Origin of the sequence: Herbaspirillum sp. LeCh32-8 (assembly GCF_017814915.1) — a bacterium.
Classification (GTDB): Bacteria; Pseudomonadota; Gammaproteobacteria; order Burkholderiales; family Burkholderiaceae_D; genus Herbaspirillum.
Map to the genome: position 1 here is coordinate 947,944 of NZ_JAGIPZ010000001.1, position 56,408 is coordinate 1,004,351.

Genomic DNA, 56,408 nt, shown 5'->3' on the forward strand with positions numbered 1-56,408 from the left:
GGCGGCAAAGTGGCGGTGACGCAAAGATAGAGGTCGGCGCCGGCCGGCTCCACGGAGGTCCGGGTGACAATCTCGCCCAGCTGCAACTCCAGCGCGGGACGCGTTGCGGTTTCCTGGCCGCAATGGCGCATCAGATCCAGCAGCAATTGCTTGACCTCCTGGCCGGAAATGTCGTCGTGGTGTTGATCCAAGGTGGCGGTCCTGGTGGCAATGGCATTGGCCAATGCAGGCCATTTTATCAATGAAAACGGCCTTTTCAGGCCGTTTTCCCCATGAGCGCCATAAAGCAGGCTGCAGGTCATGTTCTCACTCCGGCTGCGGCGCCGCTTCCGGCGCCATGTTCAGGTTAGCCCACACCGGCAGGCGCTGTACGCAGATGGCCTGGGCCAGCGACAACAATTCGGCATGGATTTCTTCTCGCGTGGACAGCGGCGCTCCGCCCCGCTGGAGGTGCGTGCCCTGACGATGGATAGCTTGCGCCATCGGCCCCACCCATTGCTCCGGCTGCGATGACGCCCGCGCCAGCTGGTCGAACGCTACGCGCTGCAGCAGCCCCGAGGGCACGCCGTTGCCCAGCAGCGGCGAAGCCAGCACCTGGAAGCGGTCTGACTCGGATGACCAGGCGGCGATGAGACGGTTGAGCCGCTGCGCCGCTTGCTGCGACTGACCGGCGGCGCAAAGGAAGAACGGTGCGGCCTGGCGCGACGCCGACAGCAATATCGCCATCGACGCGATTTCGCGTAATCCGCGCCCCTGCTTTCGCAGCGCCGGCAATGCCGCCAGCTCGGCCAGCGAATGCGGCCTCTGACGCAGCGCATCCATGACCGGCTGGTAGGTGTGCGGATCGGCGTGCACATTGCCGATGGCCAGCGGCAGTTCCAGCGTGATGCGCGACGAAGCCTCGGTCAGCGCCAGGCCGCAGCGCTCCAGCCACGCGTCGCGCCGCTGCGCGCTCATGCGCCGCGCTCCGCGTACGTAGACGTCTTCCCGGAAGCTGCTGTTGCAGATCTGGTCCCACACCAGCTCACGCATCCCGGCATTAGGCTGCTGCGCCAGCAGCGATTGCTGCGCGTGGCTCAGGTACAACTCGGGAAAACCATACGCCAGCTCGGCCGAGCCGACATAGTCCAGCTTGGCCCGGGCCATGCTCTGGATCACATCGATCGAGAACAGCGCGTCCCAGCCCTGATTGAGGTACTCGTGCGCCAGATAGCCGGGGTCATCCGTCTCCAACGCGCGCATGCGGCGTTGCAGGCCGCCGGCCTCGGATTTTCCGAATACGGCGGCGCCGGCTTGCGACAACGCGCGCACCAGCGTGCTGCCCTGATGCAGCTGCGCCTGGCGGTCGCAATGGTCGTTGCGACCGAATTCGCGCAGCGTGCGCTGCAGCGACAGCGCCGAGCTCCATCCGGGCAAGGCGTTGTAGTTCAGGTAGACGATGCCGCCCGGTTTGAGATAGCGGCGCAGGAACTCGACGATGTAGTCGCGGTTCTTGCCGTCGACCCAGCTATAGACGCCATACATGGTCACGAAATCGAAGGCCGGCAGGTCGATCTCGCCATGCGCCATCTGTTCGAAGCTGCATTCCAGTACGGTCAGGTTATCGATGCCGGCGGCGCTGGCCATCTCCTGCGCGCCGCGCACTTGGGTAGGCAGGAAGTCGACTGCATAGAAGCGCCCCTGAGGATTGGCCGCGGCCAGTACATTGGAGGTCAGACCTTGTCCGCAGCCCAGCTCCATGTAAGTGAACTCGCCGTCCAGGGCCACCGGCTCGATGCCCTGCGCGAGGCAGGCGAAGCTCAGGTGAACCGGACTCTGCTCCGGAAAGAATCCTACCGGGTAATCGATCCCGTGCACGTAACCGCTACTCCATTCCATGGTCTTCTCCGCTTGTTTGATGTGCCCGTCCCGGCAGGCACGGACTATCGCCGTTGTTCATTTACGCGGCAATCGCCTGATGCGATGCCAGGGAAAGTCGTCGGCCAGCAGCGGCGCGGTTGCGCCACAATGGCCGAAGCCGGCCAGGGAAGAAAGCGCATCTGTGGGAACAACATTGTCTTTCATGGCTGCGTCCTTTCATCAAAAGTACGGTCGCACGGCGCTACCCGTCGCGCCGGCATGGTCCTCAGGCTGCGTAGGCGCCGCTGAATGCACGATAGAACTCGCCCCCAGGCCTGACCAGCAGGTTCATGATGGCGCGATTGCGTTCCGACCTGGCCCGCGCGGCGTTGTCGCCACCGCCGAGAGCATGCGAGACCTGCGCCGCCGGAGCCGGCTCCGACTCCCGGCCCCCCCCCGTGGCCGTCGGCGTGCGGGCGCGTTGGGTCCTGTCCGTAGCCAGCGGGCTGTCCTTGCGGCTATCGTCGTGGATGGCGTCGATACGAGCGTCGCCGTGCGTCATGCCCGGCATCGGCGGCGGCTCGGCGGCCGCCTGGGCGGGTGCGCGCAAGGCGGCGCCATGCAGCTTGGCTGCGCCGGCTGCTGCGCCCTTGCGCGGCGCGCGCAGGTAGCTGAACACCCCGGCCGACTTCAGGTTGGGCAAGGCGCGCGTGAGCGGCGCGAGCGGCAAGCCCGTCGTGACGGCGGGCTCGGCGTTTGTTCCCGTGCCGGGGGCGGCGTAGTAAGCGTCGGCGAATTGCGTGTACCGACGAACGAGGTAGGCGTTGGCCGGGCCGGCGGACATATGAGTGAACGCCGACTGGATGGGTTGAATTGCTCTGATCATGATGCGGTTCTTTCATGCTGCGCGACCGGCGCAGGCCGGTCGCGCAGCGTTAGGCGGGCTGCCCTCAGGCAGACACCGTGCCGTCCTCGCGCGCCTTCTCGGGATCGCCCTGGCCGAGCAGTCCGTCGTGCTTGCCGTCGGTGGCGGCTTCGATTTTCTTGAACAGTTCGCCGCCATTGGCCATATAAGCCTGGGCGGCGGCCTGCACTTCGGGCGGCACCTGCTTGGTGTTGCCGTCCTTGTCGGTGAAGTAACCGGTCTGCGCCATCTGCTGCATCTGGTCTACCGAGAGCAAGCCGATGCCGTTGTCTTTCTGGAACTTCTCGATGGTGTTCACCGCGCTGGAGTCAGAAGGCAGGTTACGGCCACCGAACTGCGATGGATCGAAGCCGAAGCCATTGCCATTGCCGACACCGTAGTTGCCATTGCCGTTACCGTTGCCATTACCGTAGCCCGGCGCGATGGTGCCGTCCTTGATCGCCTCGGTGAAGTCGACTTGGCTCAATTTGCCGTCATGCTTGCCGTTGAGCGCCGACTCCAGCTGCTTGAACAGCTCGCCGCCGTTGGCCATCAATGCCTGAGCGGCGGCCTGCACTTCTGGCGGCACCTGCTTGGTGTTGCCATCCTTGTCGGTGAAGTAACCGGTCTGCGCCATCTGCTGCACCTGATCCGAGGACAGCAGGTCAATGTTGTTGTCCTTCTGGAACTGGTTGATGGTCTTGGCCGCGTCATAGCCGCCAGGCAGATTGTTGCCGCCGAACTGGGATGGATCGAAGCCGAAGCCATTGCCATTGCCGACACCGTAGTTGCCGTTACCGTTGCCATTACCGTAGCCCGGCGCAATAGTGCCGTCCTTGACCGCTTCGGTGAAGTCGACCTGGCTCAGTTTGCCGTCATGCTTGCCGTTGAGCGCCGATTCGAGCTTCTTGAACAACTCGCCGCCGTTATCCATGAATGCTTGCGCGGCGGCCTGCACTTCTGGCGGCACCTGCTTGGTGTTGCCGTCCTTGTCGGTGAAGTAACCGGTCTGCGCCATCTGCTGCATCTGATCCGAGGACAGCAGGTCAATGTTGTTGTCCTTCTGGAACTGGTTGATGGTCTTGGCTGCGTCGTAGTCGTCCGGCTGGTCCTTGGAGACGTGGCCGTTCATCAGCGCCTGCAGGATGAAGTCCATCGGCAAGCCCGGCTGGTATGGCGTATTGCGCGAGCCTGGCATGTTGGAGAGGCTGCCGTCCTGGAGGGCGTCGCTGTAGTCGACCTGGCTGAGCAGGCCGTCGTGCTTGCCGTTATGAGCCGATTCCAGTTTCTTGAACAGCTCGGCGCCGTTGTCCATCATCTTCATGGCGGCCAGCTGCACTTCTGGCGGCACCTGCTTGGTGTTGCCGTCCTTATCGGTAAAGTAGCCGGTCTGCGCCATCTGCTGCACCTGATCTGAGGACAGCAGGTCGATGTTGTTGTCCTTCTGGAACTGGTTGATGGTCTTGGCTGCGCTCGACTCCGACGGCAATCCGTTACCGCCGCCGCCGTTGGCGCTGGCCTGTCCCATTATTTCGCGCAGGATGTTCTTGAGCACATCCGGAATGTCCAGGCTATCCAGGAAGCTGGTGTTCTGCTGCCCCGATGAATTGCCAAACAGATGGATATCGCAGTACTCCTGCGACTGCTGGCCGCCGAAATTGAACCGTCCCGGAGGTCCGCCAGGGCCGTCGGTAACATAGGTCTGCGTGGTGGTAATGGTGAAGGTTGTCGACATGCGGATCTCCATAAGTTGGGGGTCGAACTACAACGGCGCCGCGCTACCGCGCGTTACCTGCGGAACTCGACGTTGCCTGCCGACGACGTGCGAAAAGACAGGGATAGCGGACTCGATGGTGAGTGACAGCGCAGCTGCATTAGTTCCGGCGACAGTCGTTGGCGACACCCGTCACCCCGCAAGTCCGCGCACGAGATGCAGGCGCCCGGCCGTTCCTTGCGAAACGCCGGGCGCCGATTGGCTCATGGCCGCTGGGAGTGCTTCAGATGGAGGCCTGGGCGGTGTCTTCTGCCTTCTTCATGAACTTGGCGAAAATGGCGACGTTGTCGACATCGGCTGCCGCGGCATTGGTCGCCGCCACCGCATGGGCCGCCTGGCTGGCCGCGCGCCTGCCGGGCAAGCGCAGGCTTGGCGATGAATCGAATGTGTTTTGCAGATTTTGCATGATGCCCTCGCAACGGGAGGTTCCCGAATGTCCTGGCCAGCGCCGCGTGGCGTGCGCAGCAGCGGCCGATTTATTGCTGGTCGTTGATGTTCTTGGCCATGGTGCTGAATACTTTCAGCTTGGCCAGCGAAGTGGCCTGCTGCGCCACCCATAACTGGAATTCCATGGCTTGCTCGGAACCGGCCTGGGCGCTTTGCACGGATGCATTGGCCGCGCCCTGGCGCGTGGAGGGATTGCCCGCGGCTTGCGAAGCGCCCATCTGAGTTTGAAAAGTCGGCATGTGGGACCATCTCCCGTGAGTAAAGGAATGCGGCGAAGGCTGCTGGCGCGTCAGATCAGGCAGGCGGAGACGAATGAACTGCAATCCGCCCCCGCCACCCTCCAGCACCAACGACTTCTTAGATGAGCTGCAACGCGTAGTCGCGCCCCTTCTTATCGAACTTTGCATACGCGTTGGCCGCATCGACCATGGCGCTCATTTCATTGGTTGCCAAAACGTCGCCAGTCGCCTTGATTGCACCGGCGCCGCTAGCTGCGGTCTGCATACTCATAGAAACCTCCAATCAGATAAGAAAATTAAGAAATACCGCACCGCACCTTCAGCAGTCCGGTCCCCCTTATGTGGAGACCACTGCGGCGACAGTTCCACGGTCGCGATGCAATCGCACACATCCGCACATGGAACTCCGGCGCCGCATGCCGTCACCCACGTTGGCAGTACCTCCGCGCTTCACCACGCTTCTCCCACTTATTTTTTCTGTAAGGATCGAGCATGAACATGACTGTCAATTTCACCGGCGGATCGACTGGTCCGCTGGGCGGCGCCGACACCCCCTCGCAAAGCCAGATCGACGGATTCAAACAAGGCTTGCAGGGCAAGTCGAACGAAGACCTGATGAAGGGTCTGCTGGACCCGAATACGGCGCAATGGCAAAAGGACGCCATCATGCAGGAGCTGCAAAACCGTGCCGACAAGGCCGGCGGCTCCCAGGGCGCCGGCAGCGGCGGCGGTGAAGACGATATCCAGAAACTGCTCAAGAAGCTGATGGATGGCACCATTTCGGACGAAGAGCTCAAAAAGCTGGCCGGCCTGATGGGCATGAAACCCGAAGATCTGCAGGCGATCAAGGGTGCCGTGCAGGGCCAGGGCGTCGGTGAACAGGACGGCGACATCAGCGGCGGCTGACCTCTCGCCCATTCGTTGCTGGTGTGTCCCATGCCCCGCCCAGTGCGGGGCATGTGCATTTCGGGTCACCCAAACGCGACGATGCGGCAGCCCGGATGCATGCGGCGAGGCGACAGGCGCTATCAGGAAAGATAAAAGGAAAGAAAGAGGAAAGAAAGAGGAAAGAAAGAGGAAAGAAAGTGAAGCGAGGACGAGAGCAGATATTTTCCGGTCGGGCGGCGCCGGCAGGCTCAGGGTGTGTCCGCATCCAGGAAGTGATCTTCGCGCCAGCGCCTGGCCATGCCAGCGAAGAAATGCAGCAGCTCAAGGGTGGCCTCGGCCAGCGCCTCGTGCTGCAAGGGGTAGCGGCACATGAGGGTAATGTCTTGCCGGCCGGCATTGCAGGAAAACACCGGTGTACACACACCGAACAGGTGGGATTGGGTCTCCAGCAGACGCAGCAGGATGCGTTCGCGCAACACCGTCGGCAGCTCGCCGAAAACGCAGTGCATGACGATGCTGCCAGGCGCCGGCAACCCATCATAGAACAGAATGAAATCGACCTCGTCCACGCGCAGCCGGGTCGCCTGGTGCATGCCGGGAACGGCATCGATATCGAGCGCCCGGTACAGCTCGGTCACCAGCGCCCAGTAACGTTGTATCGACATCCCCTGCCTTCTTCTTATTGATTTACCCTGCCACGGCGCGCCACGCCCTCCTGCGAGGCGATTCTCCACCCCGGCGCGCACCGGGGCGGAGAGCCCTACGGCATCAGCTGATGTCCGTGTTTTCCTTCTTTTTGTCGCCGCCTAACAGACCTTCGACACCTTTGGACAGAATGTCCAGACCGAGCGGCTTCAGCAAAGCTCCAGCAATAGGCAACATGATGTTTTCTCCAAAAGAGTGGTTGGGACCTATCTGTCGCAACCAAGCCAGGCTTAGTTCCGTTCTTGCGTCAACACTCAGGACCGGGGCGGCGACAGCAGCGCGCACATCAGGTTGTCGCTCTCATCGGCGTACGTGCTGGCAACGGCGGGATCCCAGCCCGGTTGTCCGAGGTTGGACACGCCTGCCACCACCAGATACTGTGCCATCAGCCTGCGCTCGTCCTGGCTGCTGCCGGAGCCGGACAAGTTGCGTCGCGAGGCGGCCATCAAATCACGCACCTCCATAGCCGCGCCCATGGTCATGTTGCCGGCAATGGCGCTGCTCGCGCCCACCGGCACCCATTGATAGGCCTCATTGAGCAAAGCGGCGAAGGCGTGCTCGGCCTGGGCCCGCAGATCCTGGACATCTGCAGCATAGCGCGGGTCCTGCGCCAACTTGTCGAGCAAGTCAGGTTTGAGCGCGTTTCGCTCTGCCTGCGGCGGCGCGTCGAACGGCGCGACAGGAACCTCGGCCGGGTCCGCGCGGGCTGCGGCCGCCTCCAGCGAGGCTTGCTTCATCGAGGCGAACAGGCTCTCCATCATTGACCCGATATCGTCCGGCGGCGCCCCGGACAAGGCTTTGTCTTGCATATTGCCCCCTGTCTTTCATGTAGACGATGCAGTCCGACCTCCGGTCGGGCCGGCTGATCGGACTGCATCGGGAATGGAAACGGAACCTGTGCGGAACTGAACCGTTGCGGCTTCAGGCTTGCGCCGTCCTGCGCACCAGCGCCTGGCTGTCGCCGGCGCCCGGTTTGGCCGCCGGCGCGTCATCCTCGTCGACCTCGCCCTGGATGAATCCCGACTGTCGCTGCGCGGCGTGGGCGCCCAGTTGCGTCTGCGGGCTGAGCTCGCCGCCGCGTTTCCCGGCCATGGCGGCCGGGTCACGCAGACTGGCTCGTCCATCGGTATCGATGTGCATCAGCATGTGCGAAATCGGACCGCCGTCGGCCGGGCAATGGAATACCGTGCGTGTATGTCCGCCGTCCCGCGCCGGCCGGAGTTCGCCCATGGCGATCATGTCGCCGGCCTTGTTTTTGATCCACTGCCAGTTGCGTTGCGTGGCCGAATCCCAGGTCTTGCAACTCTTGATGCCATTTGGCCCGGGTTGCCAGTCGGTCCTGGTGACGGCAATGTTCTTCTCCGCGATCATCATCACATGCCAGCGCTCCTGTCCCACCGTGGCGCTCACGATGCTGACGTTGCCGTGCAGCGACTCCGGCGACAGCGAGTGCGCCCCGGGCGGCAGCAATTGCTTGCGGGTATGGAGATCGTGATCCTTGCCTTGCTTGTCGGCGCCCGCCGTGGCGGCGTTGTGCAGCTTGTCTTGCAGGCTGTCTCCCGCGTATTCGCGCACGGCCTGCATCAGGCGCTGGAAAGTGTCGCTGTTCTTCAGCGACGTCAGCGCCTGTTGGATATGCGGCCGCAGCTTTTCCATGGCGCCGGCCAGCCTGGGATTGGCCGAAAATGCCTGCGCCATCTTTTCCGGGGTGCAATTGCGTAGCACCGAGGTGAATTTTGAAAACGACGCGGCAACGCTTTTGGTCAACGGCGCGAACGCCTTGGTGACGGCCGCTGCGGTCGCCGGATTGAAGGCAATGGCTGGGAAGGGCACGCTCGTTTCTCCTGGAAGAACGCAACGCAGGGCCGCGCCGCAATGTCTTTCTGTCGCCGCGGGTTGCTCCGCGGTTCCATCAGGACCGGCCCCGTTCTCGCGGAACCGTCCCCTACACCTGCCCCACCCATCGTTATCCGCGCGATGGTTCACCGGTCGCGCCTGTCTAACGATTTTCCATAAAACCCATGAACCATATCATCGGCCACGCCCTGGCCCGCCCCGAGGCCTCCCCTTCCCCACCATCGGCTTGTCTGCGTGCGCTGTCGCATGCGATCGGCCGCACCATCGCAGAGGATGCAGGCATGTACGTATGGGATCGTCGGGCCGGCCGCCTGCTCGACGCGGTCTCCGGGCTCTACGGCAATACCCTCGGTCATGCTCATGCGGCGCTGGCGGCGGCTGCGCATGTGCAGCCGGGCGCGACTGCCGACCACATGCAGGCCATGCTTGGCGCCGCCTTATCTTCCCACTTGCCGCTACCCGACGCCCAGGTGCGCATCACCAGCTCATACGGCACCGCACGGCATGCCATGCGCCGCGTCGTGCAGCGTTACTGGAAGGCGGCGGGCCAGCCCTCCCGACGCATCATCATCGGCGGCCATGAAGTCGCCAATGACCCTCGGCGTCAGCTCAAGGACAGCCGTTGCTGCATCCCCGCGCCCGATTGGTTCGGCCATGACGGTTATCTGAATGAATACGAATTCGGGCTGGCGGCCGCCCGGCAGCTGGAGCATCGCATCGCTGAGCTGGGCGCCGGCAATATCGCTGCCTTCATCGCGACGCCGCTGGCGGGCGCCGCCGGCCTGCTGTTTCCGCCTTACAGCTATTGGCCGGAAATCGAACGCATCTGCATCCGCCATGGCGTGCTGTTATGTGTCGACGAGAGCATCGGCAGCTGCGGGCGCGCGGGCAAATGGTTTTCCCATGCTCATTTCCGCTTCACGCCGGATATCGTCCTGCTTGCGCAAAGCCTGACCTCCGGCACCGTGCCGCTGGGCGCACTGGCGCTGTCGCCGCATATTGCCGGGACGTTGCGCTGCGCCGGCGAAGATCCCCGAGGCAGCGCGAACGTCGAGCCGACGGCCGCCGCGATCGCTCTGGCCAATCTGGACGCGCTGGACCAAGGCGGCCTGGCGCGTCATGTCGAACACGATATCGGCCTGTATTTCCAGCATTGTCTGCGGGAACGCTTCGACAATCATCCGCTGGTCGCCGATATCCAGGGCTGCGGCATGGTCGCGGCCCTGCAGTTGTCGCCCGATGGCGGCCGCTGGGCACGCTTCGACAACGAGGCGGCGGTGGGCGCCGATTGCGCAAGACGGGCGCTGGCGCATGGCGTACTGGTGCAATCGGCGGCGGCCCGCATCCTCCTGGCGCCCCCGCTGATTGCAACGCATGAAGAAATTGACGAACTGGTCGAGCGCCTGGGCTGCGCAGTCAACGGCACTGCCATCGCGCTGGCGATGAGGTAGCGGAACCGTCTCCCTGCAGCATGCAACTCATGCATATCCGGCGGCTGCAAGGCTGCCCAACTTCGGGAGACCGTCATGAGAACGCCAAGCATCGTCGCTCACGTCGAACCTCTGCGCCTGTGGGGCTTGGTAAAGCCCACCGGGCGCGACCTGGCCGGCGACGACAGCCACACTACCTTCTACCTGCGCACCAATGAGGACAGCGGCATGCTGACCTTTGCGTCCGCCCTGGACGCCGAAATCTATCGACAGCGCCTGCTGGGTTGCGGCCAGTCCGGTTGGCTGCGCGCACCGCTGGAACAGATTGATCTGGAACGCCTCATGTCCGGCCGTCCGGAGCGCCAACGGCGCCTGATGCTGGCGCTCGGCTTTTCCGCGTCCGACACTCAGGTGCTGCTGCAGGACGACCAGCAATTGCTGATTACGCCGCTGCTGCCGGTGTCCGTCAACATGCTTCACACGCTGCACGGCGTATCCCGCCTCTGCATAGAGCAGGAGATCTTCGATTTTGTCGAGCAATGGTGGGACCGGGTCGGAGGCCATCAATACAGCGACCTGATGCGCATCACCGCAGGCTGGAGCGACAGCCGCCTGGCCCAGAGCGCCCACCACGCGCTGGATCGTGCCGCCTTTGCCAATCTGCGCTCATTTCGGGAGCAATGGGGAAGCACAGGCCACGGGGACGAATGCGCCGTGTTCTCGCCCGACGCCAATGCCTGGCAATTTTCAAGCCTGTCCGGGCCGCGGGTACGCGCATTGCACTGACCTCCGTTACTGCGGACGCGGCGCCCGGAAAATCTGACGCGTTGGAACCGCAAGGCCGCCGGCGACATTAATGTATATGGCATGCGCGACAATCTTCGATTTGTTGTCGAACGGCGTGCCGGTGGAGAAATTCCCCCGTTTCGACACCGGTATATGACCGCGCTTCCCGCCGAACAGCCCTCGTTCAACAGGCGCTCCGTTCGGCGGCAAGAAGAAGATCTGAGCTCGGCCTGGTCAGGCGCCTGACCAAAATAGCGCAACCGGCCGCGGCGGAGCAACGCCGCGGCCTGTTCCCCGGCTAACCGCCGACATACGAGAGACCGGCCCCTTGCTTGCAAGGCTCGCGGGGACGCAACGGCCGGACCAATACCTTCGTCTGCCTCACCCTCCTGCAATCAACACCTTCAACCAAAAAACGCTGCGACGGATGTCTTCGTCGCAGCGTTTTTTCTTATCTGCCCGGACCGCCTCGAATGCCCGCTCACATGGAACTTCCGGGCTGCGACGCTGCACCTATACATCATTGGTGTATGCGGAATTTCTCGCGAACTTGAAGGCGAAAGGCGTTTTGGACGGGGGTTCGATTCCCCCCACCTCCACCAAATGGGGGAAAGGCAAGCGATCACCTTTTCCCCATCTGATGGGGGTGACCTGGTTTCGACAAGGCGGCAAGTAACCGGAGACACACCACGTCAGGCGACCGACGTAAATAGCGCAAAACCATAATTGCAAACGATTCGCAATTTCTTGCTTACGGCACCTAAAAGCCGCTAAGCCGAGTAACCGGCTCCTTCGCAAGAAGGCTTGGGAACAGAAAAGCCGGACGAACTCTGTCGTTAGCAGCGAGAGAAACGTCGAGCGAAAGCGAGCACTTCGGAAGTGTTCATAGTTGGCAACCGTAGAGGGTGCAACCTGTAGACTGGGGGCATTTCTTCTTCCTGCTTGTTGCATGTTGATTTCCGCGCGCAATCGTCCCGCTCCACTTGAGCAAGCTTGCGTCGCCTTCCGCAGCCAACGCGGTCATATGCCCGTTCAACTTCTGGTTCCGGTTGGTCCGGCAACATCTGTTTCAAGGTTCGTTTTTGCTTGCGATTTTTATGCGAGTCGGCGCTGAGTCAAGCGGAAAGTCGGGCACGAACAACATCAATGGCTCGCGTGCAACTTAGCGTGGATCCAGCCTGGTCCACTTCCTGTCGCTCTCCGCCGACGCCAACGTCCTTTCGATAAACCGCACCCCCCGCACGCCGTCCTCCACGGTCGGATAGTCAGCATCCAACGGATCCGCAACGCGACCCTCGGCACGTGCGCGGATGTCGGCCGCCACGCCCAGGTAGACATTGGCAAAGGCTTCGATGAAGGCTTCCGGGTGGCCGGACGGGATTCGGCCGGCGCGTCGGGCTGATTCGCTGAGCCAGGGTGACCCGCGCGTGAGGATGCGGCGCGGTCCGTCCACCGGGGCGTGGATCAGCTGGTTGGGGTCTTCCTGGCGCCATATCAGGGTGCCCAGCGTGCCGGAGACTTGCAGCCTGAGATCGTTTTCCAGTCCGGCCGCGACCTGTGAGGCGACGATGATGCCGCGCGCGCCTTCGGCGTAGCGCAGCAGCAGCTGGGCGTCGTCGTCCAGCCGGCGGCCGGCGCCGAAGGTGGTGAGGTCGGCGCACAGCGCTTGCGGATGCAGGCCGGTGACGGTGGCGGCCAGGTTTTCGGCGTGGGAGCCGATGTCGGCCATGGTGCCGGCCTTGCCGCTGCGCAGCGGATCGAGCCGCCAGTCGGCCTGTTTGTTGGCGCCGCCCTGCTCCACTGCCGCGGCCAGCCAGCCCTGGTTGTATTCCACGGCAATCTTGCGCAGCGTGCCAAGCGCGCCGCTGCGCACCAGGTGGCGCGCCTCGCGCACCATGGGATAGCCGGTGTAGTTGTAGGTCACGCCGAACACGGTGCCCGCGCGACGCACCGCGGCCGCCAGCTCGTCGGCCTGCTCGCCGGTGTGCACCAGCGGCTTGTCGCAGACCACGTGAAAGCCCGCCTGCACGAAGGCCAGCGCCACCGGGTGATGCACGTGGTTGGGCGTGACGATGCTGACCAGGTCGATGCGTTCCTCAGGGCTTCTGCGCAGCTCGTCGTCCAGCAGGTCCTGCCAGCTGCCGTGATTGCGGTCGTCGGCCAGGCCCAGCGCGGCGCCGGATTCGCGGGCGCGTTCGGGCGAAGATGAAAGCGCGCCGGCCACCAGCTCGAACTGGCCATCCAGCGCCATGGCCTTGCGGTGCACCGCGCCGATGAAGGCGCCGTGGCCGCCGCCGACCATGGCGTAGCGGAGTTTTCTTTCACGGGACATACGTGGGTCCTTGCGTCGTCTGGGTTGTATTGGTGTCTTGATGGGGCGAGCGCGGCGCATTCAGGCATATTCGGCCGCACTTGCAGGCTCAGGCCTGCCGGTCCTTGGCAAATACGGCGTCGAAGGCGCCGGCGGCCGGCTTGAAGTCGAGCCGCTTGCAGAAGGCCGCGCTTTCGGTGGCGCCGTGCACGCGGTCCATGCGGCTGTCTTCCCACTCCACCGACAACGGACCCTCATAGCCAATGTCGTTGAGGGCGACGATGATGGATTCGAAGTCGATCATGCCGCGCCCGACGCTGCGGAAATCCCAATTCCTGCGCGCGTCGCCGAAGCTGGTGTGGCCGCCGAACACGCCCACCGTGCCGTCGCCCTTGCCCCACCAGACATCCTTCATGTGGGCGTTGTAAATGCGATCGGCAAAGCCGCGGATGAACTTCACGTAGTCCACGCCCTGGTAGGCCAGGTGGCTGGGGTCGAAGTTGAAGCCGAAGCGCCGGTGCCCTTTGAGCGCTGCGATGGCGCGCTCGGCGGAGGCGATATCGAAGGCGATCTCGGTCGGGTGCACCTCCAACGCGAAGTTGATGTCGTGCTGCTCAAAGGCATCGAGAATGGGGCCGAAACGCCGCGCGAAGTCGGCGAATCCCTTGTCCCAGTAGGCTTGCGAGGTCGGCGGGAAGGCATAGATGGCATGCCAGACCGAGGAGCCGGTGAAGCCGGTGACGGTCTTCACGCCGAACCTGGCGGCGGCCTGCGCGGTGTCGGCCAGCTCACGGGCGGCGCGTTGGCGCACGCCTTCCGGGTCGCCGCCGCCCCACACATGGGGCGGCAGGATCGATTGATGACGCTCGTCGATCAGGTCGCACACCGCCTGCCCCACCAGATGGTTGCCGATGGCCAAGCATTGCAGGCCGTGCTCGGCCAGCAGCGCGCGCTTGTCCTTGACGTACTGATCGGAGGCCAGCGCCTGCTGCACGTTGAAATGGTCGCCCCAGCAGGCCAGCTCCAGGCCGTCGTAGCCCATTTGGCGGGCCAGCGGTGCCAGTTCGGCCAGCGGCAGGTCGGCCCATTGGCCGGTGAAAAGCGTGACGGGTCTTGGCATGGGCCGGGCTCCTCTTGCTTGTGTGGTGCGATGTGTTGACGGCGCGCCGATGATCGTTGCGCAGCGCCGGAAAATGGCCCTGCCCGCACAGGCGCAGGGCCGGCCATCAGATCAGAACGGCGAGTCCGGGAAGTAGAAGCTCTTGGCGTTCTCTTTCGTGATCAGCACCGACGGGATGATGGTGGTGGGCGGCAGCTTCTCGCCTTTGATACGGGCTTCGGTGGTGAGCTTGATCGAGTCGTAGATGAACTTGGGGCTGTACGAAACGTTGGCCTGGATCAGCGGATTGCTGCCGTCGATCAGCGTCTTGATCATGCCCTTGGCGCCGGCGCCGCCGAACACCAGCTTGATGTCCTTGCGCTTGGCCTGCTCGATGGCCTTGAGCACGCCCACCGCCATGTCATCGTCGGCCGCCCACACGGCGTCGATCTGCGGGAAGCGCGTGAGGTAGTCCTGCATCACCTTGAAGGCGTCGTCGCGGTTCCAGTTGGCGTACTTGGCGTCGAGCAGCTTGATGTCGGGATGCTGCTTTAGCACGGCGTTGAAGGCGTCCATGCGCTCGTTGTCCAGCGTGGTGGCGATGCCGCGCAGGGCGACCACGTTGCCTTTGCCGTTGAGCGCCTTGGCGATGTACTCGGCCGGGATCTTGCCGAAGGCGGTGTTGTCGCCGGCGACATAGGCGTCCTGGGCGCTGGTGTCGGTCAGCCCGCGATCGACCACCGTCACGTAGATGCCCTTGGCCTTGACCTGCGCCACCGGCTTGGTCAGCGCCGCCGACTCGAAGGGGAAGATCACCAGCGTGGTGATCTTGTTCACGGTCACCAGGTCCTGCAGCTGGTTGGCCTGCTCGGGCGCGCCGCCGGCGGTCTTGACGATGACCTGCAGGCCTGGATGGGCCTTTTCCAGGTCCTTCTTGGCCTGGTTGGCCCAGTAAACGATGCCGGCCGTGAAGCTGTGGGTGGCGGAGGGAATGGCCACCCCGACCACCACCTTGTTGGCCTGCGCCAGGGCCGGCCCGGCCAGCGTCAGCGCGACTGCGGCGCCCATGGCTGAGAGTGCGAGGCGGCGGGTGAAAGAAAGCTTGCTGTTCATGCGTTGTCTCCTGTTGTTGTTGAAAAGGCCGTAACCGCGGGCCGTTGGGAACACACTGACAAACCGAAACCGTCCAGGAAGCGCGCCGCACCACCCTTGGCCCGCCGCGCCCTGACCGGCCTCACCTCCTGCCGCGCTGCATGAAGGCCACCGCGATGATCACGAAGCCCTGCACTGCCGCGTTCAGGTACACGCTGATGATGCTGGTGAGGTTGAGGATGTTGCTGATGACCGAGAGCAGGATGGCGCCCACAACCGTGCCGGCAATGCTGCCCGCCCCGCCCTTCAATACCGTGCCGCCCACGATCACCGCGGCGATCGCTTCCAGCTCCCACAGCAAGCCGGTGGTCGGCGACGCCGAACCCAGGCGCGGCACATAGAGCAGCGTGGCGATGCCCACGCAAACGCCCAGCAGCATATAGGTAAGGATCTTGATCCGGTGCACGTCCACCGCTGCGTACTGGGCTACCTGCTCGTTGGAGCCGATCGCCTGGACATAGCGGCCGTAGCGCGTGCGGTTGAGGATCACGGCGCCCAACACCGCCACCAGCAGGAATACCCACACCGGAATCGGCACGCCCAGCAGGTTGGCGTAGTACACCGGGCTGTAGATGTCGGACAGATCGTTGTCCAGCGTGAGCGCGCCGCCGTTGGAGAAATAGGTCAGGTAGGCGCGGAAGATGCCCAGCGTGCCCAAGGTCACGATGAAGGGCTCGATCCGTCCCTTGGTGATCAGCAGGCCGTGCACCAGGCCGAAGACCGCGCCCAGCGCGACCGCAAGCAGCATGCCCGCAGCCACTGCGGCGATGCCAGAACCCAGCACCGGCGCCATGGCGTTCATGAACATGATCACCGCGCCGGCGATCAGCGCCGCCATCGACCCCACCGACAAATCGATGCCGCCCGAGATGATGACGAAGCACATCCCCACCGCGATGATGCCGATGAAGGCAGTGCGCGTGAGCACGTTCATCACGTTGTCGTAGGTGGCGAAATTGCTGTTGAGCAGCGTGCCGGCGATGCACAGCAACACCAGGCCGATGACGGGGCCGAACCCGTGCAGCCGTCCCCACCAGGCGGTCACGGCCGCGGTGCGTGGGCGGGGATGGCGGTCGGAATCGGAACCGGCGGCGTGTTCAGCGGGTACCTGTGGCATGGGCAATCAACTCCTCTTCGGTCAGGTGGGGCTCTTGCAGCGTGGTTTGCAGGCGACCGGCGCGCATCACCGCAACGCGGTGGCACAGGCCGATCAGCTCCATCAGTTCGGATGAAATCACGATCACCGCCAGGCCCTGCGCCGCCAAGCGCTGCACCAGGTGGTAGATCTCGCGTTTGGCGCCGACGTCCACGCCGCGCGTGGGCTCGTCCAGCACCACCACCGACGGCCCCGGATGCAGCACCTTAGCCAGGGCCAGTTTTTGCTGGTTGCCGCCGGACAGCGAGGAAGCCTTCACCGCCAGCGAACCGGTGCGTATGCCGTACTCCTGCACCGCCTCGCGCAGCGCGGCCTGTTCGGCGGCGGGCTGCAGCCAGGGGGCGGCATAGCGCTCCAACGCCATCAGCGTAAGGTTGGGGCGCAGCTCGAAATGCACGTGCAAGCCCTTGCCCTTGCGGTCCTCGCTGAGGTAAGTCAGGCCGTGGCGCGCCGCCTCGCGCGGGCTCTTCAGCTCCACCTGCCGGCCTGACAGCTCCAGCACGCCGCCTGCGCGCGGGCGCAGGCCGAGCAGGCCTTCGAACAATTCGGTGCGTCCGGCGCCCACCAGGCCGGCAAAGCCCAGGATCTCGCCGCGCCGCACCTCGAAATCGATGTCTTCGGCCCAGCCCGGCACGCTCAGGCCGCGCACCCGGATTGCCGGGGCGCCGTCCGGCGCCGGCAGTTTTTCCGGGAACAGGTCGGCCAGCTCACGCCCCACCATCAGGTTGGCCATCTGCCGGCGGGTGACCGATGCGGTCGCTTCGCGCGCCACCAGCAGGCCGTCGCGCATCACAATCACCTCGTCGGTGGTGCGTTCCACCTCGTCGAGCTTGTGCGAGATATAGATGATGGTCGCGCCGGCCGCCTTGAGCTCGGCCATCAGCGCGAACAGGCGCTCGGTCTCGCCCGGCGTCAGCGTGGCGGTGGGCTCGTCCATGATGAGCAGGCGCGCGTTGCGCACCAGCGCGCGGGCGATCTCCACCAGCTGCTTCTCGGCCACGATGAGCTTGCTCACGCGGGTGTCGGGATCGAGCGGCAGGCCGACCTTGGCCAGCGCGGCGCGGGTCTGTTCGCGCATGGCGTGTTCGTCGAGAAAGAAGCCTTTGCGGATTTCGTGGCCGAGGAAGATGTTTTGCGCGATCGTGAGATCGTCGGCCAGGTTGAATTCCTGGTGGATCAGCACGATGCCCTGCGCCTCGGCCGCGCGCGACCCGCCTCCGGCTGCGCGTACCGCGCCGTCGACAAGCACCTCGCCGGCGCTGGGGCTTTCATAGCCGGCCAAAATCTTCATCAGGGTCGACTTGCCGGCGCCGTTCTCGCCCAGCAAGCCGTACACGCGGCCCGGCTGCAGCGCGAAGCTCACGCCGTGCAGCACGCGCACCTGGCCGAAGGCCTTGGCCACGTTGCGAAATTCGACGGCGACGCTCACGACGCGCCTCCGCCGGCGTTGGCCATGCTCTCCTGCATCGCCAGCACGCCCGCGCCCACCACCCCGGCGTCGTCGGCCAGCGGCGCGTATTGAATCTCCAGATGACGGGTCGACAGCGCCAGCGAGCGGTGATACACGCTCTGGCGCACCGACGCCAGGAACAGCGGCCCCATGTCGGTGACCCGCCCGGCGATGAACACATGCGAGGGATTGAAGAAGTTGACCACCGACGCCAGCATCTGCCCCACCAGGTTGCCGGCGCGCTGGATGATGGCGTTGGCCGCGACGTCGCCGGTACGGCTGGCCTGGGCCACGTCCTCCGGCGTCAGGGTGCCGCCGGCTTGCAGGCGCTCGGCCAGCACTGCGCTCTCGCCGCGCTGTGCCGCCTCGATCGCCATGCGGGCCATGGCGGGCGCCGCTGCCATCGCCTCCACGCAACCCCGGTTGCCGCAGTGGCAGCGCGGCCCTGCCTGGTCCACGCAGATATGGCCGACATCGCCGGCCGAGCCGTTGGCGCCGCGGTAGACCTGGCCATGGCACACGATGCCGCAGCCGATGCCGGTGCCGACCTTGATCACTAAAAAATTGGGCAGGTTGCGCTGCAGCCTGTACATCTCGCCCAGCGCCATCAGATTGACGTCGTTGTCCACGAACACCGGGGCGGCGAACGCCTCGCGCAGGTAGTCGCGGATGGAAAAGCCGTCCCAGTCGGGCATCAGCGGCGGGTTGACCAGCTGGCCGCTGGCGAAGTCCACCGGGCCGGGCACGCCCACGCCGATGGCGATGACCTTGGACGCCGGCAAGCCGCTGCGCGCCATCAGCTCGCGCATCAGGCCGCGCAGCCGCGCCAGGATCACGCCCGGCCCCTGGCGCACATCGATGGGCTCACGGTGGCGCGCCAGCAGGGTCATGTCCGGCCGCATGACGGCCACCTGCATGCTGGTGGCGCCGAGGTCGGCGCCGATGACCACGCCCAGCGTTTCGCTCAGGCGCAGCATCTCGGCGCGACGGCCGCCGGAGGATTCCTGCAGCCCGACCTCGTCGAGCAGCCCCTCGTCCAGCAGGGCGGCCACCATGGCGTTGGCCTTGCTCTTGGAATAGGCCAGCCGCTGCGCCAGCGCATGGCGCGAGGCGCCGGCCGACCAGAAAATGGTCTGCAAGACGTCGAGGTCTTCAGTGCCGCAATTGTGCCAGCGTGCCAAGGCTTGTCTCCTGTCATGGCGTCTCATGCCGGACGCCTACGGGAATACTATGTGGTCAGCTTTGGCTTATCAAGTCGCAACTTAGATCTAAATTCGGTCGAAGTCACGACCGTGCCGGCAAGCTCATCCGTGCGCTGCCGATCACGAGGACAACCGGTAGATCCGCTCGGACACCCCGCCCCACAGCGCATCCTCGTCGCCCTCGCAAAGGCGGCTGGCCGCCCATTCGCGCACTACCGAGACCACCTTCGAGTAGGACGCCGCCAGCAGGCACATCGGCCAGTCCGAGCCGAACATCAGGCGTTGCGGGCCGAACAGTTCCAGCGCCGTGTCCAGGCAGCGCAGCATGTGGTCGTAATCGCGCGGACTCAGGCCGCGCAGCCAGTCGGCCTCGGTCAAGAGGCCGGAGATCTTGCAGCTGACGTGGGGCATCGCCGCCAGTTCGCGCAGTGCTTCGCGCCAGTGTTCGAAGGCGCCCTTGTTCTTGCGGAATTCCTTCAGGGCCGGTTTTCCCAGGTGGTTCAGCACCAGCCAGTGCCGGTCATGGCGGTCGCAGAAGGAACGCACCGCCGCGAGCTGGCGCTCGTGCACCAGGACGTCGTAGACATAGCGCCGATCCTGCAGCCAACGCAGGCCTGCGTTGAACTGCGCCTGCGCGAGGAAGGCGGTCGGGTCGGCCTCGTCCGATATCTGGTGGCGAAAGCCCAGCAGCTTGCCCTGCCCCCAGCGCTCCACGTTGTCGGCCAGCGCGGGTGAAGACAGATCCTCCCAACCGATGACGCCGGCGATGCGCCGGTCACGTTGCGCCAGCTCCAGCAGGAAGGCGGTTTCCTCCCTGCCCGCACGCGCCTGCACCGCAATGGAGGCATGCAGGCCCTGGGCCTCCAGCAGTGGCTGGAACTGGTACGGCAGGCGATCCTGCGCCAGCAGATCCATGCCGGCGCCTATCCACGGATAGTCCTCGGAGCGGTAACGCCAGAAATGCTGGTGCGCGTCGATCCTGCGCGGCGGTCTGGGGTTCATGGCGGCAAGCCGGGGCGCATGGTCGGTGCGTCCTCAGTGATTGTGGCGCGGCATGGTATTGGCCACGCCCTGGTATTTCAGCGCCGGCTCCATGCAGGCACCGCTCTCCAGCTGGCCGACGGTGGCGCGGTAGAGCTCCTGCCACGGCGTCTGGCTGGCCGGCACGGCGGGGATGCCTTCGCCCTTGCGTCGCGCCAGTTCTTCCTCGCTGATCAGCATGTCGCATTGGCCGGTATTGAGGTCGATGCGGATGCGGTCGCCGTCGCGCAGATACGCCAGGCCGCCGCCGACCGCGCTTTCGGGCGAGGCGTTGAGAATGGAGGGACTGTCCGAGGTGCCCGACTGGCGGCCGTCGCCCAGCGTCGGCAAGGTGGTCACGCCGCGCCGGATCAGGGCGTCCGGCGGTTGCATGTTGACCACCTCGGCCGACCCCGGCCAGCCCACCGGGCCGGCGCCGCGGATGACCAGGATGCTGTCTTCGCCGATGCCGGAAGCCGGGTCGTTGATGCGTGCGTGGTAGTCGTCGGAACCGTCGAACACGGCGGCCGTGCACTCGAACACGCCTTCGCTGCCGGGCGTGCTCAGGTAGCGTTGGCGGAAGCTCTCCGAGATGACGCTGGTCTTCATGATGGCGAAGTCGAACAGGTTGCCCTTCAGCACCAGGAAGCCGGCGCGCTCCCGCAGCGGCGCCTGGAACGGGAACACCACCTCGCGGTCGCCGGTTTCGCGCCCTTGCAGGTTCTCGGCCATGTTCTTGCCGGTGGCGGTGATGCGCCCGGCGCGCAGCTTGCCGGCCTGCTGCAGCTCCCACATCACAGCCGGCACGCCGCCGGCGCGGTGGAAGCGCTCGCCCAGAAATTTGCCGGCCGGCTGCATGTTCAGCAGCAGCGGCACGTCGTAACCGTAGGCCATCCAGTCTTCTGAATGCAGCTCGACACCGGCGTGGCGCGCCATCGCCATGATGTGCGGCTGGGCGTTGGTGGAACCGCCGATGGCGGCATTGACCACGATCGCGTCGAGGAAGGCGTCGCGCGTGAGGATGGCCGACGGACGCAGGTCTTCGTGCGCCATGCCGACGATGCGGCGGCCGGTTTCATAGGCCATCTGGCCGCGCTCGCGGTAAGGCGCGGGAATGGCCGAGCAGCCGGTCAGCGACATGCCCAGCGCCTCGGCGATGGCATTCATGGTGGAGGCCGTGCCCATGGTGTTGCAGTGGCCGGCCGATGGCGCCGAGGCGGCGGCGATCTCCAGGAACTTCTCGTTGTCGATCAGCCCGGCCGACAGCTGCTTGCGTCCCTTCCAGATGGCGGCGCCGGAGCCGACCAGCTCACCGTCCATCCAGCCGTCCAGCATCGGGCCGCCGGAGAGCACGATGGCGGGAATGTCCACCGTGGCCGCAGCCATGATCTGCGCCGGCGTGGTCTTGTCGCAGCCGGTGGTGAGCACCACGGCATCGATGGGATAGCCGTGCAGGATCTCCACCAGCGTCATGTAGGACAGGTTACGGTCGATCGCGGCGGTCGGGCGGCGACAGTTCTCGAAGACCGGGTGCAGCGGAAACTCCATCGGGATGCCGCCGGCGTCGCGGATGCCGTCGCGCACCCGTTTGGCCAGGTCGAGGTGGATACGGTTGCAGGGGCTGATGTCGCTGCCGCTTTGGGCGATGCCGATGATGGGCCGGCCCGAGCGCAGCTCCTCGGCGGTGATGCCGTAGTTCATGAAGCGCTCGAGGTAGAGCGCGGTCATGTCGATATGGTCGGGATTGTCGAACCAGTCCTGCGAGCGGAAGCGTCGGGGCGATGGATGCGGTGTGTTCATGGGCTTGCCTGCGGTGGATGCGATGGATGCGGTTGCGTGGGCTCAGGCGCCGTACCAGCCGGCGTCGACGTAATAGTCGCGGCCGGTGCACCTGGCCGCGCTGTCGGAGGCCAGGAACAGCGCCAGCGCGGCGACGTCGTGGGTTTCCACGCGCTGCGCCAGGCATTGCGCGGCGAGGATCTTCGCCTCTTCCTCCGGCGTATGCCAAAGCGCCATCTGGCGCGGCGTGCGCACCGCGCCGGGGACGATGCAGTTCACCCGTACGCCGTCGCCGCCGAGGTCGCGCGCCAGTCCGCGCGTCAGGCCCTCAATGGCGGCCTTGGCCGTCATGTAGAGCGACAGATTGCGCAGCGCGAGGTGCCAGGAGATCGAGCCGAAATTGAGGATCACGCCCCTGCCCTGCGCCCGCATGGCCGGCGCCACCGCCTGCGCGCAGAAGAACTGGTGACGCAGGTTGACGCCCATGCGCTCGTCCCAATAGGCCGGGCTGACGTCGCCGACCTGGTGGCGGTCGTCGTTGGCGGCATTGTTGATGAGCACGTCCACCGTGCCAGCCAGCTTTTCGATCAGGACGAAGGCAGCGGCCAACGCCTCAAGATCAAGCAGGTTGCATTGCAGGAAGGTCGGGGGCGTCGGCAGCTGCTTCAGTGATGCTTCCAGCTCGCGCGACTCCTTGACCGCGATGTCGAGGAAGAATACCCGCGCGCCCTGTTGCGCAAAGGCCGCTACCAGCGCGGCGCCGATGCCGGTGCCGCCGCCGGTGATGACGACCTTCCTTCCGGCGAGACTGGGATAGATGGCGTGTTCCACGGCGGATCCGGACTGGGCCTGGGTCGATACGGTCATGATGTCTGTCGTTGAGTAAGGTTGAAAAGCGTGAATGGCATCAGCGGCTCGATCGGGTGCTGACGTCCACCCACACGGCCAGCACCAGGATGCTGCCCTTGACGATCATCTGCCAGTAGGTGCCGACGTCGAGCATCGACATGCCGTTGTCCAGGCTGGCCATGACCAGCGCGCCGATCAGCGCGCCGTAGATGGTGCCGGAGCCGCCGCGCATGGAGGTGCCGCCGATGAAGCACGCGGCGATGGCGTCGAGCTCGCCCATGTTGCCGGCCGAGGGCGATCCGGCCGCCAGGCGCGCCGTGTTGACCAGGCCGGCCAAGGCGCACATCAGGCCCATGATGCCGAACACCCAGAGCTTGACCGCCTGCACGTTCACGCCGGACAGGCGCGTAGCCTCCATGTTGCTGCCCACCGAGTAGATGCGCCGGCCGAACACGGTCTGCGTGCTTACATAGCTGAACAGGCCCAGCAGCGCCAGCAGCAGCAACACCGGCACCGGGATGCCGTCATAGCTGTTCAGGGTGCGCACGAAGGCCAGCAGCACCACGCCGATCAGCACCACCTTGCCGGCATCGCGCCACAGCGGCGGCACCGGCAGCGAATGACGTGCACGGTTCACGCGGCGGCGCCAGGTCAGCACCAGCGCGAACGCCAGCAGCACCAGCGCCAGCACGATGCCCAGTTGCTGCGGCAGGTAGCCTTGCCCCAGATAAACCAGGTCGTTGGAGACAGGCGCGATGGTCAACCCGCCGGTCACGCCCAGCAGCACGCCGCGGAAGGCCAGCATGCCGCCCAGGCCGACGATGAAGGACGGGATGCCGAGGTAGGCCGTCAGGTAGCCGTTGAGCAGCCCCATGACCAGGCCGAAGGCCAGCACCAGCGCCAGGTTGACCGGCAGCGGCAGATGGTGGCTCACATCCAGGATGGCGGCCACGCCGCCCAAGAGGCCCAGCAGCGAGCCCACCGACAGGTCGATCTCGCCGGCGATGATCACCAGCACCATGCCGCAGGCCAGGATGCCGGTGACCGACATCTGGCGCAGCAGGTTGGAAAGGTTGCGCGGCGTCACGAAGCCGCCCTCGGTTTGCCAGCTGAAGAAGGCCCAGATGATGGCGATGGCGATCAGCAGCGCCATGATCTTGTAACGACCGAAAATCTGCTTGATGTGGGTGGAGGTCATACGCAATTCCAGATTGTTTTGGTTATGCCGCAGGCGCGACGGAGTTGGCCGTCGCGGCCGACGATGCGCGCTGCGGGGATTGGTTGATCGCTGCGGCCAGCACCATCTCCTGGGTCAGGTTCTGGTTGGGGAAGTCGCCGCGCAGCTTGCCTTCGCCGATGACCAGCACCCGATCCGACACGCCCAGCACCTCGGCCAGTTCGGACGACACCATGATGATGGCCAGCCCTTGCCGGGCCAGCTCCGAGATGAGCCGGTAGATTTCGGCCTTGGCGCCGACGTCGACGCCGCGCGTGGGTTCGTCCAGGATCAGCACCTTGGGCTGGGCCAGCAGCATCTTGGCCAGCACCGCCTTTTGCTGGTTGCCGCCGGACAAGCCGGTGATGGAAAGGAAGGGACTGGCGGTCTTGACGCGCATGCGGCCGATCTCGTCCTGGATCACCTTCAGCTCGGCGTCGGCGTCGACCCGGGTACGGCGCGAGAAGCGATCCAGCACCGTCAGCGTGATGTTCTGGCCGACGCTGAGGTCCGGCACGATGCCGTGGTGCTTGCGGTCTTCCGGCACCATGCACAGCCCCAGCCGGATCGACTTGAGCGGCGTGGCAGTGTCGACTTTTGCACCATTCATCCGGACCTCGCCCTCGTGGCGGCCGGGATAGGCGCCAAACACCGCCGACACCAGCTCGGTGCGCCCGGCCCCGACCAGCCCGGCGATGCCGAGGATCTCGCCGCGACGCACCGCGAAGGACACGTCGTCGACGCGCTTGCGCCGCGGATTGTCGACGTCGTAACAGGTGATGTTGCGCGCCTCCAGTACCACCTCGCCGACCTCGTGGTTGCGCTCGGGATACATGGCGGTGATTTCGCGCCCCACCATCTGCGTGATGATGCGCTCCACGTCCAGCTCTTCCATCGGCGTGGTGGCGATATGCTTGCCGTCGCGAATCACCGAGATGGTGTCGCAGACCTCGGCCACTTCATCCAGCTTGTGCGAGATGTAGACGCAGGCCACGCCCTTGGCCTTGAGGTCCTTGATGATCTTCAGCAGGATCGCGATTTCCGACGCCGTCAGCGAAGACGAGGGCTCGTCCAGGATCAGCAGGCGCGCCTTCTTGTTGAGCGCCTTGGCGATCTCGACCAGCTGCTGGTGGCCGCCGCCGTACTGCATCACCGGCAGCGCGACGTTGATGTCGGGCATGTTGAGTTCGCGCATGAGCTCTTCGGCGCGGCGGTACATCGCGGGGTAATTCATGCGCCCGCCGGGCAGCGTGATCTCGTGGCCCATGAAGATGTTCTCGGCCACCGACAGCTCGGGCACCAGCATCAGCTCCTGGTGGATGATGACGATACCGGCCGCCTCGGTGTCGCGCACCGAATGCGCCTGCAGCGGCTTGCCGTCCCACAGGATCTCGCCCTCCCAGGTGCCGTGCGGATAGACGCCGGAGAGGATCTTCATCAGCGTCGACTTGCCGGCGCCGTTCTCGCCGCACAGGCCGACACACTCGCCCGGCCTGATCTTCAGGTCGATGCCGTCGAGGGCGCGCACACCGCCAAATTTCTTGACGATGCCTTTCATTTCTATCAGATGCTCGGACATGCCTGCTCTCGTGGGAAAAAGACGATGACGACCGTGCGCGGGTCCGTCGCGACGGCCCGCGCACGCGGCCATCCGCCCAGGCGCGGCCTGTTGCGGATGGCGTTCGGCTCTTGTTGTTACTTGCCGTCGATCTGCGCCTGGGTGTAGAAGCCGTCCTGGACCAGGATGTTGACGTTGGACTTGGTCAGCAGGATGGGCTTGAGCAGGATGGTGTCGACCTTCTTGACGCCGTTGTCGTACTGGGCGTTGTAGGTGGGCTTCTCGTTGCGCGCGAGGTGGACCGACAGCTCGGCCGCTTCGCTGGCGATCAGCTTGAGCGGCTTGTAGACGGTCATGGTCTGGGTGCCGGCGATGACGCGCTTGACGGCGGCGATGTCGGCGTCCTGGCCCGATACCGGTACCTTGCCCGCCAGCTTCTGCGCCGCCAGCGCCTGGATGGCGCCGCCGGCGGTGCCGTCGTTGGAGGCGACGATGGCGTCGATCTTGTTGTTATTGGCCGTCAGCGCGTTCTCGACGATGGACAGCGCCTCGGTCGGGTTCCATTCCTTGACCCATTGCTGGCCGACCACCTTGATGTCGCCCTTGTCGATCAGCGGCTGCAGCACCTTCATCTGGCCGGCGCGGAACATCTTGGCGTTGTTGTCGGTGGGCGAGCCGCCCAGCAGGTAGTAGTTGCCCTTGGGCTGGGCCTTGACTACGCCTTCGGCCTGCATCTCGCCGACCTTCTCGTTATCGAATGAAATGTAGGCGTCGACGTCGGCGTTGAGGATCAGGCGGTCATAGGACAGCACCTTGATGCCGGCCTTCTTGGCTTCCTTGATGGTGTTGGTCAGCACGGTGGCGTTGAAGGGCACGATGACGATCACGTCCACGCCGCGCGAGATCAGGTTTTCGATCTGGGAGATCTGGCGCGCCTCGCTGGCGTCGGCCGACTGCACGTACACCTTGGCGCCCAGCTTCTCGGCTGCGGCGGTGAAGAAGTCGCGGTCGCGCGCCCAGCGCTCCACGCGCAGGTCATCGATCGAGAAGCCGATCTTGGGGTTCTTGGCGTCGGCCATGGCGCTGGTCGCCACCATCGACAGCGACGTCGCCGCCATCAATGCCAATACACTTTTCTTCAGGATTGCGTTCATTGCCTAGTCTCCGATATTCATTATGTTTTTAAGGGGGCGCATTCCCGTACGCGGCTGGTGCCGTTCCTGATTCTTGTTGTGCCGCTGTTTTTTCTGTCGCGACCGTGCCGGGGGGATGAGTCGACTTGTCTTCTCGCTTGGCAAGCTCGCGGGGAACGCCTCTTCCGCCCTTCCCCGCTTGCCGCTGCACACCGCCGGCGCGCTGGAAATGCGGCCGGCATTGATGTGATGGCGATACTAGCCCCGCCCGATTCCTGTCTACAATTACGAAATTCACCAATCGAGGTAGCGATTCTTTCTGTTGCGATTGCACAAAATCGTGATTCGGCCGCCGGGTCGCTACAATCCTTGAAAACGACACAGACGATCCGTCGCCGGGCAACAAGAACAAGAACACCGGCGGCGCAGACAAGAAAGATCAGGAGACGGCAAAGTGGCAAAAGTGCCAACAGTGCATAGGATTGCGTTGCTGTTCAACGGCAACAAGATCTTCGACCGCGACATCATCGCCGGCATCGGCGAATACATCACCAGCACGCGCGCATCCTGGGACTTGTACCTGGAGGAGGATTTCCGTTGCCGCCTGCAGGACATCGAGCGCTGGCAAGGCCACGGCTTCATCGCCGACTATGATGACCCGGCGGTGTGCGAAGCCTTGTCGCGGGTGCAACTGCCGGTGGTGGCCATCGGCGGCTCCTACGCCGATGAAGCCGATTATCCGGCCGGCCGCACCTACGTCGCCACCGACAACTTCAAGTTGGTCAAGCTGGCCTACGACCACCTGATCGAGGCCGGGCTGCAGCATTTCGGCTGCTTCAGCCTGCCCGAGGCGGACGTCAACCGCTGGGCGCAGGAGCGCGAAAAAGCCTTCGACAGCCTGATGCAACGTGACGGCATCCAGGGCCATGTGTATCGCGGCGTGGGCACCAGCGCGCAATCCTGGGACAGCGCGGTGGAGCAGCAGATCGCCTGGCTGCGTAGCCTGCCCAAGCCGATCGGCATCATCGCCGTCACCGATGCGCGCGCCCGCCAGCTGCTGCAGGCTTGCCTGTGCGCCGGCATCGCCGTGCCCGAGCAGGTGGCCCTGATCGGCATCGACAACGATCCGCTGGCGCGCGTGCTCACGCGCGTACCGTTGAGCTCCGTGATCCAGGGCACGGTCGAGATGGGCCGCACCGCAGCCCATTTGCTGCACCAGATGCTGCATGGCGCGCGCTTTCCCGATACCCGCATCCTGGTGCCGCCGGTGGGCATCAACGTGCTGGCCTCCAGCCGCCACGAGGCGCGCAACCATCCGCACGTGATGCAGGCGATGCACTTCATCCGCCAGTACGCCTGCCAGGGCATCAAGACCGAGCAGGTGGCGGACTACGTCGGCATTTCGCGCTCTTCGCTGGAATGGTATTTCCGGCGCGAGCTCGGGCGCAGCGTGCATGACGAAATCCTGCGCTTCAAGCTGGACGCCGCCAAGCGCTTGCTGCAGGCGGCCGACAGCCACGCCGCCGACATCGCCGTGAGCTGCGGCTTCACCTCGGTGCAATACATGCACGCGGTGTTCAAGCGCGAGCTGGGCTGCACCCCGCGCGAATACCAGGAGCAACTGGCCGTCGGCGAGGATGCGCCGCGCCCGGAGGCGCAGCGCGCGCGCAAGAAATTTACGGCAGCGGCAGGCGCTGCCTCCCGCCCCACCCTTTGACGAACCATGCGGCGCGCCGGCAAGCGAGCGCGCCATGAAGACGAGATGACGCATTTCACTATTTCCAGCACCGCCACCGACAGTGGCATCACCCTCCATACCTTGTCCAACACTTCAGGCATGCGCGTGACCGTCAGCAACCGCGGCGCCGCGCTGGTCTCGTGGTGGGCGCCGGATCGCTACGGGCGGCTGGCCGACATCCTGCTCGGCTACAAGGCCGAAGACGAATACGTCGCCAATCCCGCCTACTTCGGCGCCATCGTCGGCCGCTGGTGCAACCGCATCGCCGACGGCCGCTTCAGCCTGGACGGCGTCGACTACCAGGTGCAGCGCAACGAGGGCGACAACCACCTGCATGGCGGCAGCAGCGGCTTTCACGCCTCGCCCTGGCAGGTGCAACCCGACCCGGAAGGCCTGCGCATGACCGTGGTCTCGCCCGACGGCGCCGCCGGTTTCCCCGGCAACGTGCTGGCCTCGGTGCTGTACCGCCTGGATGCCGACGGCGCGCTGCGCATCGACTACACCGCCACCACCGATGCGCCGACGCCGCTGAACCTGACCTCGCACGGCTATTTCAACCTCAACGGCGGTGTCGGCGACATCCGCGACCATGTGCTGTCGATCGACGCCGACGCCTACCTTCCGATCGACAAAGGCCTGATTCCGGAACGCCGCGCGGACGTCGCCGGCAGCGCCTTCGACTTTCGCCAGCCGGCGCCCATCGGCCCGCGCCTGGCCTGGCCGGACGAACAACTGAAGGTCGCCGGCGGCTTTGACCATTGCTATTGCCTGCGCCCGGCGGAGCGGGACGGCGAGGCGGATGCGGGCCAAGACGCCCGTCCGTTGCGCGAGGTGGCCACGGTCTACGACCCGGGGTCAGGCCGCGAGTTGACCGTTTCGACCACCGAGCCCGGGCTGCAGTTCTACAGCGGGAATTTCCTGGAAGGCGTGCAGGGTCGCGGAGAGCTTGCCTATGCCAAGCACGACGGCTTCTGCCTGGAGGCGCAGGCTTACCCTAACCAGGTCAACATGCCGGAGCGCGAGGCCGTCATTCTGCGGCCGGGGCAGATCTATCGACAGAGCACGATGTATCGTCTGAGCGTCAGGCAGTGAGGGCGATGGGCTGATTGCCCTGCCCTCTCAATAACGGCTGAGTCTTCCGACGATTCAGTCCTCACAGCGCCTCTGGTCGCCACGGGTCTTGTCGGCGTTGATCTGCAAGATCCGGTTGCGTCGGCGGACTTGGCTTACCGCGGCGCATCGGTCAATTCATAGCTGGTGCTGCGTCCGCCGGCATCAGCCTTCTTCAGCACGCCCCGCTCCAGCAGATCCGTGATGTCGCGCAGCGCCGTGTCCGGCGAGCATTTGGCGATGGCGGCCCATTTGCTGGTAGTGAGCTTGCCGTCGAAATTATCCAGCAGCTTGTTGAGCAGCTTGATCTGTCGCTCGTTCAGCGACAGCGGTCCCCAGTGCTGCCAGAAGCGCGCCTTGGCCAGCACCGCGTCCAGCGTGAGCTGCGCCTGGTCGAGCGCGCGGTGCAGGCTGTCGAGGAACCAGAGCAGCCAGCCGGTGACGTCCATCGCCCCTTTTTGCGTTCGCTCCAGCATCTCGTAGTAGGTCTTGCGATCGCGCTGGATCTGCGCAGACAGGCTGTAGAAGCGCTGCGGGCTGCCATCCGCGCGCGTCAGCAGCAGGTCGCCGATGGCGCGGGCGATACGGCCGTTGCCGTCGTCGAACGGGTGCAAGGTCACGAACCACAGATGGCCCAGGCCGGCCTTGATCAAAGGCGGTTCGCTCACCTGGCCGGCCGGCGCGTTGAGCCAGTCGAGAAAGCGCGCGGTTTCAGGCTCAAGACGGCTTGCCGGCGGCGCCTCGTAATGCACGCGCTGGCGGCCGATCGGACCGGAGATCACCTGCATGGGGCCGCCGGCATCGTCGCGCCAAGCCCCGACGTTGATCCTGGAAAGGCCCGAATAGCCGGTCGGGAACAAGGCAGCGTGCCAGCCGAACAGGCGCGCCTGGTCGACCGGCGCGGTGGCGTTGCCGGTGGCGTCGAGCACCATGTCGACCACGCCCTCGACGTGCCGGTCGATCCGCGCCAGCGCGCCGATCTCCACACCCATGCGACGGGCGATGCTGGAACGCACGGATTCGACGTTGAGGGCTTCGCCTTCGATTTCGCTGGTCTTGATGACGTCTTCGGTCAAGGCGGCCAGGCTGGCCTGGTCGCGCAAGGCCAGCCCGACGTCAGACAGCCGGCCCAGCAGAAGCCCTTGTGCGCGGCTGACGTCGGCCATCGGCGCGGCGAGCGCCGCGAGGTCGTAGCGCCAGCGCGGCCAGTCGTCGGCTTGCCAGATGTAAGAATAATCTCCGCTTTTCATGCGGCCATTATGCGAGATATTCTCCGCACAGGCAAATTATTCCCCGTAGATTATGCGGCAAATAATGGCTTCAATCGCCGCATCGAAGACGTCGTCGAGTCAGGTCCACCCGTAAATGAAAATCGGCAGGCCGTTGTCGGCCTGCCGATTCGTAGTGCAAAGATCGGAGAGGGGCCGCGAAAATCGCCCTCGCCCCTGCCCGCGTTACTTGGCTGCGGCGTGTTCTGCCAGCGGCACGAACTCGCGCGTGTTGTGATCCAGCGCGTCGATTGCGCCCGACTCGATGTCGTACACCCAACCATGCAGGGCCAGGCGGTTCTGCGCCAGCGCCAGGGCCACCGAGGGGTGGGTGCGCAGGTTATTCAATTGCGCAACGACGTTTTCGCGAACCATGGAGTCAACGCGTTCCTTGGGGCTGGAATGCGGCTTGGACTCGTTGATCATGCGGGCTGCATCGGCGTGGCGCAGCCAGTTGGCGACCGCCGGCATGTGCGTCAGGCAGGCGCAGGTCGCCACGGCGGTCATGGCGCCGCAATCGGAGTGGCCGCAGATCACGATGTCGGTGACCTTCAGCTGCGCCACCGCGTATTCGACGGTGGCCGAGACGCCGCCCGGCTCAGGGCCGAACGAGGGCACGATGTTGCCGGCATTGCGGATGACGAACAGGTCGCCCGGCTCTTGCTGGGTCACCAGTTCCGGCACCATGCGGCTGTCGGAACAGGAGATGAACAAGGTGGTCGGCGATTGCTTGGTCGCGAGACTGCGATAGAGCTCTTTACGCTCGGGGAAGACTTCCCGTTGGAATCGAAGGAAGCCGTTGATGATGTCTTGCATGGGCATGGGAAGTAAAAACGGTGAAAGTCTGGTGGCGGAGATCTCATGCTGCCTTGAAAGAGCAGCGCCTGTGGGACAGCGCCCGAAGGCGGAGTATACCTAATTGCCAAGATTCGGCCATGGGCAAGCGCATATATGCAGGTACGGGTGGACAAATGTTTCCGAGAGGACATTCATCGAGAGCAGCCCCTTCGCGATGCGCCACCGCGGCTGCCTGCGCAGGCAGCGCTGCATTGTCCGCACGACGCGCCGCCCACGGGGAACCGCGGCAATCCACCGCCGCACTCATTGATTGCCAATCGAGCAAAGTCGGTACAAGACACGCCGACCGCGATTGACGAACAATCAACCCGTTTTCAGAAAGGAAACAACATGTCCCCAACCATAGGCTCCGGCGGCGGAGCCAACGTGCACTTCAGCGAGACCCTCGTCTCGTCAACGCCGCCTCCCAGGGAGTCCGACAAAAAAGAGCCCGTCAAATCGATACTCAAAGAGACCAAGCCGGTGGATCCCCCCTCAGAAGCGCAGGTCCGCCAAGAGCGGATCAAGGCCGAATTCCTGCGCGGAGCCTTGGGCGCCGCCCCACCGAACACCAAGCAGGCGCTTGATGCGCTGTTCGCACTGGGCAGACAGCAATCATCGCGCCTCAGGCCGGAGATGAGAGCCGGCGCCAGTACGCAAGTGAAGGAAGAGAAAACCCCGGAGGAAAGCGCAGAACACGAAGAGAACAAGGCCGGCTGAACCGCACCCTGCCCGCCCGACCCCGTCAGGCAGACCCGGATCAGGCCGCTACGTTGGCGATAAAGCCCTGCAACATCCGGTTGAAAGCGCCCGGATGCGACACGTTCATGCCGTGCGATGCGCCGGCGATGGTGTGCATCTCAGCGTGCGCGATCCACTCCGCCAGCCTGGCGACATTGTCGCGGTACATCTGCGGGCTCTTCTCGCCTTGCAGCAGCAGCGTGCGGCACTTGATGCGGCCGGCCAGCTCCTGCGTGTAGGCAGGCAAGGCGTCGAGGAACTGCTTGGGCAAGGTGCTGGCGTTGTCGGTGGTCATCGTGCGAAAGCCCGTCGGGCTCCTGCTCCATGCGCCCGGCACGCTGACCGAGTCGACGAACATTTCCAGGCCGGCGTCGATGGCGCCGGCCTGGATCAATTCCGCCACCTTGGCGCGCAGTGCAACGGTGGCTGCCGGCAGCGATTCTTCCTGCAGCGGGCCACCCGGATCGGCCAGGGTCAGCGACTGCACCAGATGCGGATGCTCCTGCGCCAGCTGGAAGGCGACGCTGCCGCCACGCGAATGACCGACCAGATGCACCGGGCCGATGCCCAGCGCGGCGATGAACTCGGCAACTTCCTCAACATGCGTCTTCCAGCTGAAAGTGCCCAGCGTGTTGCTGTCGGCCAGCGGCCAATAATGGCTCAGGCTCAGCGAGATGCAGTGGAAATGACGCGACAACACCGCCATCTGGGCGTTCCAGTAACGGTAGTCGCACAGCGAACCGTGGATGAACAGCAACGGCTCCCCGCTTCCTTGCGAGACAAACGGAATGCGCCCGCCCGAGAGGGTCGAGGCGAAGCGCAAGTCGGGATCGGCGAGGCTGGCGGGAGAGATGCGTGCGTTCATGTGATGTCCTTTATGCGCACTATGCCCGATACGTATTCTTAAGAAAATCGCGTAATATTGATCGAAATCATCAATTTTTCTGATACTTATGAAATCCCTCGACCTGGATGTGCTGGCGATGATCGTGGCCGTGGCCGACACCGGCAACATCAGCCGCGCCGCCGAACTGGTGCATCGCACCCAGTCCGCCGTGAGCATGCAGATCAAGACGCTGGAGCTGGCGCTGGGCAAGCAGCTGTTCGTGCGCAAGCCCAGGAACGTGATTCCGACCCAGGACGGCGAGGTGCTGCTGACCTACGCGCGCCGCATGCTGACCCTGCGCGACGAAGCCTGGGCCGCCGTGGTGCGCCCGGACGTCACCGGCCGTGTGGTCATCGGCGTGCCGGACGACTACGCGTCCTCGCTCTTCCCGTCGATCCTGAAAAAATTCTCGGCCACCTATCCCAAGGTGGAGATCCAGGTGGTCGGCCTGCCCAGCTCGGCGCTGGCGCCCATGGTCAAGGACGGCACCGTGGACATGGTGTGCGCCACGCGCGTGAAAGGCATCACCGGCGAATTCATCCGCTTCGAGCCGATGGTCTGGGCCACGGTGCCCAGCGCCAGCGAGATCTGGCGCGAGCGGCCGCTGCCGATCGCCGTGTTCCTGCCCGGCAGCGTCGCGCGCGAGAACGCCATCCGCGCGCTGGAGCAGGCCAGGATCGGTTACCGCACCTCCTACGAAAGTCCCAGCCTGATGGGCCTGCTCAGCATGGTGGAGGCCGGCCTGGCGGTGGCGCCGCTGGCGCACTGCGCGGTGCCCAAACACTTCACGCTGCTGGGCCAGGCGCATGAGCTGCCCGACATCGCGCCGCTGGAAATGGTGCTGGCGCGCAGCGCCAAATCCAAGCGCCCGCCCTGCGACTTCCTTGCTGAAAAGATCATGGCGGAGCTGCGCCGCTGAGCGTGTCATCCCGGCTTGCGGCAGTGTTTGAAAACGATAAATAACGATTAAGCATCGGCGAAATCATTCTTTGGGATTTGCGCCGCGCCCACCTAGGATAGCCCCTCGCATATTCGCCCATCGCGGGCCAGACAATAAGGGGAGTTTCATCCATGCAGGCGCAAGTCCGCTTCCAACGCACACCGCAACACAAGACACCGACATCCTGGACAACCCGCGTGGCCGGCCTGGCCGCGGCGGCCGCCATGCTGTTCAGCGGCGCGGCCCATGCCGAAGGCCAGATCCGCATCGCCTACCAGTACGACGTGGGCGACATCCTGCTGCACGTGGTGCGTGAGCAAAAGCTGATCGAGAAATACGCCGCCCAGGAAGGCGTGCAGGCCAAGGTCGAATGGAAGCAGCTCTCCGGCGGCGCCGCGATCAACGACGCCATCCTCTCCAACACGCTGGACGTGGCCTCGACCGGGCTGCCGCCGCTGCTGACTGTGTGGGACCGCACCTATGGCAAGCAGAACATCAAGGCCATCGCCGCCCTGGGCTCACTGCCGACCTATCTGCTGAGCCGCAATCCGGCGGTCAGGACGCTGGCCGACTTCGGCCCGGGCGACCGCATCGCCCTGCCGGCTACTACTATTTCGCTGCATGCGCGACTGCTGCAGATCGCGGCCGCCGCCAAGTATGGCAAGGATAAGTACACCCACTTCGACGAGCTGACCGTCAGCCTGCCGCACAGTGAAGCCGCGGCCGCCCTGCTCTCGGGCAAGACCGAGGTCAACGCCCACTTCGCCAGCCCGCCGTTCCAGTTCCAGGAGCTCAAAGACCCGGCCATCCGCAAGATCACCACCTCCTACGAGATCCTGGGCGGCCCCGCCACCCTGAACATCCTGTGGGCGCCGGAGCGCTGGCAAAAGGAAAACCCCAAGACCTTCACCGCCCTGCGTCGCGCACTGGCCGAGGCGCTCACCTTCGTGCAGGGCAACAAGGCCGAAGCCGCTGCGATCTACGTCAGGCTGGAGAACTCAAAGCTGCCGGTAAGCTTCGTGCAGGAAATCATTTCCTTGCCGGACGTGCAATACACCCTGCAGCCGCAGAACACCTTCAAGCTGGCGTCCTTCCTGGCCGATGTCGGCGCCGTGAAGCACCGCCCGGCATCGTGGAAGGACTACTTCTTCGACGAGGCGCACAAGGACGGCGGCAGCTGAGCTTCCTTGCATTCCTTTGGCGTTCGTCAGCGCGGCAGCTCGCTTAACAAGGGTGCTGCCAGATAGAGCACCTGATAAGCCGCCGCGCCCGTCCCTGCGTCCAGCTCGCTCTCTGCAATCTGCACCCGCGTGATGCGCCATTGCTGTACATCGACTCCGACCGCCGTTGCTACGATGGCAGGCCGGGCGGCGGCTTCCCGGTTGCGTTCGGCCTCCGCCGCCAGCACTGCAGCGAGGTCCGCGTCACGCGGGATATCGACTTCCTCGCGATAGGCCAACCGTGCCGCCTTGCCCTGCCCCTTGCGGGCGTCGAGCACAAACCGCGTATCGATGCGAGGCCGGCCGAAACTGTCGATCACCGAACGGAAGCGGCCGGCGAGGAAATCGCTGAAGGCCGCCTCCTGTCGCCACAGGTAGAGCGAAGAATAGCTGTGACCGGTCGCGCCGTGACGCCCCGCCTCGCGCAACAGGAAGGCCTTGAAGTACAGATCCGGCACGTCGTTCCAGAGGGCGCCGCGCTGCGCTGCGCGGCTGCGGATGATGTCGAGGTCGTAGTCGGCGGGAAGGCGATGTTCGTAATGGGCGATCAGCATGGCGCGGCCTTTATGCGTTGTGGGAAGCGTCAACATAGCCGCCCGCCGCGCGCCTGCCCAGCGGCCGCCGGCTATTTCTGCGATCAGTTTTACGCATGATCGGAAAGCGCATAAGCACAGAAGAAATGAGCGCAACGCGCGCGCGAGGCAGGCCTTATCCTCGGATGCACTGCAGCACATCGCTGCGCTCTCATCCTGACGACATGTCCAAGCAAATTTCCGACCTCGCCATCATCGGCGGCGGCTTCGCCGGTACGGTCACCGCCATCAAGCTGCTGCGCGCCATCCGCGCCGACGCCGACGGCAACGCCGCCCCGGTCTCGATTCGCATCATCGAGAGCCGCGCCGAACTCGGTCGCGGCATCGCCTACAGCACCGACAACGACGACCACATCGTCAACGGCCCGGCGCAGTTGTTCGGCCTGTACCCCGACCGGCCCTCGCACCTGGCCGACTGGCTGGCCGCCAATGCCGCGCGCCACGGCTGGACGCCGCCTGCTGGCGCGAGCTTTGCCGAGGCCTTCCCGCCGCGCCGGCTGTACGGCAGCTACGTGCAGCAGGAGTTGCAGCAAGCGCTGCGCGACGCCGGCGCGCTGGCCAGCCTGGAGTTCGTGCAGGCGCGCGCGCTGGACCTGAACGTGGCCGCGCACGGTTACGACATCACGCTGGACAATGGCCGCCAGCTCGCCGCCGCGCGCGTGGTGCTGGCACCGGGACTATTCCGCGCCGGCAGCGGCTTCTTCAGTTCGCAGGCCGAGCGACGCGAACTGGGCGAACGCTACATCGACGACGTCTGGAATGCGCACGCCTGGAGGGACGTCGGCGGCGATGAAGACATCCTCCTCATCGGCTCCAGCCTGACCGCGCTGGACGCCGCCTTCAACGCGGAGCGCGCCGGCTTCAAGGGGCAATTCCATGCCCTGTCGCGGCGCGGCTTGCTGGTGCAGCCGCGCCGCCAGCTCGCCCCTTGGCCGGACGTGCTGGACGCCGAACGCCTGCCGGAGTCGCTGAGCGAGCTGTTGCGTGCGACACGCATCGCACGCCGCGCCGTAAAGGCAGCCGGCGCGGACTGGCAGCAACTGCCGCCGGCGATCCGGCCGCATGTGCCGACGCTGTGGAACAAGGCCTGCAATGCCGATCGCCAACGCTTCCTGCGTCACATCCGGCCGTTCTGGGAGATTGCCTTGCATCGCGCCGGCCCCGAGTCGGGCAAGAAGCTCGATCAGCTGAACGCCAGCGGACGCCTGCGACAACTGACGGGCCGCATCCGCGCGCTGCGCCCGGCCGGCGACAAAGTCGCAGTGCGATGGACGCCGCGCGGCGACACTGCCGATCAAACGCTGCTGGTCGATCGCGTGGTCAATGCCGCCGGTTATGAATTCGACTGGCTGCGGGTGGACGATACGCTGGTGCGTGCCCTGCTCACCCGCAAGCTGGTGCGCCCGCATGCGACCGGCTTCGGCATCGATGCCGACCCGACCACCGGCGAAGTGCTGGGCGCCGCGGTGGCCGTGCCCGGTACGCTGTTTGCCGTGGGTCATCCGCTGCGCGGCGCGGCCTGGGAGTCCAACTCCATTCCCGAACAAGTGGCCGGCGCCGCCAATACCGCGCTGGCGCTGGCGGCCTCGCTGCAGACCGCCGACCTTGCCTGACCCATTACCAACGTCCCCCCTATGTCCGCTTCCCGATCCCAACTGGCGCTGGGCGCCTTCCTGATGCAAACCGGCCACCACATCGCCGGCTGGCGCCATCCCGGCGCCCAGGCCGATGCCGGCAGCAATTTCGCGCACTACGTCAAACTTGCCCGCCAGGCCGAGGAGGCCAAGTTCGACGCCATTTTCATCTCCGACTCGGTGGGCGTGCGCAACCGCGACCTGGCGTCGCTGTCGCGCACCGCCCGCTCCGATCAGTTCGAACCGCTGACGCTGTTGTCGGCGCTGGCCGCCGTGACCGAGCGCATCGGCCTGATCGCCACCGCCTCGACCTCGTTCAACGAGCCTTACAACATCGCCCGCAAGTTCGCCTCGCTGGACCAGATCAGCGGCGGGCGCGCCGGCTGGAACCTGGTGACCTCCAGCGGCGACGGCGAGGCCGAGAACTTCAACCTGGTCAAGCACCTCGACCACGCGCTGCGCTACGAGCGCGCGGCCGAGTTCCACCAGGTGGTGACGGGCCTGTGGGACAGCTGGGAGGACGACGCCTTCCTGCGCGACCAGGAAAGCGGGCAATACTTCGATCCCGCGAAACTGCATGTACTGAACCACAAGGGCAAGCATTTCTCGGTGCGCGGCCCGCTCAACGTGTCGCGCTCGCCGCAGGGCTGGCCGGTGATCGTGCAGGCCGGCGCTTCGGACGCCGGGCGCGACCTGGCGGCCCGCACCGCCGAGGTGGTGTTCGTGGCGCACCAGACCTTCGACGAGGCGCGCAGCTTCTACAGCGACATCAAGGCCCGCGCCGCAGCCTACGGGCGTGCGCCGCAGGAGATCAGGATCATGCCCGGCATCTTCCCCGTGGTGGCGCCCACGCGCGCCGAGGCCGAAGAAAAATTCCAGTACCTGCAAGAGCTGATCCCGACCGTGGTCGGCGTGGGACTGCTGTCGCAGATGGTCGGCTTTGACCTTTCGCCCTATCCGGTCGACGGTCCGCTGCCGGAACTGCCGCCCACCAACGGCGCCAAGAGCCGCCAGCAACTGATGGTGGATCTGGCGCGACGCGACGGCCTGTCGATCCGCCAGACCTACCTGCGCATCGCCGGCGCGCGCGGGCACCAGCAGGTGGTGGGTTCCCCCTCCGACATCGCCGACCTGCTGGAGACCTGGTTCCGCGACGGCGGCGCCGACGGCTTCAACATCATGTCGCCGGCGCACCCGGCGGGACTGACCGATTTCATTGAGCTGGTGCTGCCCGAGCTGCGCCGCCGCGGGCTGTTCCGCACCGACTACCAGGGCCGCACGCTGCGCGAGCACCTCGGATTGCGCCGCCCGGCGCACCCGTCGGCCCGGCTGCAAGACCTGCAGAACTGAAGCAAGGCGCCGCCGTGCGCTTCGTCCTGTGCGGCATGGCCGAGAAGGCTCAATGCCGGGCACCCGAATCAATACAGCGTCGCCTGCGTACGCTGCGGCAGATCGCGATCATGGCCCTCGGCATCAAAACTGCCGTCGCTCATACGCTGGTGCATGGCGCCCGGCGACGGTGCCGGGCCGGCGCGCACTATGCGGTCACGGTGCGCGCCGGCGTGATCGAGCTGGCATGAACGCCCTGGAAGCTGCGCCGATTTCTGCATATTCAAAGCCGGAAATAGTCGTTCCCACTGACGGCAGCGCTTCCTATACTCGCTCCCATTTGGTGCACGCCGTGCATCAGATCGCATCGCCGCCGCGTCCGGATCGCCACGAGCTCCGGATGCGACGGCCACCCGCGTTCCGGAACTCACAACAACAAGGAAAACACTTCATGAAACTGCATGCCTCATTGACTCCCCTGTTCCTCGCGCTGGCGCTGGTGTCGGGCGCCGCCCACGCCGACAAGCTGGACGACATCAAGAAGGCCGGCGTGCTGCGCGTGGCCGCGTTCGACGGCAATCCGCCGTTCGGCTACGTGGACGCCTCCACTAAAAAGATCGTCGGCCTGGACATCGACTATGCCAACGAACTGGGCAAGAAGCTGGGCGTGAAGGTCGAGATCGTGCCGACCAATCCGGCCAACCGCATTGCGCTGCTGACCTCCAACAAGGTCGACCTGGTGTTCGCCAACTTCACCATCACTGAAGACCGCGCCAAGGTGATCGACTTCAGCATCCCTTATATCGCCTCGGGCCAGCAGTTCCTGGCGAAGAAGGGCCTGCTCAAGAGCGCCGACGACATCAAGAAGGTCCGTGTCGGTACCGACAAGGGCACCACGATGGAAACCACGCTGCGCGACAAGTATCCCGACACCAAGGTGGTGCTGTATGACGACACCCCGCTGGGCCTGGCCGCCCTGCGCAACGGCAACATCCAGGCGTTCAGCCAGGACGGCACCAAGCTGACCGCCATCCTGGGCACGCTGCCGGACAAGGACAAATACGAGATCCCGCCCTTCGCCATCTCCGAGGAGTACGAAGGCGTGGGCGTACCCAAGGGCGAGACCCGCTTGGTCGGCTACCTGAACGACTGGCTGCGCGACCTGGAGAAGAACGGCACCGCCCAGCAGATCTACGACAAGTGGTTTGGCCCGCAAAGCGCCCAGCCGCTGCCGCGCCTGTTCAAGATCGGCGATACCAAGCTGAGTCAGAAGTAACTCGCTCCCGGCTTGCCCGGGCAGGGCCAGTGGCCGGCATCGCGCCGGCTGCTGGCTTTTTTGTCTTTCCTGTCGCCCCTATCGCTCATCATGTTCGGCCATCTTCTCGCCCCCAAATATCTGTACTGGATGTGGCAGGGTTTCCTGACCACGCTCTGGCTGACGGCCATGGTCGCCGTGCTCGCCACGCTTTTCGGCATGCTGCTGGCGGCTGCGCGTTCTGCCCGCACGCGCTGGATCCATGCGCCGGCGGCGGCCTATACCTCGCTGTTTCGCAATACGCCGCTGCTGGTGCAACTGCTGTTCTGGTACTTCGGCGTGCCCAGTTTCTTCCCAGAGGGGGCGATGGATTGGCTCAACGCCGATCACGTGCTGTCGCTGTTCGGCCCGCTGGCGCTGCGCTGGCCCTCCTTTGAATTCCTGGCCGCGCTGTGCGGGTTGGTGTTTTACACCACCGCCTATGTCGGCGAAGAGATCCGCTCCGGCATTCGCGGCGTAGCGCCCGGCCAGGCGTTGGCGGGTGCGGCCATCGGCATGACGCGCTGGCAGGTGCTGCGCCACGTGGTGCTGCCGCAGGCGATCCGGCTGACGTTGCCCTCGTTGCTGGGGCAGTACATGAACATCCTGAAGAACACTTCGCTGACCATGGGCATCGGCCTGGCCGAGTTGTCCTATGCCTCGCGCCAGGTGGAGTCGGAAACCTTCCTCGCCTTCCAGGCCTTCGGGGTGGCTACGCTGCTCTACATCGCCGCCATCGCGGTGATCGAAAGCGCCGGCCACCTGCATCTGCGGGCACGCCGGCAACGCCAAGGGAGGGCCTGATGGATCTCTCCGTGCTGCTTGACAACCTGCCCTACCTGCTCTGGGGGAATTATCCGGACGGCGCGCTGGGCGGCGCCGCCCTGACCTTGCTGCTGAGCGCGGGCTCGGCGCTGTTGTCGGTGATCCTGGGCCTGGGGCTTGGCGTCCCGCTGGCGCTGGGGGACGGCCTCTGGCACCGGCTACTGCTGCTGGTGCTCGGCTTCTTGCGGGCCATTCCGGTGCTGATGCTGATTTTCTGGACCTACTTCCTCTTGCCGATTGCCTTCGGCATCGACGTGCCCGGCGTGCTGTCGGTGATGGCGGCGTTGTCGCTGGTGAGCGGCGCCTATCTGGCGCATTCGGTGGCCGCCGGCATCGCCGGCATCAGTGCCGGGCAATGGGAGGCCGCAATGTCCCTGGGCCTGCCGCGGCTGGCGGTGCTGCGCCATATCATCCTGCCGCAGGCGCTGCAGATCATGCTGCCCTCTTTCGTCAACCAGTGGGTCACGCTGGTCAAGGACAGTTCGCTGGCCTACATCGTCGGCGTGGGCGAATTGTCTTTCGTGGCGGCGCAGGTCAACAGCCGGCTGATGGTGCATCCGGCGGAGGTGTTCCTGTTCGTCGGGGTGTTGTACTTCCTGCTGTGCACTGCGCTGGAGCAGTTCGCCTTGTGGGTGGGACGCTATTTCAGGCCCGCGCGCATCGCCGCGCGGGAGGCGCGCCGGCAGGATCCGCGCGCAACCGCCGCCGCCGATGCGATCCAGGCCGAAGCCGTGACCTGACTTTTCGGGCGAAATGCGCCCGCCGCCTTTCATTTCCGGTACGTGCTGCCGTTAACGCGTCATAACGCGAAAACGAGCCAGCACGAAGCGCCAGCCGTATGGTCTTCTTCGTTGCCTTTCAAATAACAGACAGAACATACGCAGGGCTTCATGATCCACATTCTCCGTTCATCCTCCTCGCTGGCGAAGGTGCTGGTGCTGCCGTTTGTGGTGCTGATCGTGATGTTGTCGCTGCTCATCGGCGGCTTGTCCTATCTGGCGGGAAGCCAGGCAGTGGTGTCGGTGGCCGAGCAGATGCTGAACCAGACCGCCGACCGCATCGCGCTGACCGTGCAGCGGCATGTGGACGGCGCCACCGAGGTGCTGGAGTCGGCGCTGCCGCGCGACCTGCCGGTGGCCGACAAGGTCAATGACGACCTGCAGATGCTGCGCGCCCGCTTCTGGAGCGCCACCTCCATGCATCCGGGCCTGAGCAATTATGTTTTCTACGGCAACCGCCACGGCGACTTCGTGGGGCTGTTCCGCCGCGCCGCCGACGACGGCGAGCTGCGCGTCAAGCTGGGCTCGCAACCTTATCGCAGCGCCTATCGCGTGCAGCGCATCCGCGGCCCGCTGGGCATGGCCAGCAATGAAGAGACGCCGTTCGATCCGCGCCAGCGCCCCTGGTACCAGGCCGCCGCCAACGCCGACCGCGAGGCCTGGAGCGACATCTACATCAACTACTGGGACAAGGACCTGGTCACCACCCGCTCGCGCCTGGTGCTCTCGCCGGAGGGCCGCTTCGAGGGCGTGATCGCGGCCGATGTCTCGCTGCGCGCGCTTAACGACTTCGTGGCCGGTTTGCACGTGAGCCCGCGCGGCGTGGCCTACGTGATGGAAACCAACGGCAACCTGGTGGCCGCCTCCGACGGCGACAGCGTGCGTGTCGACCCGGCCGGCGAGATCAGTCGCCTGCGCGTGGAGGACAGCGACAACGCGCTGGTGCGCAGCACCTTCGCCACCCTGCAGCACTACCTGGCGCAGGAGCAGCTCGACGGCGGCGCCACGCGCACCTTCACCTATACCGGGCCGGACAACGAGACCGTCTACGCCGCCTATTCCTGGGTACGCGACAACGCCGGCCTGTCATGGGTGACGGTGGTGGCGGTGCCGCGCGGCGATATCCTGGAGTCGCTCGACAAGAACGTGCGCTGGACGCTGCTGATCTCGGCCGCTACGGTGGCGGCGGCCTTGCTGGTGGGCCTGAGCGTGGTGCGCTGGGTGGTGCGCGACGTGCAGCGCCTGTCGCGCGCGGCGGCCAAGATCGGCCGCGGCCAGATGAATGTGGCCCTGAAGATCGAGCGGCGCGACGAGATCGGCCAGCTGGCGCACAGCTTCATGGAAATGCAGGCCGAGCTGAGCACCGACAAGCTGACCGGCGTCACCAGCCGCGCCGCGCTGCTGCGCTACCTCGACGCTGCCGTCAACAAGCGCGGCCGGCGCGCCAACGAACTGTTCTCGCAGTTCACGCTGCTGTTCATCGACCTCAACCGCTTCAAGGCCATCAACGACAACCTCGGCCACGACTACGGCGATCTGACGCTGATCGAGGTCGGCCAGCGCCTGCGCAGCATCGTGCGCGAGGACGACATCGTGGCGCGCTTCGGCGGCGACGAGTTCGTGCTGGTGTTCTGGGGCATCGCGCAGGAAGAATTCGCCGCGAAGGTGCGCGCCAAGATCGAGAAGGTCCTGGCGCCGCCGCTGCAATGCCTGCAGGACGTCGAAGGCGCCCAGGGCATGACGGTGGGCGCCTCCATCGGCGTGGCCTTCTATCCGCGCGACGGCAAGGATGTGGAGTCGCTGCTCAAGCTGGCCGACCAGGGCATGTACGAGGACAAGGCGGCCGGCCGCAAGAGCGAGCGCTGAGCCGGCGCGCTAGTTTGATCCCTTGAGCAGGCCGAGTCGGACCAGGCTTTGCGCGGTGGCGACGATGGCGTCCTCGCGCGAACGCGGCGACCAGCCCAGCAGGCGTCGCGCCTTGTCGCCGCTGGCGTTCAGGTTCACGCCCAACAGCGGCAGCGCCGTCTTCATCGCCGGATTGCGCCCCAGCAGCAGGCGCGCCAGCCAGTTCGGCAGCACCCGGCGCGGCACCCTGGCAGCCGCCTGGCCCATGCGCTGGCGCAGCACCCGGGCCACCTCCTTCATCCACATGCTCTCGCCGGCGATGGCGATGAAGCGCTCGCCGGCAGCGGCCGGGTGCGTCATCGCCAACAGGTGCAAGTCGGCCACGTCGCGCACGTCGACGAAGCCGGAGTTGATCTTCAGGCAGCCCGGCTGGCCGTCCATCATGGTCTTGATGATGCGGATCGAGTGCGAATAGTCGGCGCCCAGCGCCGGCCCCAGCACCGCCACCGGGTTCACGGCGGCCAGCTGCATGTTGCCGCCCTCTCGGGCCATGAACTCCCAGGCCGCCAGCTCGGAGCGGGTCTTGGACTTCTGGTAGGGCGCCACGTTGCCCTTGAGGTTGGTCCAGTCGTTCTCATTGAACGGACGCTGCATGCGGCCATGACCCGCGCCGATGGCGCCAAAGGCGGAGGTCAGCACCACCCGCTCCACGCCGGCATCGCGCGCGGCGCGCAGCACGCGCAGGTTGCCGTCCACCGCCGGGCGGATCCAGTCCTCCTCGGCCACCTGCGGGCCGGACGGTGTGGGCGATGCGCCGTGCATCACATAACGACAGCCTGCGGCGGCCTGCGCCCAGCCCTCGTCATTGCTGAGGTCGGCGGCGACGAAGCTCAGGCGCTCGCCGGCCGTGACGCCGCCGACTTGCAGATGGGCCCGCACTTCGGCCTCGCGCTTGAGCTCGCGCACGGTGGTGCGCACCCGGTAGCCTGCCTGCAGCAGCGCGATGATGCAGTACTGGGCAATGAAGCCCGTGCCGCCGGTGACCAATACCAACTCTTCTTTCATGTGCTTCATGACTATGTTCCGAATAAGGCGCAATGCGCCGACCGGCAGAAGATAAGGCGTCCGGCCCGGATTTTGAATGCTTGTAAATCCCTTTTACTTGCGTGATAGTACGGAGATGAAAACCGACCCGTTCTCCGACATCCTCCGGTTCACCCGCGCCGAAGCAATCAGCACCGGCGGCTTCAGCGCCGGCGGCCCATGGGCGTTACGCTTTCCGGCGCCAGCCAAGATCAAGTTCTTCGCCATCGTCAAAGGCCATTGCTGGGTGCACCTGGACGGCGAGCCGTCGCCGTTGCTGTTCAACACCGGCGATGTCGGCCTGCTGACGGCGGCGCGCGCGTTCACGCTCTCCAGCGAGCCGGGGGTGGAGCCGGTCGACGCCATGGAAGTGTTCAGCGGGAAGAAAGCGGTCGCCATCGGCAACGGCCAGGATTTCGCCCACATCGGCGGACATGTGCTGCTCGACAGCACCAGCGGCAAGCTGCTGCGCGATGTGCTGCCGCCCTGGATCCACGTGCCGGCCGATACGCCGCAGGCGATCAATTTCCGCTGGATGCTGCAGCAGCTGGTGGATGAACGCAAGACGCCGCAACCGGGCGGCGAGCTGGCCTCGGCCCAGCTGGCGCAATTGCTGTTCATCCAGATCCTGCGCGCTCATTTGAATACCACCGGGCCCATGCCCAACGGCTGGCTGCGCGCGCTGGGCGAGCCGCGCCTGGCCCCGGCTCTGCACCTGATGCACGGCGATCCGGCCTATCCCTGGCAGCTGGAAGAACTGGCCCGGGCCTGCGCCATGTCGCGCACCACCTTTGCCGCCCGCTTTCGCAATGCCGCCGGCGTGGCGCCGCTGACCTATCTGTCCAACTGGCGTATGCACCTGGCCGAACGTGCGCTGCGCGAGGGCAGCGAGCCGGTGGCCAGCGTGGCGCAGGCGCTGGGCTATACCTCGGAGAGCGCGTTCAGCAACGCCTTCAAGCGCGTGACCGGGGCTTCTCCGCGCAGCTATCGCAGCAGCGCCCGGAAGCGCGCTTCCACGCCGGCCTGAGCGTCGCGCCCGAGTGGCAACTCAGTGGCGCCTAAGGCTGCATCTGCGGCCCGGCCGGATTGCCGCTGTCGTCCTCGTCGTTGTCTTCGTCGCCGGTGATGTTGAGCTCCTTGCCGACCTCTTCCTCGTCGATGCCGCTGACGTGCTGCAGGCCGATGTCCTCTTCCTCCAGCGATTCCGGGCGGTGACGCTCCTCGCGCCGGCGCAGTTGGGTGACTTCTTCCAGCTCCGCATCCTCGCCCTCAATCCTGGCCTCACCTTGCAGCAGGCGGTCCGCCTCTTCCTCCGGCAGGCTGGTGGCCAGCGATGACCTGCCGTCCTGCTGCTCGGGCGGGGCTTCGGAATATTGTTCCTGCTGGCGTGCGGCCTGCTGGTCGCTGCCGTGCTGAGTGTCTCGGATTTGCTTGGCCATGGCGCTTCTCCTCTGGTGATCCAAAGACCACAGCATGACCCCGGCCAAGGCCGAGCCATATCGGCCGGACGCCTTTGCCGGCGTGGGCGTTTGCCGTCACGCCTGTCGGACGGCAGGCGACGTCCTGCAGAGCACGCCGTTCAGCGCGCGCGGGCGCCGGGTGCGGATGCGACCGGGGGCTCGCGGCAATCGTCGGGAATGTCTTCACCCGGGGTGACCAGCGGCACCACCGCCGCCAAGGGCGCCACCAGCGCCAGCGCGGCGGCGGCGCCCGCCTTGGCCGCCAAGGGGCCGGTATGCGCGCCGATCTGCGGATGGCTGAAGCTGCCCTTGACGAACAGCGGCGTGCGCAGCGACAGCAGCCGCAGGTGCTTGGTGCGCGGCCGGATGTCCAGGTCCAGCAGCTCGCGCGCGAGGTCGACGTGGCCGCTGACCTCGATCAGGGCGTCCTCGGTATTGAGCACGAAGCGCCGCATCCCGGCTTGGCCGCGCGCGATGCGCACATCGGCCACGGCGCAGTGCAGGCGCACCTGCTTGTCCTGGTAGAAGCGCGCGAACACGGCATCGGCCAGGTTCAGCCCGGCGGCTTCCAGGATGAACTGGCTGATCGAGCCTTCGCTGACCTCGGCCTTGAGCGTGCCGTCGGCCGTGCCCAGCATCGCCGCGATCGAATTGCCGGCGCCGCTCAATTCGGCGCTGCCGTCGATACGGCCGAAGCTGGCCTGCATCGATGCCAGCCGGGGAAACAGGCGCTTGACCTGCAGGTCGTGCGCAGTCAACTGCAGCCGGCCGCGGATGGTGTCTTGCCGGCCGTCCAGCGTGAGCTTGCCGTCGGCCTTGCCGCCAGCCATGGAAAACCGCACCGGGTCGAAGCTGAGCACGCGATCCTTCAGATAGATACGCGCGCTGGGCTCATGCCAGATGAATTTGGGCAGCAGCGCGAACTGCTCGCCGGTGAAGTTGATCTCGGCGTCCAAGGCATCCCAGCGGGTCGGCTCGAAGGCATGCGCCGGCAGGACCTTGCCGTCCGGCTTGCCGGCGGCGCCGCTGCCCGGCGGCGCCACGTCGGCCAGGCGCAGCAGTTTGGAGTGGAAGGTGGTGCGCAGTTGCGGCCGGCCGCGTCCGCGCAGGTATTGGGCGTCGCCCGCGAAGTCGCTCTCGCCCACGGTGCCGGTGAAGCGCTGGTAGCGCCAGTCCCACAGCGCCGGCTTGCCGCCTTCGCGAATGATGGCAAGCTGCCCTTGCGTGGTGAACGCGCGCGACTGCGGCAGCAGCACGCCGGTGGCGGGATAGAGATCAGCCAGGGTGTCGCCGGCCAGGCTGAGTCGGAGATCGGCGCGGGCCAGGCGGTGCGGGTTAGTGAGCGTGCCGTCGAGGCTGGCTTGTACGCGCCCGATGCTGCCTTTGGCCTGCAGCGGATACAAGGCGCCGTCATTGAGCAGGTCGAGCAAAGCGCCGCCCTGTCCGTCGGCCTTCACCTCGGCCTCTTTGTAGCGTCCCGACAAGACGGCCGAGATGGCCAGGTCCGGCACGTCATTCTTCAGCACGCCCCGCGGGGTGTTGGGCAAGGGCTTGAGCGCGGCATTGAGGTCAATATCCAGCGGCAGGTCGACGTAGCGCAGGGTCACCCGGTCGAATTCCAGGCGGTGGATGTCGTAGCTCCAGACCGGCTCTTCGGATGAAGAGAAGCGCCAGTTCTTGCGCACGTCGGTGGCGCGCTCCATCACCACCTGGGCGCCGGTGAGGCGCAAGTCGTTGATCAGCCAGTGCTTGCGCAGGAGCGGCCACGGCGAAAAACAGACGTCCACCGCGTCGGCCCGGGCCAGCAAGGGGCCGCTGGAGGCCCAGTCGGCGTTGGCGATGCTGATACGGTCGGCTTTCACCCGCAGGCACGGCAGCAGCCGGCTGGCGCCGGGCTCGCTGTCCGGGGCGCGGCTCCAGGAGAGCGCCAGGTTGCCGTCGACCCGGATCTGGCGATCCAGCACCGCCGACAGCCGGGCCGTGACCCATGGCTTGGCCAGGTTCCAGTCGAACAGCGCGACGGCGGCAGCTGCGACCAGCACCAGCGCCGCCAGCGTACCCAGCAGCCATCCCATCATTCGCAGCGGCAACCGCAGCCGAGCTTGCATTCATGCCTCCGTATCGGTTCGCCTCATTGTTATTGTCTGCTATCCGTAGGGTGCGGACGCAGCAAGCTCAACCTGGCGAGTATCGGATACGCAGCGGCGCCGGCCTATAGGCGAAGCGGCAATGCGCCTGTAATCCTTGCGGCAATCAAGCCTGCACGCGCGCCGGGCGCGGGCCGTAGCGCAGGGTCAACAAGGTGCCCAGCGTCAGCGTCACGGTGGCGAAGATGGTGCCGCCCAGCGCGCCGACCTGGTCGACCAGCAAGCCGCCGCCAATGGCGCCGCTGGCAATGGCGACCTGGAACGCCGCCACCAGCAGGCCGCCCGCGCCTTCGGCGTGATCCGGCGCAGCGCGCACGATCCAGGTCTGGAAGCCGACCGGAAAGGCGCCAAAGGCGAAGCCCCACAGCGCAATCGACACCGCCGCGACAGTCGCCGAGGATCCGGCCGCCCACAGCGTGGCTGCCAGCAAGGCGATCAGGGCGCCGCCGGCGACGATGGCCAGGCGCTCGCTGCGCTCGGCGATGAAGCCGCCGGCGAAGTTGCCGAAGAAGCCGCCCACGCCATAACCCAGCAGCACCGCCGAGATCGTCGACACCGACAGATGCGTGACGTGCTCCATCAGCGGGCGGATATACGTGAAGCCGGCAAAGTGGCCCGAGATCACCAGCAGCACCGCCAGCAAGGCCACGCGCACGTCGCCGCGGCCGAGCAGGTGGAACAGCACCGACAGGCTGGGGTTGTCCTTGGGCGGCAGCTTGGGAATGGCGACCACCTGGATCACTAGCGTGATTACGCTGACCACGCCGGCGGCCACGAAGGCGCTGCGCCAGCCCCATAGATCACCCATGTAGGCGCCGATCGGCGCGGCGCACACGGTGGCGATCGAGACGCCGGCCAGGATCACCGACATGGCGCGCGCAAACACCTTCTCCGGCACCATGCGCATGGCCAGCGCCGCGGCCATCGACCAGAAGCCGCCCAGCGCAACGCCCAGCAGCACGCGCGCGCCCAGCAGCACCGACAGGCTGGTGGCCGACACCGCCAGCACGTTGGAGACGATCAGCAACAGCGTCAGCGCCACGATCACGCGCTTGCGGTCGAAGTTGCGGGTGATGACGGGGATGGTCGGGGCGGCAATGGCGCCGACGATGGCCGTGGCGGTGACCGCCTGGCCGGCCGCGCCGTCGGTCACGCCGAGGTCGGTGGACATGGCGGTCAGCAGGCTGGCCGGCAGGAACTCGGCCGTGACCAGGCCGAACACGCCCAGCGCCAGGCTGATGATGCCGCCCCAATTGCTATGGGTGATGGCGGAGTTTGATTGCGAGCCGGTGGAGGCGGCCGGGGAAGCTTCTAGCATGGCAGTTTCTCTGGAAGGATCAAAAATGATCGAAATTGGGGAGTTGTGGCAGTGTAGGACGAGCAGACTGGACTTTCCATGCCTATAACGCTTATTCTCATGACTATTCGTCCAAACTTGCCTGCCATCAGGATGAGAGCTCGAACGTGAGCCCAAGGAGCCCGCCATGAACGTCAACGACCTGCCCCAGCCGTCCCGCCTGCCCACCGTGCCGGACATGCCCGACACGCTCACCGAGATCCTGCTGGGCCTGCGCCTGGACGGCGTCGAATACGGCCGCTGCGTGATGCGCGAGCCCTGGGCCATCGCCTTCCATCCCAGGCCGGAGGCCAGCTTCCACTTCGTCGCCCAGGGCGGCTGCTGGATGCGCACCCAGACCAGCGAGTGGATGCAGCTTAATCCGGGCGACGCGGTGCTGCTGCCGCGCAGCACCTTTCACGTGCTGGCCAGCTCGCCAGACGTGCCCTGCGTGGACATCGAGGCGCTGGCGAAGAAGCCTGTTTCCGAAAACATCTATCTGGTCAACGGCACCGCCGGCGACAGCCTGGTAACCGACGACGCCGCCCCGCCCTCGCAGGTGCTGTTCTGCGGCACGATGCGCTTCAACCTCGATCCGCTGCATCCGCTGCTGGCCATGATGCCGGACGTGATGCGCGCCTGCGACCTGAGCCAGCGCGACCCGGCGGTGCTGGCCATGCTGGAGGCGATGGAGCGCGAAATCCAGATGAACCGCATCGGCGCCTGCGGCATCCTGGCGCGACTGGCTGACGTGCTGGCCGCCAGCATCATCCGCGCCTGGGTGGAATGCGCCTGCTCGGACGCCACCGGCTGGATTGCCGCAGTGCGCTGCCCGCAGATCGGCCGCGTGCTGGCCGCCGTGCACAAGCAGCCGGAGCGCGAGTGGTCGGTGGCCGAGCTGGCCGAGGTCATGGGCGCGTCGCGCTCCAGTTTCATCGAGAAGTTTTCCAACACGGTCGGCGAAACGCCGGCCAAGTACGTGGCGCGCGTGAAGATGTTCCAGGCGCGTCACTGGATCGCCCGCGAAGGCATGCGCGTGGCGGTGGTCGCCAGCCGTCTTGGCTACGACTCGGAGGCCTCCTTCAGTCGCGCCTTCAAGCGCGTCATCGGGCATCCGCCCAGCGAAGCGCGCATCGGCTGAGGCGCCGTGAAGCTTGAACGCTGCCGCCGGCCGGCAGCGTTTTAGGGCGTCGCCAGCAGGAATTCGCGCAAGTCGGCACAATAGCGGCCTTTACATCGCGCCATTCGGAGCATCTGCGCCGTCCGTACCATGAGCACCCTCGCCCAACATCCACCCAAGCACCTGCCCAACCACCCGCGCTTCATCCTGTTCCTGGTATGCGCCTTCGCGTCCGCCGGCCAGCTGGCCATCGACATTTACGTGCCGGCCCTGCCGACCATGGCGCACTTCTACCAGACCTCGCCGCAGGCCATCCAGTCCAGCGTGACCGGCTACCTGTTCGCCTATGCCTTCGGCCAGCTGGTGTTCGGGCCGCTGGCCGACGCCTACGGTCGCAAGCGCATCCTGCAGGCCGGCCTGGCGCTGTTCACGTTGGGCTGCATCCTGTCGCTGCTGGCCACCAACCTGGAAACCTTCGTGCTGGCCCGGGTGCTGCAGGGCTTCGGCATCGCCACCACCAACCTGCTGGCCAAGACCATCATCAGCGACTCCTTCACCGGACAGACGCTGGTGCACGCCTTCACCTACATGTCCATCGCCTGGGGCTTGGCGCCGATCATCGCGCCGGTCATCGGCGCGCACCTGCAGGAAGCCTTCGGCTGGCGCTCCTGCCTGGTGTTCCTGCTGCTGTATTCGTTCGTGATGTGGGGCGTGCTGTGGCGCTACCAGGAGACGCTGCCCAAGCCGGTGCGGCTGCATCCGCAGACGCTGTTCAAGAACGCCCGCATGGTGCTGGCAAGCCCCGTGTTCCAGAGCTGCTTCCTGGCGCAGGGCTTGTGCTACAGCATCCTGCTGGTGTTCAACATCGTCGGCCCGTTCATGGTGCAGAACACGCTGCAGCTGCCGCCGACCTACTTCGGCTACCTGGCGCTGGCGATCGGCCTGATGTACTTCCTGGGCGGCATCTCCAACCGCATCCACCATGCGCGCCTGCCCAGCGCCGAACAGCGCCTGCGCATCGGCGCGCGCGTCATGACCGGCGCCTCCTTCGCCATGCTGGTGCTGGCGCTGACGGTCGGCCTGAAGGTATGGACGCTGACCGCACCGGTACTGCTGATGGGCTTCTGCGCCGGCGCCATGTACCCGACGCTGATGGCCAAGGGCAACTCCATCTTCCCGCACATCGCCGGGCTGACCAGCGCCATCCTCGGTTTTGCGCTGCTGCTGGTGTCGTCGGCGATGATGGCGCTGGCCGGCTTCGTCTCCATCCATAGCCTGACGCCGCTGGCGGTGTTTTTCGTGATCATCGGCGCCACCGTGATCCTGATGGTGGGCAAGCTGCTGCAGCACCTGCAGCAGCCGGCGGCGATTGCCGCCCCTGCCGCTGCCAACGAGCCCGGCTGAACCGGCGCCGGCTCAATGTGAAAAATGCCGTTCAGTTGATCGCTGAGCGGCATTTTTGTTTGTGCCTGCTCGCGACGCCGCGATACGGATTCATGCGCCGCAAACGTCGCTGGTGAGCGTATCGAGCAACGCGGCAGGGCGTTGCCGCCGCCGGTGATCTCGGCGGAAGTCCCGCCAATCACCTTGGCGCTGGAGCAAGCGCCGCCGATCAATCTGCGACTGGCCGTATCGCGCCACCTGCTGCACTGCCCCACCGGGCCCGTGATGATCTGCCAGCCTTGCGCGTTGCGGGCCGTACACAAGATGCCGCCAACATCTGAAAAGCCGTGCAAATACATCCACTTAGCGCAGGTTTCCATGGCCACTGGCGGCGGAAACGGGCACAATGACGGCTTGGCGCGCAAGCTCGCCGGAAGTTATTTTTGAGGGAAAATAATTTCCAAATGTTGTCAGTCCGGCACATCAGAAAAATCCTGATATCCGGTCAACTGTATGGGGAATAGGATGACGCCATCAGATCAACGTTGGCCATCCTTCACGAGGGAAAAATGAACGTGTTCCAGTCTTTGATGCACTACGGCTCCTATGCCCTGGCTTTCTACGCTTTGTACGTTGTGGCAGGTTCGCTGGCCTTCGGTTACTACATCTGGCGTCGCGTCTACAGCGCCCCGCAGGCCAAGCCTGTGCCGGTTGCGCGCAGCCTGCGCGATACCGATTCCCACCTCGGCTGAATCCATCGGTTCGACGTTCGACGACTGCGCCCGCGTGGCCGGTTCGGGGCGAGCCGCTGTTGCTCGCCGGCATTGGCGCCGATGCCGTACGATGCTCCTGGTTTTCGTCGCTTGAATCGCCTTTCAATGCCCTTTATTCACCCATATTTTTTGGTAAATAAAATGCAATGATTGCTTGTTGGTGGTCTGCCGCCACAGCCGCGTTCAGCCCTCAATCAAAAAGGGCCGGATTCCCTCGAATCCGGCCCTTTGTCATTTTCGCTTCCAGTTGCGTTGTCTAGTGCGGTAAGCCCAGATTACGGTTGGCCGGCACCGCCACGTCCATCAGTCTTGGCGGAGGCAGGTTCAGGTTGTTCATCAGCTCCACGAAGGCTTCCAGCGAGCGGCCGGCCAGCCGGCTGTTGTGGCGCTTTTCCCAGCCGATGGTGGAAACCGAGCGCCCCTTGTAGTCGTGCGCCGGCCACAGCATGGTGGCGTCGGGCAACGTAAATAAGCGTGAGGTGACGCTGTGATACATCTCCTCGGCGCTGCCGCTCTGGAAGTCGGTGCGTCCGCAGCCGTCAATCAGCAAGGTGTCGCCAGAGAACAGATTGCCGCGCCACAGGTAGCAGACGCTGCCGGCGGTGTGGCCGGGCGTATGGACCACGTGGATCTTCTCGCCCTGCTCCGCCCCGCCAAAGCGCACCACGTCGCCATGGCTCAGCTGCACATCGGCCGGCGCAATGCCACAGCCGATCGGGGCGGCGGTCCTGGCGCCGGTCAGCTGCTGGAGGCGGCCGGCCGAGGTGACGTGGTCGGCGTGGTTATGGGTTTCCAGGATATAGGCCAGGCGCAGGCCGAGGCGCTCCAGATGCGCCAGGTCGCGCTCGCAGTGCTTGTCGACCGGATCGATCAGCACCGCTTCGCCGTCGGCGGCAAGCAGGTAGGTATAGGTGCTCGATTCGGAATCGAAGAGCTGGATGGGCAGGGAATTCAAGGGACCTCCGGGGCGCCGGGGTGGCGCAGTCAAACGCGGGCAAACATGCGCAAGCATACGCTGTTGCGCCGCATTAGAACAGCTCCTGCTGAGGTGAGGTGACAGCCGCGAAGCTGTCGCCGACAAAGGCGAGGATGGCGTCGGCCACCGGCGCCAACTGGCGCTCCAGGTAGTGGGCGTAGTCGATGGCGGCGCTGCGCTTTTCCAGCGGCTCCGGGCCGGCGGTGGTCATCACGTAGTTGATCCAGCCGCCCTGCTGGTATTGCAGCGGCCGGCCGTCCTCACGGTTGACCTCGTCGGCCATGCGCGCGGCGCGCACGTGGGGTGGCACATTCTTCTCGTAGTGGTCGAGCTGGCGACGCAGGCGCTTGCGGTAGACCAGCTGTTCGTCCAGCTTGCCGGCCAGCAGGTCGGCAACGTAGGCGGCGATGTAGTCGCGGTATGGCTCCTTGCGGAAAATGCGCAGGTACAGCTCCTGCTGAAACTGCTGCGCCAGCGGCGTCCAGTCGGTGCGCACGGTTTCCAGGCCCTTGTAGGTTACTTTGTCCTCGCCATCGGCGGTGCGCACGTAGCCGGCGTAGCGCTTCTTGCTGCCGACGTCGGCGCCGCGCACGCTGGGCATCAGGAAGCGCTGGTAATGCACCTCGTATTGCAGCTCCAGCGCGCTGTCGAGCCGGTATTCCTGCTGCAGGCGCTCACGCCACCAGTCATTGATTCGCGCCACCAGCGCCAGCCCGATGGCGCGCGCCTGCTCGTCGTCGTGGGCGCGCTTCAACCAGACGAAGGTGGAATCGGTGTCGCCGTAGATGACTTCATAGCCCTGCTCCTCGATCAGCTCGCGCGTGCGGTGCATGATCTCGTGGCCGCGCCGCGTGATGGACGACGCCAGCCGCGAATCGAAGAACCGGCAGACCGTCGATCCCAATACGCCGTAGAAGGAGTTCATGATGATCTTCAGCGCCTGCTGCAGCGGCTTGTTGCCGCGCTGCTTCGCTGCCTCGCGCGCCTGCCAGATCTGCTCGATGATGGCCGGCAGGCTGTGGCTGCGACGCGAGAAACGCGCGCCGTTGAAGCCGGGCACGGTGTCGGCCTCAGGCTCGTTCAAGGTGCCGTCCACGAGCCCCACCGGATCGATCAGGAAGCTGCGGATGATGCTGGGATACAGGCTCTTGTAGTCCAACACGATCACCGAGTCGTACAGCCCCGAGCGCGACTCCATGACGAAACCGCCCGGGCTGGCGATCGCCTCGGCATCGCCCAGGTTGGGCGCCACATAACCCTTGCGGTGCATCTGCGGCATGTAGAGATGGGTGAAGGCGGCCACCGAACCGCCGGTGCGGTCGGCCTGCAGGCCGGTGACGCTGGCGCGCTCGAGCAGGAACGCCAGGATCTCGGTCTTGGCGAAGATGCGGGTGACCAGCTCGCAGTCCTTGAGGTTGTAGGTCGCCAGCGCGGCGCGGTCCTCAGCGAACATGCGGTCGATCTCGTCCATGCGCTGGTAAGGCGTGGCGATCGCCTTGCCCTCGCCCAGCAGCGACTGCGCCACGTTTTCCAGGCTGAAGGACGGGAAATTCCAGAACGCCGAGCGCAGGCTCTCGATGCCGTCGATCACCAGCCGCCCCGGCGCCGTGACCAGCATGTGATTGGCGCGAAAACCGTGTTCACGCCACTCCAGCGGCTTGCCGGCGCGCCCCAGGCGCAGCGTGGTCTGGTATTTGGTCGCCTGCTTTTGCAGCACGTTGAGGTCGAACTGGATCAGGTTCCAGCCGATGATGGCGTCGGGGTCATGACGCGCCATCCAGTCGTTCAAGGCCTCGATCAGCGCCTTGCGCGAGTCGCAGAAATGCAGCTCGAAATCGACCTGTTCCACCGCCCCGCTGCCCGGCGCCAGCGCATACACGGTGCGCTGGCCGCAGCCCTCGATGGCGATTGAGTAGAGCTCGCCGTGCCAGCTGGTCTCGATGTCCAGCGACGCCAGCTTCAGCGCCGGGCGATAGGCCGCGAGCGGACGGATGCGGGCGTCCGTCAACACGCCCTCGGCGTCCGGCGTGCCCGAGAACGCCAGCGGCGCGTTGATGAAGCGCTCCATCAGGTAGCGCTCGGGCGGCCGCACATCGGCCTCGTAGACGGGGATGCCGGCTTCCAGCAGCTGTTTTTCCTTCTTCAGCAGCTTGCGGTACTGGCGCGCATACAGGCCCATCACGGGGCGCATGCTGAAGTCCTTCAGGTTGTCCAGCGCACGCAGCTCGAACGTGGGATCGCCCTCCAACAAGGGCTCCACGCGCTCGCGCTCGGCTTGCGGGATGAAGGCCACCGCC

52 protein-coding genes and 1 other RNA gene (2 of these 53 only partly in view) are annotated in these 56,408 nt (G+C 65.5%); 20 read left to right on the plus strand and 33 right to left on the minus strand.

The features are described 5' to 3' along the window. The 8 genes from J8I26_RS04375 to J8I26_RS04405 form a co-directional block, all read right to left on the minus strand. Nucleotides 1–302, minus strand: the 5' portion of a protein-coding gene (locus J8I26_RS04375) for a hypothetical protein (protein WP_209604374.1). 232 nt of this gene lie to the left of the window's left edge; 302 of the gene's 534 nt are visible here — the first part of the coding sequence; the start codon lies at nucleotides 300–302; its stop codon lies off the left edge, out of view. 4 nt (nucleotides 303–306) lie between these two features. Continuing rightward, on the minus strand, nucleotides 307–1,878 hold the full coding sequence (locus J8I26_RS04380; RefSeq protein ID WP_209604376.1) for a class I SAM-dependent methyltransferase: 1,572 nt from the start codon (nucleotides 1,876–1,878) through the stop codon (nucleotides 307–309). A gap of 57 nt (nucleotides 1,879–1,935) precedes the next feature. Then, nucleotides 1,936–2,064, minus strand: a complete 129-nt coding sequence (locus J8I26_RS22785; RefSeq protein WP_280868294.1) for a hypothetical protein — start codon at nucleotides 2,062–2,064, stop codon at nucleotides 1,936–1,938. 61 nt (nucleotides 2,065–2,125) lie between these two features. Beyond that, nucleotides 2,126–2,725 (minus strand): hypothetical protein, encoded by a 600-nt coding sequence (locus J8I26_RS04385; protein ID WP_209604379.1) that lies wholly within the window; start codon nucleotides 2,723–2,725, stop codon nucleotides 2,126–2,128. Between the two features lie 64 nt (nucleotides 2,726–2,789). Then, nucleotides 2,790–4,478 (minus strand): hypothetical protein, encoded by a 1,689-nt coding sequence (locus J8I26_RS04390; RefSeq protein ID WP_209604381.1) that lies wholly within the window; start codon nucleotides 4,476–4,478, stop codon nucleotides 2,790–2,792. 262 nt (nucleotides 4,479–4,740) lie between these two features. After that, entirely contained in the window at nucleotides 4,741–4,923 is a 183-nt protein-coding gene (locus J8I26_RS04395; protein ID WP_209604383.1) for a hypothetical protein, read from the minus strand. A gap of 70 nt (nucleotides 4,924–4,993) precedes the next feature. Then, the gene (locus tag J8I26_RS04400) at nucleotides 4,994–5,203 is read right to left on the minus strand and encodes a hypothetical protein (protein ID WP_209604384.1); all 210 of its coding nucleotides are present in this window, start codon (nucleotides 5,201–5,203) and stop codon (nucleotides 4,994–4,996) included. Between the two features lie 118 nt (nucleotides 5,204–5,321). Further along, nucleotides 5,322–5,474 (minus strand): hypothetical protein, encoded by a 153-nt coding sequence (locus J8I26_RS04405; protein WP_209604386.1) that lies wholly within the window; start codon nucleotides 5,472–5,474, stop codon nucleotides 5,322–5,324. A 221-nt stretch (nucleotides 5,475–5,695) separates the two neighbouring features. On the opposite strand from J8I26_RS04405, the gene J8I26_RS04410 reads away from it, so the two are divergent. Further along, nucleotides 5,696–6,109, plus strand: a complete 414-nt coding sequence (locus J8I26_RS04410) for a hypothetical protein (RefSeq protein ID WP_245200049.1) — start codon at nucleotides 5,696–5,698, stop codon at nucleotides 6,107–6,109. 230 nt (nucleotides 6,110–6,339) lie between these two features. On the opposite strand, the gene J8I26_RS04415 is transcribed toward J8I26_RS04410, so the two are convergent. The 3 genes from J8I26_RS04415 to J8I26_RS04425 form a co-directional block, all read right to left on the minus strand. After that, nucleotides 6,340–6,756 (minus strand): CesT family type III secretion system chaperone, encoded by a 417-nt coding sequence (locus J8I26_RS04415; protein WP_209604388.1) that lies wholly within the window; start codon nucleotides 6,754–6,756, stop codon nucleotides 6,340–6,342. A 294-nt stretch (nucleotides 6,757–7,050) separates the two neighbouring features. Then, nucleotides 7,051–7,605, minus strand: a complete 555-nt coding sequence (locus J8I26_RS04420) for a hypothetical protein (RefSeq protein ID WP_209604390.1) — start codon at nucleotides 7,603–7,605, stop codon at nucleotides 7,051–7,053. Between the two features lie 112 nt (nucleotides 7,606–7,717). After that, on the minus strand, nucleotides 7,718–8,782 hold the full coding sequence (locus J8I26_RS04425; protein WP_209604392.1) for a hypothetical protein: 1,065 nt from the start codon (nucleotides 8,780–8,782) through the stop codon (nucleotides 7,718–7,720). A 35-nt stretch (nucleotides 8,783–8,817) separates the two neighbouring features. Here J8I26_RS04425 and J8I26_RS04430 point away from each other — a divergent pair, with 35 nt between their 5' ends. The 3 genes from J8I26_RS04430 (at nucleotide 8,818) to ssrA (ending at nucleotide 11,708) form a co-directional block, all read left to right on the plus strand. Next, nucleotides 8,818–10,104, plus strand: a complete 1,287-nt coding sequence (locus J8I26_RS04430; RefSeq protein WP_209604394.1) for an aminotransferase class III-fold pyridoxal phosphate-dependent enzyme — start codon at nucleotides 8,818–8,820, stop codon at nucleotides 10,102–10,104. Nucleotides 10,105–10,230: 126 nt separating this feature from the next. Further along, on the plus strand, nucleotides 10,231–10,869 hold the full coding sequence (locus J8I26_RS04435) for a hypothetical protein (protein ID WP_245200050.1): 639 nt from the start codon (nucleotides 10,231–10,233) through the stop codon (nucleotides 10,867–10,869). A gap of 509 nt (nucleotides 10,870–11,378) precedes the next feature. Further along, nucleotides 11,379–11,708: a transfer-messenger RNA gene (ssrA, locus tag J8I26_RS04440) on the plus strand. 323 nt (nucleotides 11,709–12,031) lie between these two features. Here ssrA and J8I26_RS04445 read toward each other — a convergent pair. The 12 genes from J8I26_RS04445 to xylF form a co-directional block, all read right to left on the minus strand. Next, nucleotides 12,032–13,201 carry a Gfo/Idh/MocA family oxidoreductase gene (locus tag J8I26_RS04445; protein ID WP_209604398.1) on the minus strand — a complete coding sequence of 390 codons (1,170 nt, stop codon included), beginning with the start codon at nucleotides 13,199–13,201 and terminating at the stop codon, nucleotides 12,032–12,034. A gap of 88 nt (nucleotides 13,202–13,289) precedes the next feature. Further along, a complete protein-coding gene (locus J8I26_RS04450) occupies nucleotides 13,290–14,300 on the minus strand; it encodes a sugar phosphate isomerase/epimerase family protein (RefSeq protein ID WP_209604400.1) in 1,011 nt (336 codons plus the stop codon). Nucleotides 14,301–14,411: 111 nt separating this feature from the next. Continuing rightward, nucleotides 14,412–15,392 (minus strand): substrate-binding domain-containing protein, encoded by a 981-nt coding sequence (locus J8I26_RS04455; protein WP_209604402.1) that lies wholly within the window; start codon nucleotides 15,390–15,392, stop codon nucleotides 14,412–14,414. A gap of 121 nt (nucleotides 15,393–15,513) precedes the next feature. Next, nucleotides 15,514–16,548, minus strand: coding sequence for an ABC transporter permease (locus J8I26_RS04460; RefSeq protein ID WP_245200051.1), 1,035 nt, complete (start codon nucleotides 16,546–16,548; stop codon nucleotides 15,514–15,516). Then, nucleotides 16,529–18,016 (minus strand): sugar ABC transporter ATP-binding protein, encoded by a 1,488-nt coding sequence (locus J8I26_RS04465; RefSeq protein ID WP_209604403.1) that lies wholly within the window; start codon nucleotides 18,014–18,016, stop codon nucleotides 16,529–16,531. The genes J8I26_RS04460 and J8I26_RS04465 overlap by 20 nt, the downstream gene beginning before the upstream one ends. Next, nucleotides 18,013–19,218 carry an ROK family transcriptional regulator gene (locus J8I26_RS04470; RefSeq protein ID WP_245200052.1) on the minus strand — a complete coding sequence of 402 codons (1,206 nt, stop codon included), beginning with the start codon at nucleotides 19,216–19,218 and terminating at the stop codon, nucleotides 18,013–18,015. Before J8I26_RS04470 ends, J8I26_RS04465 begins: the two co-directional genes overlap by 4 nt. A 141-nt stretch (nucleotides 19,219–19,359) precedes the next feature. Beyond that, complete coding sequence (locus J8I26_RS04475) at nucleotides 19,360–20,241, minus strand: amidohydrolase family protein (protein WP_209604407.1); 882 nt, start codon at nucleotides 20,239–20,241, stop codon at nucleotides 19,360–19,362. A gap of 33 nt (nucleotides 20,242–20,274) precedes the next feature. Then, nucleotides 20,275–22,059, minus strand: coding sequence for an IlvD/Edd family dehydratase (locus tag J8I26_RS04480; RefSeq protein WP_209604410.1), 1,785 nt, complete (start codon nucleotides 22,057–22,059; stop codon nucleotides 20,275–20,277). Between the two features lie 42 nt (nucleotides 22,060–22,101). After that, nucleotides 22,102–22,905: an SDR family oxidoreductase gene (locus tag J8I26_RS04485; RefSeq protein ID WP_245200053.1), complete on the minus strand. Its 804-nt coding sequence runs from the start codon at nucleotides 22,903–22,905 to the stop codon at nucleotides 22,102–22,104. A gap of 40 nt (nucleotides 22,906–22,945) precedes the next feature. After that, a complete protein-coding gene (locus J8I26_RS04490) occupies nucleotides 22,946–24,085 on the minus strand; it encodes a sugar ABC transporter permease (protein ID WP_209604412.1) in 1,140 nt (379 codons plus the stop codon). 22 nt (nucleotides 24,086–24,107) lie between these two features. After that, a complete protein-coding gene (gene xylG / locus J8I26_RS04495; protein ID WP_209604413.1) occupies nucleotides 24,108–25,682 on the minus strand; it encodes a D-xylose ABC transporter ATP-binding protein in 1,575 nt (524 codons plus the stop codon). Between the two features lie 116 nt (nucleotides 25,683–25,798). Continuing rightward, a complete protein-coding gene (xylF, locus tag J8I26_RS04500) occupies nucleotides 25,799–26,779 on the minus strand; it encodes a D-xylose ABC transporter substrate-binding protein (RefSeq protein ID WP_245200124.1) in 981 nt (326 codons plus the stop codon). Nucleotides 26,780–27,248: 469 nt separating this feature from the next. Between xylF and J8I26_RS04505 the strand changes: the two genes are divergently transcribed. Further along, nucleotides 27,249–28,511: a DNA-binding transcriptional regulator gene (locus J8I26_RS04505; RefSeq protein WP_209604417.1), complete on the plus strand. Its 1,263-nt coding sequence runs from the start codon at nucleotides 27,249–27,251 to the stop codon at nucleotides 28,509–28,511. Nucleotides 28,512–28,556: 45 nt separating this feature from the next. Next, entirely contained in the window at nucleotides 28,557–29,624 is a 1,068-nt protein-coding gene (locus tag J8I26_RS04510) for an aldose epimerase family protein (protein WP_209604419.1), read from the plus strand. A gap of 134 nt (nucleotides 29,625–29,758) precedes the next feature. Here the strand turns inward: J8I26_RS04510 and J8I26_RS04515 are convergent, their stop codons facing one another. Both J8I26_RS04515 and J8I26_RS04520 read right to left on the minus strand, forming a co-directional pair. Next, nucleotides 29,759–30,892: a Fic family protein gene (locus J8I26_RS04515; RefSeq protein ID WP_209604421.1), complete on the minus strand. Its 1,134-nt coding sequence runs from the start codon at nucleotides 30,890–30,892 to the stop codon at nucleotides 29,759–29,761. Between the two features lie 204 nt (nucleotides 30,893–31,096). Next, nucleotides 31,097–31,726, minus strand: coding sequence for a carbonic anhydrase (locus J8I26_RS04520; protein WP_209604423.1), 630 nt, complete (start codon nucleotides 31,724–31,726; stop codon nucleotides 31,097–31,099). 372 nt (nucleotides 31,727–32,098) lie between these two features. On the opposite strand from J8I26_RS04520, the gene J8I26_RS04525 reads away from it, so the two are divergent. Then, nucleotides 32,099–32,467 carry a hypothetical protein gene (locus tag J8I26_RS04525; protein ID WP_209604426.1) on the plus strand — a complete coding sequence of 123 codons (369 nt, stop codon included), beginning with the start codon at nucleotides 32,099–32,101 and terminating at the stop codon, nucleotides 32,465–32,467. A gap of 40 nt (nucleotides 32,468–32,507) precedes the next feature. Here J8I26_RS04525 and J8I26_RS04530 read toward each other — a convergent pair whose 3' ends face one another. After that, complete coding sequence (locus tag J8I26_RS04530) at nucleotides 32,508–33,353, minus strand: alpha/beta hydrolase (protein WP_209604428.1); 846 nt, start codon at nucleotides 33,351–33,353, stop codon at nucleotides 32,508–32,510. Between the two features lie 88 nt (nucleotides 33,354–33,441). On the opposite strand from J8I26_RS04530, the gene J8I26_RS04535 reads away from it, so the two are divergent. Continuing rightward, a complete protein-coding gene (locus J8I26_RS04535; RefSeq protein WP_209604430.1) occupies nucleotides 33,442–34,293 on the plus strand; it encodes a LysR family transcriptional regulator in 852 nt (283 codons plus the stop codon). Between the two features lie 152 nt (nucleotides 34,294–34,445). Then, nucleotides 34,446–35,495 carry an ABC transporter substrate-binding protein gene (locus J8I26_RS04540; RefSeq protein WP_209604432.1) on the plus strand — a complete coding sequence of 350 codons (1,050 nt, stop codon included), beginning with the start codon at nucleotides 34,446–34,448 and terminating at the stop codon, nucleotides 35,493–35,495. Between the two features lie 26 nt (nucleotides 35,496–35,521). Here J8I26_RS04540 and J8I26_RS04545 read toward each other — a convergent pair whose 3' ends face one another. Next, nucleotides 35,522–36,088, minus strand: a complete 567-nt coding sequence (locus J8I26_RS04545; RefSeq protein WP_209604434.1) for a DUF4865 family protein — start codon at nucleotides 36,086–36,088, stop codon at nucleotides 35,522–35,524. Nucleotides 36,089–36,291: 203 nt separating this feature from the next. On the opposite strand from J8I26_RS04545, the gene J8I26_RS04550 reads away from it, so the two are divergent. The 7 genes from J8I26_RS04550 (at nucleotide 36,292) to J8I26_RS04580 (ending at nucleotide 43,854) form a co-directional block, all read left to right on the plus strand. Further along, nucleotides 36,292–37,740, plus strand: coding sequence for an FAD/NAD(P)-binding protein (locus J8I26_RS04550; protein ID WP_209604436.1), 1,449 nt, complete (start codon nucleotides 36,292–36,294; stop codon nucleotides 37,738–37,740). A 21-nt stretch (nucleotides 37,741–37,761) separates the two neighbouring features. Continuing rightward, nucleotides 37,762–39,111, plus strand: a complete 1,350-nt coding sequence (locus tag J8I26_RS04555) for an LLM class flavin-dependent oxidoreductase (protein WP_209604438.1) — start codon at nucleotides 37,762–37,764, stop codon at nucleotides 39,109–39,111. Between the two features lie 14 nt (nucleotides 39,112–39,125). Continuing rightward, entirely contained in the window at nucleotides 39,126–39,341 is a 216-nt protein-coding gene (locus J8I26_RS04560) for a hypothetical protein (RefSeq protein ID WP_209604440.1), read from the plus strand. A 200-nt stretch (nucleotides 39,342–39,541) separates the two neighbouring features. Then, nucleotides 39,542–40,366, plus strand: a complete 825-nt coding sequence (locus J8I26_RS04565; protein WP_209604442.1) for an ABC transporter substrate-binding protein — start codon at nucleotides 39,542–39,544, stop codon at nucleotides 40,364–40,366. 90 nt (nucleotides 40,367–40,456) lie between these two features. Further along, a complete protein-coding gene (locus J8I26_RS04570) occupies nucleotides 40,457–41,188 on the plus strand; it encodes an amino acid ABC transporter permease (protein WP_209604444.1) in 732 nt (243 codons plus the stop codon). Beyond that, nucleotides 41,188–41,949 carry an amino acid ABC transporter permease gene (locus tag J8I26_RS04575; protein ID WP_209604447.1) on the plus strand — a complete coding sequence of 254 codons (762 nt, stop codon included), beginning with the start codon at nucleotides 41,188–41,190 and terminating at the stop codon, nucleotides 41,947–41,949. The genes J8I26_RS04570 and J8I26_RS04575 overlap by 1 nt, the downstream gene beginning before the upstream one ends. A 150-nt stretch (nucleotides 41,950–42,099) precedes the next feature. Continuing rightward, the gene (locus J8I26_RS04580; RefSeq protein ID WP_209604449.1) at nucleotides 42,100–43,854 is read left to right on the plus strand and encodes a sensor domain-containing diguanylate cyclase; all 1,755 of its coding nucleotides are present in this window, start codon (nucleotides 42,100–42,102) and stop codon (nucleotides 43,852–43,854) included. Nucleotides 43,855–43,863: 9 nt separating this feature from the next. On the opposite strand, the gene J8I26_RS04585 is transcribed toward J8I26_RS04580, so the two are convergent. Further along, nucleotides 43,864–44,898, minus strand: a complete 1,035-nt coding sequence (locus J8I26_RS04585) for an aldehyde reductase (protein WP_209604828.1) — start codon at nucleotides 44,896–44,898, stop codon at nucleotides 43,864–43,866. A gap of 76 nt (nucleotides 44,899–44,974) precedes the next feature. Between J8I26_RS04585 and J8I26_RS04590 the strand changes: the two genes are divergently transcribed. After that, nucleotides 44,975–45,943 (plus strand): AraC family transcriptional regulator, encoded by a 969-nt coding sequence (locus tag J8I26_RS04590; RefSeq protein WP_209604451.1) that lies wholly within the window; start codon nucleotides 44,975–44,977, stop codon nucleotides 45,941–45,943. 31 nt (nucleotides 45,944–45,974) lie between these two features. Here J8I26_RS04590 and J8I26_RS04595 read toward each other — a convergent pair whose 3' ends face one another. The 3 genes from J8I26_RS04595 to J8I26_RS04605 form a co-directional block, all read right to left on the minus strand. Continuing rightward, nucleotides 45,975–46,355, minus strand: a complete 381-nt coding sequence (locus J8I26_RS04595) for a hypothetical protein (RefSeq protein WP_209604453.1) — start codon at nucleotides 46,353–46,355, stop codon at nucleotides 45,975–45,977. A gap of 140 nt (nucleotides 46,356–46,495) precedes the next feature. After that, a complete protein-coding gene (locus tag J8I26_RS04600; protein ID WP_245200054.1) occupies nucleotides 46,496–48,484 on the minus strand; it encodes an AsmA family protein in 1,989 nt (662 codons plus the stop codon). A gap of 145 nt (nucleotides 48,485–48,629) precedes the next feature. Then, on the minus strand, nucleotides 48,630–49,841 hold the full coding sequence (locus J8I26_RS04605; protein WP_209604455.1) for an MFS transporter: 1,212 nt from the start codon (nucleotides 49,839–49,841) through the stop codon (nucleotides 48,630–48,632). A 166-nt stretch (nucleotides 49,842–50,007) separates the two neighbouring features. Between J8I26_RS04605 and J8I26_RS04610 the strand changes: the two genes are divergently transcribed. The 3 genes from J8I26_RS04610 (at nucleotide 50,008) to J8I26_RS04620 (ending at nucleotide 53,114) form a co-directional block, all read left to right on the plus strand. Continuing rightward, complete coding sequence (locus J8I26_RS04610; protein ID WP_209604457.1) at nucleotides 50,008–51,000, plus strand: AraC family transcriptional regulator; 993 nt, start codon at nucleotides 50,008–50,010, stop codon at nucleotides 50,998–51,000. A gap of 129 nt (nucleotides 51,001–51,129) precedes the next feature. Next, nucleotides 51,130–52,383: a multidrug effflux MFS transporter gene (locus tag J8I26_RS04615; RefSeq protein WP_209604459.1), complete on the plus strand. Its 1,254-nt coding sequence runs from the start codon at nucleotides 51,130–51,132 to the stop codon at nucleotides 52,381–52,383. Between the two features lie 554 nt (nucleotides 52,384–52,937). Then, on the plus strand, nucleotides 52,938–53,114 hold the full coding sequence (locus J8I26_RS04620; protein WP_209604461.1) for a hypothetical protein: 177 nt from the start codon (nucleotides 52,938–52,940) through the stop codon (nucleotides 53,112–53,114). 277 nt (nucleotides 53,115–53,391) lie between these two features. On the opposite strand, the gene J8I26_RS04625 is transcribed toward J8I26_RS04620, so the two are convergent. Next, nucleotides 53,392–54,090 carry an MBL fold metallo-hydrolase gene (locus J8I26_RS04625; protein ID WP_245200055.1) on the minus strand — a complete coding sequence of 233 codons (699 nt, stop codon included), beginning with the start codon at nucleotides 54,088–54,090 and terminating at the stop codon, nucleotides 53,392–53,394. 73 nt (nucleotides 54,091–54,163) lie between these two features. Further along, nucleotides 54,164–56,408, minus strand: partial view of a DNA polymerase II gene (locus tag J8I26_RS04630; RefSeq protein WP_209604465.1) — the 3' portion only. 155 nt of this gene lie beyond the right edge of the window; the window shows 2,245 of its 2,400 coding nt (coding positions 156–2,400); its start codon lies off the right edge, out of view; the stop codon is at nucleotides 54,164–54,166.

Excerpts from the sequence above, each read along its gene's own strand:
- J8I26_RS04510 (WP_209604419.1), top strand. The coding sequence starts at position 28,557 with ATGACGCATTTCACTATTTCCAGCACCGCCACCGACAGTGGCATCACC.
- J8I26_RS04485 (WP_245200053.1), bottom strand. The coding sequence starts at position 22,905 with ATGACCGTATCGACCCAGGCCCAGTCCGGATCCGCCGTGGAACACGCC.
- J8I26_RS04405 (WP_209604386.1), bottom strand. The coding sequence starts at position 5,474 with ATGAGTATGCAGACCGCAGCTAGCGGCGCCGGTGCAATCAAGGCGACT.
- J8I26_RS04570 (WP_209604444.1), top strand. The coding sequence starts at position 40,457 with ATGTTCGGCCATCTTCTCGCCCCCAAATATCTGTACTGGATGTGGCAG.
- J8I26_RS04460 (WP_245200051.1), bottom strand. The coding sequence starts at position 16,548 with ATGCCACAGGTACCCGCTGAACACGCCGCCGGTTCCGATTCCGACCGC.
- J8I26_RS04475 (WP_209604407.1), bottom strand. The coding sequence starts at position 20,241 with ATGAACCCCAGACCGCCGCGCAGGATCGACGCGCACCAGCATTTCTGG.
- J8I26_RS04565 (WP_209604442.1), top strand. The coding sequence starts at position 39,542 with ATGAAACTGCATGCCTCATTGACTCCCCTGTTCCTCGCGCTGGCGCTG.
- J8I26_RS04550 (WP_209604436.1), top strand. The coding sequence starts at position 36,292 with ATGTCCAAGCAAATTTCCGACCTCGCCATCATCGGCGGCGGCTTCGCC.
- J8I26_RS04390 (WP_209604381.1), bottom strand. The coding sequence starts at position 4,478 with ATGTCGACAACCTTCACCATTACCACCACGCAGACCTATGTTACCGAC.
- J8I26_RS04535 (WP_209604430.1), top strand. The coding sequence starts at position 33,442 with ATGAAATCCCTCGACCTGGATGTGCTGGCGATGATCGTGGCCGTGGCC.
- J8I26_RS04455 (WP_209604402.1), bottom strand. The coding sequence starts at position 15,392 with ATGAACAGCAAGCTTTCTTTCACCCGCCGCCTCGCACTCTCAGCCATG.
- J8I26_RS04605 (WP_209604455.1), bottom strand. The coding sequence starts at position 49,841 with ATGCTAGAAGCTTCCCCGGCCGCCTCCACCGGCTCGCAATCAAACTCC.
- J8I26_RS04380 (WP_209604376.1), bottom strand. The coding sequence starts at position 1,878 with ATGGAATGGAGTAGCGGTTACGTGCACGGGATCGATTACCCGGTAGGA.
- J8I26_RS04420 (WP_209604390.1), bottom strand. The coding sequence starts at position 7,605 with ATGCAAGACAAAGCCTTGTCCGGGGCGCCGCCGGACGATATCGGGTCA.
- J8I26_RS04615 (WP_209604459.1), top strand. The coding sequence starts at position 51,130 with ATGAGCACCCTCGCCCAACATCCACCCAAGCACCTGCCCAACCACCCG.
- J8I26_RS04415 (WP_209604388.1), bottom strand. The coding sequence starts at position 6,756 with ATGTCGATACAACGTTACTGGGCGCTGGTGACCGAGCTGTACCGGGCG.
- J8I26_RS04395 (WP_209604383.1), bottom strand. The coding sequence starts at position 4,923 with ATGCAAAATCTGCAAAACACATTCGATTCATCGCCAAGCCTGCGCTTG.
- J8I26_RS04545 (WP_209604434.1), bottom strand. The coding sequence starts at position 36,088 with ATGCTGATCGCCCATTACGAACATCGCCTTCCCGCCGACTACGACCTC.
- xylF (WP_245200124.1), bottom strand. The coding sequence starts at position 26,779 with ATGGCGGCGACGTCGCTGTCGATGGTGGCGACCAGCGCCATGGCCGAC.
- J8I26_RS04580 (WP_209604449.1), top strand. The coding sequence starts at position 42,100 with ATGATCCACATTCTCCGTTCATCCTCCTCGCTGGCGAAGGTGCTGGTG.
- J8I26_RS04585 (WP_209604828.1), bottom strand. The coding sequence starts at position 44,898 with ATGAAAGAAGAGTTGGTATTGGTCACCGGCGGCACGGGCTTCATTGCC.
- J8I26_RS04480 (WP_209604410.1), bottom strand. The coding sequence starts at position 22,059 with ATGAACACACCGCATCCATCGCCCCGACGCTTCCGCTCGCAGGACTGG.
- J8I26_RS04610 (WP_209604457.1), top strand. The coding sequence starts at position 50,008 with ATGAACGTCAACGACCTGCCCCAGCCGTCCCGCCTGCCCACCGTGCCG.
- xylG (WP_209604413.1), bottom strand. The coding sequence starts at position 25,682 with ATGTCCGAGCATCTGATAGAAATGAAAGGCATCGTCAAGAAATTTGGC.
- J8I26_RS22785 (WP_280868294.1), bottom strand. The coding sequence starts at position 2,064 with ATGAAAGACAATGTTGTTCCCACAGATGCGCTTTCTTCCCTGGCCGGC.
- J8I26_RS04490 (WP_209604412.1), bottom strand. The coding sequence starts at position 24,085 with ATGACCTCCACCCACATCAAGCAGATTTTCGGTCGTTACAAGATCATG.
- J8I26_RS04600 (WP_245200054.1), bottom strand. The coding sequence starts at position 48,484 with ATGCAAGCTCGGCTGCGGTTGCCGCTGCGAATGATGGGATGGCTGCTG.
- J8I26_RS04450 (WP_209604400.1), bottom strand. The coding sequence starts at position 14,300 with ATGCCAAGACCCGTCACGCTTTTCACCGGCCAATGGGCCGACCTGCCG.
- J8I26_RS04430 (WP_209604394.1), top strand. The coding sequence starts at position 8,818 with ATGAACCATATCATCGGCCACGCCCTGGCCCGCCCCGAGGCCTCCCCT.
- J8I26_RS04520 (WP_209604423.1), bottom strand. The coding sequence starts at position 31,726 with ATGCAAGACATCATCAACGGCTTCCTTCGATTCCAACGGGAAGTCTTC.
- J8I26_RS04530 (WP_209604428.1), bottom strand. The coding sequence starts at position 33,353 with ATGAACGCACGCATCTCTCCCGCCAGCCTCGCCGATCCCGACTTGCGC.
- J8I26_RS04385 (WP_209604379.1), bottom strand. The coding sequence starts at position 2,725 with ATGATCAGAGCAATTCAACCCATCCAGTCGGCGTTCACTCATATGTCC.
- J8I26_RS04410 (WP_245200049.1), top strand. The coding sequence starts at position 5,696 with ATGAACATGACTGTCAATTTCACCGGCGGATCGACTGGTCCGCTGGGC.
- J8I26_RS04540 (WP_209604432.1), top strand. The coding sequence starts at position 34,446 with ATGCAGGCGCAAGTCCGCTTCCAACGCACACCGCAACACAAGACACCG.
- J8I26_RS04525 (WP_209604426.1), top strand. The coding sequence starts at position 32,099 with ATGTCCCCAACCATAGGCTCCGGCGGCGGAGCCAACGTGCACTTCAGC.
- J8I26_RS04575 (WP_209604447.1), top strand. The coding sequence starts at position 41,188 with ATGGATCTCTCCGTGCTGCTTGACAACCTGCCCTACCTGCTCTGGGGG.
- J8I26_RS04400 (WP_209604384.1), bottom strand. The coding sequence starts at position 5,203 with ATGCCGACTTTTCAAACTCAGATGGGCGCTTCGCAAGCCGCGGGCAAT.
- J8I26_RS04515 (WP_209604421.1), bottom strand. The coding sequence starts at position 30,892 with ATGAAAAGCGGAGATTATTCTTACATCTGGCAAGCCGACGACTGGCCG.
- J8I26_RS04590 (WP_209604451.1), top strand. The coding sequence starts at position 44,975 with ATGCTTGTAAATCCCTTTTACTTGCGTGATAGTACGGAGATGAAAACC.
- J8I26_RS04595 (WP_209604453.1), bottom strand. The coding sequence starts at position 46,355 with ATGGCCAAGCAAATCCGAGACACTCAGCACGGCAGCGACCAGCAGGCC.
- J8I26_RS04445 (WP_209604398.1), bottom strand. The coding sequence starts at position 13,201 with ATGTCCCGTGAAAGAAAACTCCGCTACGCCATGGTCGGCGGCGGCCAC.
- J8I26_RS04555 (WP_209604438.1), top strand. The coding sequence starts at position 37,762 with ATGTCCGCTTCCCGATCCCAACTGGCGCTGGGCGCCTTCCTGATGCAA.